Genomic DNA, 57671 nt, shown 5'->3' with positions numbered 1-57671 from the left:
TACTAGCGAGCTTTTTCTCATGTTGATAAGCACTTTCTAAATCTTTGTGCTCATAGTCATAAGTAGCTTTAATACTGCTTACTGGTGTTTTAAAACCAGCAGCCACTTTGGCTGCCAAATCAATTGATGCTTTATTTGTTCCTGCTGGTTGTACGATTACCTTAGGCTGTTCTCCAAAGAACAATTTTGAAAAGATACCAGGTTTATAAATCTGGATGCTTGCTTCACCCTTCGTTTTTTCATCTGCCAAGAGTATAGTTCCTTCATATCCAGTCAAAAATGCTAACCATGGCTTGGGTTTGGCAACGGTTGCCTTAACGCTATCACTAATTCCTGGAATAAGATTTTTAGGATCTATCACAGATGAACCCATTATCGAATTTAATTTTTCAAAAGCAGGATCGTTATCGGAGGCACCAAAATTAATTTCGTATCCTGGATTCACTTTAACGAAATTGAATTCAAAAGGTTTAGCTTTAATCTCATTGTATATTGTCCTTAGAAATTCCGGATTAAAATCACCGCCATTATTAGTTCCTTTGAGGTTTCTTACGAGGCCATCCAGCGTCATTTTATTCTGCTCTGCTATACTGGGATTATGCAAATCAGTATTAAGCATTATGGTTTGAAATGCTAAAAGATAGGCCGCATCTTCATTGGCAATTACATCAGGATTTTGCTGACAATAAGCCTCGCTAAAGCTTTTAACAAGCCTATCGATTTTTTGGGCCTCTCCTGGCAGTTTAAAGGCTTTTAGAAAAATTCTTAACCCATTAACAAAGCTTTGTCCTTCGAAATTTAATTGACCAGTAAATGCCTGTAATGCTTCTTTGTTTTCTTCTTCTGGCCCACTCAGATAATCACCAACTGATTCCAAATCCAGATTTTGCCTTTGCTGGTAAAGAAATTCTCCAATCGTTTCTGCGGAAGAAATGTTCTCTTTATCACATATCTCTTTTATTCTGGCGATACCATTTTTGGCTTTTGCATTAAAAAGTTCAATAATTTCTCGGCTGGCTTCTTCAATTTTTGGATGCATTAAATGCTCCTGTGATATTACTATTTCAAGGTTTATGAGTAAATTATAGACAGAATAATGATAAAGGCGAATGATTTCGGTTAGGCTATAGACCGACGACGCGGATTGGGGTGAAGTTGATCCGGAATAGCACATGCGTAGCCCGGTCTGCTCGCCACTACCATTAAGTTAAGGAATTCCGTCGTCCCGCGGCTTGTCCGCGGGATCCAGGAATCTCACTCCGAACTTAGATCTCTGGATACCGCGGACAAGCCGCGGTACGGCGGAGTAGCGCTTAACTTAATGGCAGTGGGTCTGCTCGCAGCCGGGATCGAAGTGGCAATGAGCTAATTCCGTATTACAGCTACGAAATCAGATATGTGCCAAGAGCGCGACCTGCTTTAAAAGCAATACAGGAAGCATATTGTTCATATTGTGGCATTTGAATTTATCATATAAACTAGTGTAGTTGTATAAAATATGGAATTAAATATGTTAACCGAACTCTCAGTAAGGGAATTTGAAAAGTCAATTCAACAGACGGCACGTATAAAATCATTTAACTATTTCAAGATTTCCCTTGATGAGGGAAGTAAACCCAGAAATTACACTTTTGAGCTTGTGTTTCATCAAAATGTACTGCATACATGCAGGGAAATTATTGATGTATTTGCCGCAAATTGTTTTGCTGGTACACGATTTTATACTTCCGCAGATGAAACGAACATAAAAGTTACGTTTACTACCAATTATCCCGATATCGTTTTACTTGGCCTCAGCATGTTGGAACTATTACCAAAGAAAGAGCGGGAATTAATTGAAGAACGATTGAAGATTGAAAAGACACCTCAATCCAGCGCTGCTTTTAAAATTTTAGACTCACGTTTGAATAAAATCACTGGTGGACAAACAATTACTACTGCCGATATTCTCTTTCTCAGTTGTATTAAACCTGAATATCAACAGCAGCAGTTAGATAAAATGGGCAAGCTAAACTTTCTGTAATACCCCCTGCTACATCGGTTAAATTCGGTCATTTAGGTTTTGTAGCCTGTATTAGCGGAGCGTAATACAGGATTGAGGTGGCAAAATTTCCCGTATTACGGCTATCGCCTAATACGGGCTACGACATTGTGCCATTCTCGGATGTACATTCACTCAATGTACATCCTACGGATTAATAACCCAAAAGGTATGCCTTTTCATCTTCTTCACTATGGTCTTCATTAGGCACTTGATTCACAGCAAGTTGTGACTCTATAAATTCTATGTAACATGATAGAGTGATTTCCATAGTGCTTTTGTAATCTGAACTGTCATTGACTAACTCTTTTAATTCGCTCATTAGTGACAGATGTGAAGTGCAACCATTTTCTTTGTATTGCTTTATAAGAAAGCGAACGCTGGTTAAGGTTTTATCTTCACTAAAGAAATAAGATGATAGACTGCTATTAGTTTCACAAAATGTGTTCATTAAATGAATCAGATTAGTAGAATCGCTTGCGGAACAATCCCAGATTTGGCGAAGCATTGGAACGATTTTTATCAGCAGAGTAATATCCCGATGCCTTGGGGATAATTGGTCTGCCCTCTTTCCGTCTGGTGTTGTCATTTGAATAACAGCATCTGTACAATGAGGGCTGTTTAACAGGGCAAGAACTTTATCTTTTCTATAATTCAAGACCGCTAGCATCAAGGCGGTGTACCCGGAATCATTTTGAGCACTCAGGATTTCCTCATTACATAAGGGGCTGTTCAGTAATCTGGCGAAAGTATCTAAAGGAACCTCCAAAGGCTCTGCCCATGCCGCCAGCATTAAAACGTTATAGCCTTGATCGTTTTCCTGGAGTAACAGTTTTTTATCGAATTTGGGATGATTTAATAAAAATGAAAGCATTTCATTCTTGGGGCGATGGTATAAGGTAAGCATCAAAATATTCTTGTCCTCCTGGCCCCAGGTTTTGGTTACCATCTCTGGAGTACACTTTTCATCCGCTAGTATGATTTGTGCAGCAGCCAGGTTTTCATCGGCGACAGCTACAAGCAAAGCAGAGCTTTGATATAAAATTTCTTTTGTACACTTTGCATGATTAATTATTGCTCTAAGAGTAATACGATGATCTTTGTGACTGTTTCTATGACCTCTGCTAGATACCTGAGTCATGGGCGTGTATCCCTCATGATCTTCCTGCAATAAATCTTCATCCAGACAGAGAGGACTGTCAAGCAACATCAAAACAATGTCCGTATACGCCCTTTTGGCAGCAATATGTAATGGAATTTCTCCCTCATGACAGGTTTGTGTCAGGGCTTCTCTTGTACATTTGGGATGATTAAGTATTACGCTGACAGTTTCAGGATGGTCACACAAGGTTGCCTGATTCAATGCACTGCCTCCCCATTTATCTTGATGTAAAAAGACTTCATGAGTACATTTTTTATGGTCCAATATCGCTTTAACTATGTTAGTACGGCCCTTTCGAGCAGCGAGTGTTAAAAGAGTTGAGTCGTGTTTCAACTCCTGTAACAGAATTTCCTTTGTACATTCAGGCTTGTCCAATATGCTAACCAGCTTTTCTGTATCGTTTTGTTCATAAGCCTCTAGCAAATCCTTTTTAATTTTACGTTCTACTTCTTCATCAATAAAATGTTTTAAAACATCAAGAAGTTTTGCTGTACTGCCTTGTTCATGAGCCATTAATAAAGCCAGGGAAACGATTTGCATCTCTTCATGGGTTATAAGAAGGGTCTTATTTTCATCTTTCATTTAATTTGTCCTGTTATTGGAAATATTGTAATTATATTTGATGGTTAGGTTGCAAAATAACCGGGTAAAACCCCGATATTTGCACCCTTTTCTGTTATTGCTGAATCAATATTTGTTTTTTTCAGGACATTTTGTAGAACTGACAAAAAATCTAATCTGAGGTATATTAAAAACTTGCGAGCGGAATTTTTATTTGCCTCTCCATTTTCTAATTCTTTAAGTTAAGGATAACGAATGAAAAAAAATCTTGTTTCTATTGCCGTAAGTGCCGCTGTTTTTTCAGGAAGTCTATTTGCGGGCACTATGGGGCCAGTTGCTGATATGAAAAATTTTTATCTCAGGGGAGATGTTGGATATAATTTTTATAATAATCCTTCTGCTATCACGGCAAGTTATCTGTCGAATGATTCAATCAATGCCCTGGATTCAGATGTCAAAAACAGCGTAGGCTACAATGTAGGCGTTGGTTATCGTTTTATTCCCCAATTAAGAACGGACCTTACTTTTACTTACCGCCCTTCTATCTCCTTCCAGGCTACAGATGATGCGCCGGAGATCGGTGCTGCAAAACTTAGAAATTATACGATAATGGCTAATGCTTATTATGATATGGACTTTAATGCCCCTGTTACTCCTTATATCATGGGAGGTTTAGGGGTAAGTTCCAATTCAACTGGTATTATTTATTGGCCTTTTGTCCAGCAGAGTGAATTTGGTCGTTCAGTAAATCATTTCGCCTGGCAAGTAGGTGCAGGAATGTCTTATGCCCTGCAGGATAACTTCTTGATTGACTTAAATTATCAGTTTGTTGATTTAGGTAAATTTTCCAATACCGGACAATATGATACGGGTGGCCCATTTAATATTGGTTTGACAGGCACACCAACAACGTTTAATACCCTTTATAGCAATCAAGTCCAATTGGGTTTAAGGTATTATATTTAAGTTATTGTGTTGGGCTCCTGTAGCTCGGCCTGCTTGCAGCCGGGAATTTGTGCCACTTCGATCCCGGCTGCAAGCAGACCGGGCTACCGTTTCGCTCCAGACCTTGCCGAGCATGAATCCCGACCTCCGATTCATGTAACTGTGGGGCGAGCTGTAATGCCTCAAAAATCGCTTAATATCCGTTATCGAGTCTTTATGCAAGCTCTTATTGCAGTATTTGTTCCGGGATTTTATCAAGTGTTTCACCATCAAAACCTGTGGCTAATCCTATAACGCTCCATTCGCCGTTGCTTTTTTGCAAATAGCCAACCTGATCATCAAAATTTGGTTGGGCATAGTGGACAATCACTGACGCATAGGAAGAAAGACAACGGAGCGAAGACATTGACGCTCCTTGCGAAGCACCTTTAGAGTCTGCTTCTATGTAAGCTATAACGGCTGCCTGTATTTGTTGCGAGTCACTCTCATCACAGCTATATTGAGATGCCCAGCTTTTACCGAGCAAGGCAAAACTGAATAAAAGAATTGCAATTATTTTGCCGGATCTGGCTGATAGCAAAGCATTTTTATTCATTACAGGCTCCATGTAAGTGAATTGTTTTTATAAGTTTAGTTTAAATATGTGCAGCAAGAAACATTCATTGTAGCCCGTATTAGGCGCTAGCCGTAATACGGGATCGACGCATGAACTGTCCCGTATTACGGCTAGCGCCTAATACGGGCTACACGCGGCCTACGGTTTGGCGCCCTTTTGTTGCTTATCATAGGCTTCGGTGATCAGCTTGGCACAGGCACGGAGGTTGGCGTTCTCTATGTCTCCTGTAAATAATACATTCGCACCACCAAAATGAGGTGAAGGCTTGCTTCTCTCTAACATCATGGCCACAGACATATCTCTGCAACGCTCACTTACCTGTGCACCATTGTCCAGCAGAATCTCAACATAACCTGGTCGTTTTCCTTGAAGTGCAAGTTCAAGCGGATCAGTGTTATCCTCATTAGGAATTAAAACCGCAGTCTGATCTTTTTCAATTAACAGACTCACGATATCCATACCTTTTGCTTCTGCAAGATTTCCTAATGCACGAAACAACGGGGTCTCTCCGAAATCATCCTGGATGGATAGTTCTATTTGTTCACTTTTCATTAATGCTTGCAGAGCTTTTAAGTTACCTGTCATAGCAGCAATATGGGCAGCAGTGAGACCGTCAGATACAGTAATATTAGGATCAACTTTTCTTACTTCAAGTAAATAATCAATAGTATCTGAGCAATTATTCGCAGCAGCTAAATATAAAACGGTATTAAAATCTCCATCAGCTTGGTTGAAATCAACATCTTCAGGAAGCGCTTTAAGTCCTTGTAACATTTCTGAATCAGATTTTAATATAAAACCACTGGGAATTTGTTTGATAATCGCTGCTAAATGTTGTTGATTCGTACTAGGGCTAAATTTCATCATATCACCTTTGAATTAAATTGTAAGAAAAATCATGAGCAAAATGTTTATATTAAGTCCATTATAGTGTTAGTGGTAAAATATGCCAAGTTGGAGCGTAGTCCTCCAGTTATTCACGTCGTCCTGAGCGCGTCTTTTGGCGCGAAGGATCTCCAAATACTGGCACCATGCCGCTTTCAGGAGATCCTTCGCGCCAAAAGACGCGCTCAGGACGACGTGGATCGGGGACTCCCTAACGCTTATTACCATTAAGTTAACGTGAGTTTCGGATAAGAAAGTTGTTTGATGTTTACCTCGATCCGTTCGGGCTGAGGAAGCGCGATAGCGCTGTCTCGAAGCCTTGGCATGGTGCTAAGGCTTCGAGACGAGGCTACCGCCTCTCCTCAGCCCGAACGGCATCGAAGTAACGACTGGATAAACAACTTTCTTATCCAAAACTCGTTGAGTTAAGCGATACTCCACCGTACCGCAGCTTGTCCGCGGTATCCAGAGATCTAAGTTCGGAGTGACATTCCTGGATCCCGCGGACAAGCCGCGGGACGGCGGAACTCCTTAACTTAATGACAGTGTCCCTAACGTCGTCTTGGATCCCTAATCAATTACTGAAATATTCATTCAACAAGCTCATAACTATTGGCTTAAGCAGGAAGCTGCCGAAGGCTTTGTCTGTTGCCTCAGGTTCTTTTTTATCAGTGAGGTTGCTCACAAAAATATAGTGTTGATCACCCTGCTCAATAAAACCTACGAACCAACCATCACGCAATTTACTTGGGTTACTTAATCTCTCATTGCGTCCGTGGCGTCCTGAACCCGTTTTGCCGTAATATTGGGCGCCATTTGCCAGTTTACCAAGAAACATGTTATCAACAGTTTGCTGAACAGCTGATTGGCTTACTGGTAATTCATTGCTTAACATAGCGCTTAAAAATTGCAGTTGCTCTTTTGCAGAGATTTTTAAACTGCTGGATAACCAGGCATGAGTCAAGCCATTATTGGCTCCTGGATCACCACTAAAGTCCTGATTTCCATAAGAGAATCCGGCTAAATAATGTTTAATACGGGCATTTCCCAGTTGTGGAGTCAGCACTTGTGACACCCAGAGCACTGAGTATTTGATCCAGCTTGCCGCGGTTTGATCTTGATCGTGTTCTGGCAAAACACCTTTGGCGCCATTCCATTTAAAAACGGTTTTTTGATTGATAATACCTTGGTTAAAAGCCATTAATGACAAAGGGACTTTGAAGGTTGAATCCGGTGAAAGACGCTCGTTACAGCGATTGGCCGGATTATATTCACTTACTATTTTATGTTCATTGAGGTTATAAAGGATGAAACAGGCATTATATTTTTTAAATTGTTCTGCATATTCTTTCTTGCTTATGTCATGAGCAACAGCATGCGCGCTCATTAATATTAAAAACAGGGATATAAGCCTTTTCATTTACAACATCTCCAGAGGTACACACTTAATTCTTTTTATCTTCACGCAACATGTTCAGCCGCTGAATCATTGCATTAACTGCTTCTGCTTTCGTATTATAAATATCTTCATAAGAAACATGGAAGGTATTAAATTCATCTTCACACTCTACCCCGTCTTCCAGCAATTCAGTGACCGTTTGTCGGGATAATAAATAAAACTCTTCCTCAGTTTCAAAGCTGATAATCCATATTTGATCGCCAATTTTAAAGTGAACCATAAATGTCTTCCACTGTTATTTTGGGCATTACTATAAGCATAAATTGCTAATGAGTCGATAGTTGGATTTAATATTTAAGCGTAGCCTTGATTTCGCTACGTTGCATCAAGGCTACAATTATTGCTCCTTTTTCCTTACTTTTTTCGAAATATGGAGCACTTTATTGATGTCACAGATGACATTGCCGCTTTCATCTGTTATCTGAACTAAAAACTCAGGTTCTATCTTATTGCTTTGCTGTAGTTGTGATTTTATTGACGCAATTTGCTCTGGACTGAGTTCAAATTTGGCGTAAACAGTTCCTTTGGCAGGGATTTTATAACGGATACTGGCTGATTTATCCCAGACAATATAATCCTTTCCCAATAGTGTCATTAACATCAGCATATAAAAGGGATCGGTCATGGCATATAAAGAACCACCGAAATGAGTTCCGACATAATTCTTGTTCCAAAACCTCATCTTCATTTGCACAATAATGCAGGTAAAATCCTCGTTAAAACTTTTTACCCGAATTCCGGCGCCCCAGAAAGGCGGCCAAAAACGCATTAATTTTAATAAAGTGGCAAATTTCATGTGCTGACTCGGGTTTAATATTATTCATTAATTCTATACTGCACAGAAAGGAAAATGCCAGAAACGTTCGGTATTATTTATACAGGAAGAAAATCTGCACTAACAGTGTCCTTAAAATCATCTAACAATCGAGATGATTGCGTTTGAGCAAATAATCCCAACCGACCTGTTTGATGATAATTAATGCCAAGCGCAACAAGATAGCCAACGCCTAGTAAACCGATTGCTGTAGCAACTTCGGCGATCAACCAGCGAATGTTACGATGTTCCTCAAAGACATCTTTAACCCTGTCAATTTCTCTTAAGCATGCGTTCTGATATCGATCCAGGATAACTGGTGTGCGATGTGATTGTAAATATTCAGTATTTTTGCTCAGTCTATCCACCAGATTTTTCATGGCATCAGCTGTTTGCGTATGTCCTCTTTGGCGTAACTCGTATTCTTTAGTTCGCAAATGCCTTATTTTGCCGTGAATAGCTGATAGCTTATCATCCAGTTGACGCTCAAACCTGGATGAATAACAGGGTTCATTAGTTAAAGGGATAAACTTACTGTATTGAGCCTTAATCTCGCTAAATTGTCTGATAGTTTCATCCAGAGAAGAGCGTTTCTCTGGCCGTTGTTCTATCATACTTGCCAGGCAAGAGCGGATTTCTTGTTGTTCTTTATCTCCAAGAAATAAAGCAATTTCAGATAGTGAAAACAGCTGTTCGTTTGTAGATTTGCTTTTTATATATTCCGGGCTTTTCTGGCGATCTATATAATAGTTATGATAATCATCGCCCCATAAATAGCTTAATAGTCTGCCAGCAGAATAAATATCAGCTTTCGAAGTATATACGGGATGATCAACAAACGATTCTGGTGCCCTGTATGCTCGTGTTCCCAGCTTACGATAATCCTGATGTTCCATTGTGATGGCAAAGCCATAGTCGATTACAGTAACTGTAGGAGGACTGGTATTTAAGTCAACCAGTATATTTCCTGGTTTAATATCTCTATGTATCAGTCCTCTGTCAGTCACCTGAGTTTTGATTGCCTGTAAGATAGCCAAACTCAATTCAATGCGCTTTTCGACGGTGAGTTCTGGCAGATTTTCAGCAATATGTGAATATTTTTCGGGATGAAGAATTTTTTCCAAAGGAATTCCTTTAGCGCAATCCATAATTAAATAGCTTTTTTTGCCTTTAGGATCCTCAGAAAAAACAGGAGAACAGGCATTTAAATGCCCAGCTTTATTCAATGCATTATACTCGTTGTAAACAGAACCAAGACGGAGATTGGTCGGATGTTCCTGAACTTTAACCACCTTTTTACTGCTAATTTTGACTGAAAAATCTGCTGATTGAAACGTAATAGAACCTGTCAGCGGATAGGTAATTCCATAGCCCCCCTTCCCTTTAGGTGTAACGGATGGATCAAATATTTTATATCGGCTGCGATCTTTTCCCTTGCGAGGTGGCAGTTTTATAATGGATTGGGAAAAAGTGAAATTGTATTTTACTGATTTATAAGTAGATTCATAACTGGCATCAGCATGCCATACGCTGTTATTTTTTCCGTTATGTAACAGAAAATTCAAGGCTTCTCGCTTTAGAATGTCATCATGACTCCATGAAGTGAGATGTGTAGGTCTGACATGTAGTGCAACCGTGCGAACCATTATTTGAAACTATTTTGATTAAATGGCCTCATTTTAACACAACACAAACCTGTTGTTAATTAATTTAAACATCCTAATAAATTCTCTTCCAATAATGAATGATTTTATAGTATAAATAATTTTTTGATCTCAAGGAGAGACATTGTGAGTAAACTAAGTGCAGTAGGAATGGCAGAAGTCGAAGCGGCTCGTGCGAAAAGAGCAGAAGCTCTGAGAGCACTCACCGCAGCACCATTTGACTTAAATAATAAAACTCATGCAAAAGCGTTAAAGGAGTATACAGATCAATTCGAACTTAGTGTCAATGAAATGTACTTATACCAGGCTTTAAGTACAGGTTTAACGGCTTATGGTGGTTCCTGGCTTGTGGGGTTCTTTTTACCCGTTCCGGATTTTGTTAATTATTTTCTTACCAGTTTTCTATATCTCGGTGTCGCGGGCATGATTCTTGAACGCTTCAGTATGACTGATTTTTACGAGCAATTAGCTGAAATGAAGACTGTATATAACTGGTGTCTCAGTGCTGAAGTAGAGAATTCTCTGGATAATCTGGCTTATCCTGATGTACAAAGAATGGTTAAACTCATGGCACCATTGTGTAGTACTGATTTTATGCAGGTATGGCCTAAAATTACCACACAGACGGAAGAAAGCAGCAATATGTTTTCCAATACGCTGTCTTGGGGATATGCTGCGGTTTCTTCAGCAGCTTCTTTCTTTTCCTCTTCTTCGTCCAAGCCAAGTCAGGATCAGTTAGCTCGTATTCGTGAACTTAAAGTTAATGTAGAAACACGAGCTTTTGATGTTGGAATTTATACAGGACTAGAGCAGTCTATTAAATATTTTGCGACGAATACTGAATTCAGAACCATACTTAGAGACAAAATATCACAGCCTATTCAAAGTGTTAAAGAATATATTCCAAAGGCAATGATGTCGTAGTTAAATTTACCGGTTGATGGCAATGACTCCTGCATACGTCGTCCTGAGCGCGTCTTTTTGCGCGAAGGATCTCCAAATACTGGCACCGTGCCGCTTTCAGGAGATCCTTCGCGCAAAAAGACGCGCTCAGGACGACGTAGATCGGGTGACGACGTAAATCGGAAAGATACGCAGACAAGACAGTTGCTTGTAACCGGGAAAACGATACCCCAAAATATTCACTCACATTTTATTGAATAAATCGAGTCTTATTTTATGAACAGTATATTTGCTAGCAAGGCATTGCTTGATGCCGAATACAAACGTCTTTTTTTGAATAAGTTATCTCATCTTGATGAATTGAAAGAAGCCATAAAGGCTCGATATGATAAAAAAGACATTTCTGATGAGACGCTCAGGAAAATACTTTCCAATAACCATAAAGCTATTTTTGACTTTATTGGTTCTCATAACGAATCGCGCATCAGAAACTTTTTTGGTGTTCCGCAATTTCCTGACGACCGCGATAGCAAAATACGTGTTGCTGATCGCCTTATTCTGGATGCTGTCCATTTTGATATTATCGCTACTCTGATGATTCGCTTTGCAACAGAATATAGTCAAGATCAGGTCAATATAGATAAAGAATGGCAAACGGAGATTGACGCTATTCATGAGCTGGAATTAATAACGCCATTTCTTACCATTCAAAATGCAATCAAATTAAACAAGCAAAGAGTGTTTTGTGATTTAGTATTTCCCGAACAACAGTCCAATATTACTCTTTTTTACTTAAAGGGAAATTCTGTTATTCCGAACGGGAATATTTTTACTAACTGGTTACCCAAAGAGAAATCCAATCAATTAAAAACTACTTTGCTTTACATTTCCGCCGCTCTTGTTGCAGGTGGATGCATGATCCTTCCTCTCATTTTTACGGCAGGAGCCACCAGCCTGCTCACTATTATTTCAACAGCAATCATTGCCTTGCTTCTAATTGCAACAATTAGTGGAATTATATGGTGGACTACTTTGCCGAATGAGCCTGTACAGGGTGATGTAATTAAAATTAATGAATCGCATTCAGCAATAAACAGTGAAATAAGCCATAATAATCAGATTGAAAAGAATTCTGAGGAAGCTCCCTTTCATAATAGTACATGGAATTTGACTGCCAGTTCCTCGGAGAACTCTCTTTCAAGCAATGAGACAGACGAAGACAATGCCAGGCATGTAATGAATGGCACTGAGTTAAGGTCTTTTTAACTCCATTTGTAGCCGGTCTGCAATCTCGGGGGTAGACAGAAACACAGTCCCTGCCAGTCTAACTGTTCCGCTTCCTCACGGTCGCGGCTCGGTTTTCGTGCGTTCGTATCTACTTCATTGTGCACTGAAAACCGAGCCGCGACCGTGAGGGAGCGGAATTTTTGTTGCGGCGAGAGCATAAACTAAGATGAATTTGATTATAAATTGCATTTGATGGCACATTTATGCAAGAGAACACTTGCAATACCGCGCTCTGTATATATAATACCCTTCTAGTTCATTTGTTAATCTTTTAAAATCTTATGTTTTTTGTTCAAGAGCTTGAAATAATTATTACCAACATTTTACTTGCAAGTATAAGAGCCAAACAAAAGGATGGTTTTAGTGGTTATGAAGGATTTCTTTACGTACAAAATCTGGTAAAAATGCATCCGGGGATTCATCATTTTATCAGCATGCTCAGTGCAGAGTTGCTGTCGTTAAACCTTGCACAAAAGTCTGCAAGCACGGTAAAGAAACATCTTAATTCTATAGAGTCATTAGCTGAGTTTATTAATTTTATAGAAGGCAAGATTGAATCAGCGAGCTCAGAGTTAGCTTCTGACGTACAGTTTGATTGTACGCAAGAGAGGCTTCATAATGAAATCGATGAATTAATGGATAAACTATTCGGCGTTGATGATCATCGGCATCAAAATGATGGTGTTCTCTCCATTCGCAGAATGGATTCTTTGGCACGTCTGTTCTCCCTGCCCCTTTCTCTTTCTGTTTGTGCTGCCAGTGCTTTTCATCAGGGAAAAATTATTATTAGCGCTAATATGTCACAGCCAGATGATCAACAAAAAATTATTTTTATAATAACCGCGCGTCTGGCCCTCATGCATGAATTCATCAAAAGCTTTCCAGAAAATCTACATGACAATTACGATGATTTTAAAACTCTTACCGATCTGTGTGCTGATAAAATGAAAGCCATTGGTGGTATTTCGCTCCCTGGTGATGTATTCAATACCGCATTTTCAAAATTTGCTCATGCAATGATTTGTGATAAAGAAACCTTTTCTGAAGAAATCAGATTGATGTGGAAACAGGAACAATTAAATTTCACCATTTTATTGCCTGTAAGTGCACAGGATAAAAAAATTACCTTCATGGCATATTCACAAGAAAGCTCTACTGAGGAGGTATTGCCCATACCAGAATTTAAAGGTTTGGTATCAGTTAAGAGTGTGCATGCTGAACAGTTATTGGCTAAATATGTTTTAGGAAGAATGGATGAGCAGCAATATACCTCGGAGCAGCCTTTGCAAATTGGTGTACTGAAATTGTGCTGTAAAAGTTGTGAAAATAATTTAAAGCTACTTCCTGTGATGTTGCGCGGTGGGCACGGACATCTGTATAGGGACACCTTGAATTTCTTCGGACTTGAAGCCCCCTTGACCCCTCCAAGGCAGGGAAGGTCTTCGATCACCGCTGCTTTAAACAGTAATCCCAAATCCATTCAAGCTAAAATGAGAACGGATAAAACCGAAAGAAATTTATTGCATGATTTTGATCTGTCGGACAAAGACTTAATTTTTGAGTTGAGTGACAGTGATTCGGATCATGATTCTTCATTATCCATGAGATAATGTGAGTAAGGATAAGAAGAGTGTTTATCCAGTCGGCCGTTTGGGCTGAGGAAGCGCGATAGCGCTGTCTCGAACTGAGGAATCCCCACGAAATTTCCCCTTGAGCCTGTATTGTGACTCGCTAATCAAGAGTACAAAAGAGCATCATGCTAAGAAAACCGAGCCGCGACCGTAAGGAAGCGGAACAGTTCGATGCACTCCATTGTGGATTACTCATTAGGTGTAAATCCAAAATTTCCGCTTCCTAACGGTCGCGGCTCGGTTTTCTTTAGGTTATGAGAGAGCATAAGGAAACAGAAGAGGTAGTGCTGATAAATAAATCATTTTCGTGGGAATACTTCAGGTCTCAAAACCTTAGCACCATGCCAAGGCTTCGAGACAGCGCTATCGCGCTTCCTCAGCCCGAACGGCATCGAAGTAACGGCTGGGTAAATCAAGATTCTTATCCATAACTCACGCTAAGATAAAGTACTGGCCATTATTGCTGCGGTAAATTTGCTACGTAAATAAAATCCTCGTGGCAGGGTTTGTATTTTATTGCCTTCATGGTCGTATGCATAACAGAGTGATTTGCCGTTAGCGGCTTTAGGCCGTACCTGTAAATAGTCACCGGCTGTCGAATCCAGTGTTTCGAGTTGGCCTGTGCTGATTTGCAGGGTTAAATAATTCCAGTCTGTGGCTAACACCTCTTCCTGTAAGGCATCCGGAGACCATAAAAAACCGCAGCCTACTCTTCTTTGTTCAAAAGGAAGGTCTGTGTCACCCTCAACAGGAATCCAAAGCATTCGCTTAAGCTTTGCAAAGCATTGAGAGGATTTCCAATTTTGCTGGTGAATCGTTAGTAATGGTATAGAGGTAATAAACGTTGATTCGGCGGGCTTGCCTGATTTTGCCAGAGGAAGTGTTTTAAGTTCGATTCCTAACTGCTGAAAATCGGGGGCTGATTTATTGCATGCGTCAGTTCCCAAAGCCAGTTCCAGAGCGAGCCCTACCCACCCCTTGCGCTGAGTTGCGTTGCGCGGAATTTCAAGCCCCAGCCTGACAGCCAGTTGCGAAAAGCTTAAGCCTTGTATTGCATAACAACGACTGATTAATTCATCTTCAGTCTTGGGAGGGAGCACTTTTTGAATAGAAATCTCCATGTCCATCCTTAAACTCAACTTTAATCGGTTCGATTGGTGGTTTTATTCCCGCTGCTTTAAACTGCGCTGTGATAGCAAACAGAACTTTTGAGCGAATTTCAACGCGATTATGAGACTGCACATTAATAAAGTATCTGGCTTCAAATTCAATCAGAGCTGCATCAATTTTTTTCAGGAATACCTGCGCCGGAGGATCTGCAACAATTTCAGGAATAATCGCCAATACATCCAGGATTAACTGCTGAATCATGACCGGATCATCCGCCCTGCTCACTTTAATCGGAATCACCGTTCTTACAATTCCGTCCTGATGCGTCCAGTTAGTAAATGGCTTATTAAAAGTTTCTGCATTGGGTATCAGCACCTGAGTATTATCCCAGGAGGAAACGCGCATGGAGCGAATACCAATATGTGCTACCTGCCCTTCGTATTCACCAATAGTGATTAAGTCCCCTTCTCTTACGGGGCGCTCAATCAACAGCATAATTCCACCGACAATATTACTGGCAAAATCTCTTAAGCCAAATCCCATACCAACAGCAAGTCCGCCAAGAATCATTGACATGCCGCTAAAATCAAGCCCCAGAACATGTAGGGTAATAAAAGTTCCCAATAATATTACTGAATATTGGGCAAACACGGACAAGCTGTTACGAATTCCAACGTCCTTAGTGTTTCGAAATAACCAGCGATAACAGAATTCACGAGTCCATTTTGAAGCCCAGACGAAAATAGCGAGCAGAATGAAGAATTCAATCACACTGGCAACAGTAATGTGAATGCCGGTAAAATTAACAATACTGTATTGAGCAATTTTTTCTATGCCTACGATGACCATTGAATCGGAGTGCCAGCCAAACAGTTGGAATAACACTAAAATACTCAGCAAAAACAGAACAATGCGAAGAATTCCATCAACAGGCTTTAAAAACACTTCAATCCAAAGCCAGCCATTTTTCAATGAAGAAATCATCCACTCAGAGAACAGTTCCAAAGCATCGAAGACCAGACCTCGGGCGAGGATGTATCCGACCAGAACAATCAGAATATAGGCCTGATAACGACTCATGGTCCATGCCAAATTGACAAAGCCTATAAGTCCAATTACTGCCGTAGTGAATAAAGTAATGGGGACAAGGACAACCAAAACTGAAATGGCATTTTTATAGTAACGCTTCTTGCCTTTCAAAACGGGTCTCAAAAGATAGGGAATAACGTCTTTACTCTTCCAGGCGACCAGTGACAAGGCTAGTATAAAGAGCATAAACAAGCGATTGAATATATCTTGCAGCAAAATGGACAATGGCAATATATGACTAAATACCATTAATGCTGTTGTCCATCCCCCAAACAGAAAGAGCCATTTCAAACGATAATATAATTTGACGTCTTTCCCGGAAGAGTCGGAAATCCTCTCCAGTAATACCAGACGGGCAATCAAAACCAGTACTCTGAACGTGATCCAGACTACAATTAAATTAAATAATAACTGATAATTAGCATAGGAAATATTGGTTATATAAAGTACAACCCATAACATGGCCAACAAACATAAATAGGGAATATTTCTTTGTACAATGGTCATTGCGCCATCGTAGAGATAACCGGTTAATCGTGAGCGTTCTTTATCACTGCTTAAGGTCTTTAGAAATCGGTTCAACAGGTAAAAAAGCGTGGCAATCATGCCAAGAAGAACCCACAGGATGGCCGCTGGCAAGGCATCTAGCCAGGTATAACTATCGTAAACCTTCAGGGTCAGAGTTTTGACATACTTATAAAATAAATTAGGTATATTAATTATTTTCTGAATGATAATAGGCCAGCTATTGATCTTGTATTCAGCCAGACTTTGACGTGAGGAAATGAGACGTTTCAGTTGGTTTTGATAGTCATCCAGGTTTTTAGCCAAAACAGTTTTTTGCGTTTTTATTTCAGCAATGTGCTCTTTGACCTTCAGCTCCAAAGTACTAATCGATTTTTTCAATGCTGGTGTGGATAAAATATTCGCTTCATTGCTGAGAACAACCAACATCTGGTTCAGTGATTTTTCAATCCCGTTATATTGGTTCATTGTGTCTTTGTACGTATCAGTGGCCAATTGCAGGTTTTTGGCATCAGCCAATTTTAAAAGCATCATATTGGCTTTTATTGTTCTTTTTTGCAGTGCCAGCGAGTTGAGATGATGATGAATGAGTGCAATATGCTCATTATTAACGAACAGTTGCGCTTCGCGTTCAATCTGTGACTGCCCTTTGTCATCTTGTGCTTTAGGTACATTTCCGCTAGTGATATTGTTTTGGTACAGTTTGCCGAGTTCGAGATTTAACTGATCCTTTTGCTGTTTGATTTGGACCAGCTTTTGTTCCAGGTCAAAATTTGCCTTCCATAATTGCAAATCTTTTATTTCATCATTGAGGATCAATTGTAATTGTTTTGCCAGCTCAAGATTTTCATTAATAAGTTCTATTGTTTTCTTGTTAACCGTTAATAAGGTTTCAACCTTTGCAACACGTTCTTGTATGCTTAATTCGCCACTGGCCAAGGGGAGTTGTTGTAAATGCTTTAACCTCAGATTCAGATTGACTTGCTGTTTGTTCTGATTATCGAGAAAACCTTCCAGTGTCTCAATTTTGGCACTGATCATGGACAGCATGGTTGAAATTTGCTGCATTCTTAATTTGTATTGCTCTTCATCCTTTGGCGAGCTGTGAAGTTTGCCATCGTTAATAGTTATAGTTAAATTTGTTTTTTCCTGTGCTAAATACTCTACCAGAGTAGCTGTGTTTTCTTTGACAGTTTCTTTTACAGGCGCAGCGTTAAGCTGTTGGCTAAAGCAAAAAGCCAACAGGAGAAAAATTAAGCCAAAACCCCACCCTGTTATTTTGCGTGTGGGGTTGGCTCTTACATTATTTTTGCGGACTAGTGGGTGCAAGTCGTATTCCCAATTCATTTAATTGCGCATTGCCCGTTGGTGATGGTGCGCTGGTTAAGAGACAGGACGCAGTCTGGGTTTTGGGGAAGGCAATTACGTCTCTTATTGACGTTGAATCAGTAAGTAACATAGCCAAACGGTCTATACCCAACGCGATTCCACCGTGAGGTGGCGCGCCATATTGTAATGCATCCAATAAAAAGCCAAACTTTTCCTGGGCTTCCTCTTCCTTAATTCCAAGCAAATCGAAGACAGTTTGTTGTAATTCTGGCTGATGTATTCGTATGGAACCGCCACCAATCTCATAACCGTTAATCACTATATCATAAGCCTTGGCCAGTGATTGTGTGGGTTCTGCGCGCAGCGTTTCAGGCGAAAGATTCTGCGGTGAAGTGAATGGATGGTGCATGGATTGCAGCCTGTTATGCTGGTGATCCATTTCAAACATGGGCCAGTCAACCACCCATAATAATTTCCAGTCAGCAGTTAGCAGCTTTCTGTCATGACCTAATTTAATTCTTAATGCGCCCATAGACTCATTAACAATGTGAGTCTTGTCTGCACCAAAGAATACAACGTCCCCAGTCTTTGCTTCAACTCGTTTTAAAATTGCCTGAACCGATTCTTCAGAAAGGAATTTTAATATAGGTGATTGCAGGCCGGTACTTCCTGCGGCCAAATCATTGACTTTGATGTAAGCCAGGCCTTTAGCTCCGTAAATTCCAACAAATTGGCCATAACCATCTAAATCTTTACGGCTTAAATCACATCCATCAGGTAATTTCAGGGCAACAACACGTCCACCGGCATCATTCGCAGCAGAAGAAAACACGTTAAAGTCACAGTCTTTTACTAAATCAGCTACATCGATTAATTCCAATGGGTTACGCAAATCCGGTTTATCGCTACCAAAGCGTGACATGGCTTCGGCATAAGACATGCGCGGCAGCTTTCCTGGTAAATCAATATTAAGGATTTGCTTGAAGACAACCTGCAGTAATCCCTCAATGAGTTTTAAGATGTCTTCTTCATCGATAAATGCCATCTCGATATCAAGCTGGGTGAATTCGGGTTGTCGGTCAGCACGCAAATCTTCGTCTCTGAAACAACGTACTATCTGATAGTATTTATCGAAACCAGATACCATGAGCATCTGCTTAAACAATTGCGGTGATTGAGGCAAAGCATAAAACTGTCCGGGATGAACTCTTGATGGAACCAGGTAATCACGCGCGCCCTCAGGGGTAGCCTTGGTTAACATGGGCGTTTCTATATCAAGAAAATCCTGATCATTCAGATAGTTACGAATACAGCGATTCAGATTATGCCTTAAAGTCATTTTATTTTGCATTGCTGTTCGGCGCAAATCGATATAGCGGTATTTGTAGCGCAAATCTTCATTCACCATTTGGTGATCGTCTGGTAAAAATGGTGGTGTGGGTGACTGATTCAATATTTCCAGTTGAGTACCAATCACTTCGACTTTTCCGGTAGCCATTTTATCGTTAACCATGCCTTCTGGACGGTTGCGTACAATTCCTGTCACACGAACAACAAACTCTGATCTTAACTTTTCAGCTACAGCAAAAGTTTCTTTATTCTCAGGCTCGTAAACCACCTGGAGCAATCCAGAGCGATCGCGCACATCCAAAAACACTACGCCGCCATGGTCGCGTCTATGATGAACCCATCCACATACGGTGACTTCCTTGTTTAAACTTGATTCGTTCACTGCTGAACAGTAGTGTGTGCGCATAAAATCACCTATTTTTATTATGTTGTGGCTAATGTAACCGCGCTGGTTGGTTGCATTACACCCAGAGAAATTATAAATTTTAAAGCTTCATCAATACTCATATTCAATTCTGTCACTTCCCTCTTGGGAAGCATCATCAGAAAACCTGATGTCGGGTTTGGCGTTGTCGGTATAAACAGAGAAACCATTTCCTCATTGGACTTGGTATTAATTTCTGTATTCGTTGCCCCCGTTTGAAAGGCTATCGTCCACATGCCTTTTCTTGGATACTCTATCAGTAGTACTTTGCGAAAGGCTTCACTATTAGTAGACAATACGGCATTCATCACCTGTTTTACTGCATTGTAAATAGAGCGAACCAGTGGAATACGTGACAGTATGGATTCACCCCAGCTTACCAATCTTTGGCCAAAAAAGTTAGTTGCGAATATGCCCGTTGCTAATAGTAATAATAAGGATAAAACAACACCCAGGCCTGGTATATGAATACCCAGCAACTGCTCTGGTTGATACGCTTTGGGAACAAGTGCCAGGGTATTGTCCAAAAGATCAATAATAAAGCGCAGAACACCTATGGTTACCAGTATTGGCAACCAGACAACGAGTCCAGCCAGTAAATAGCTTCTTAACGATTTGGATTTCAATCAGAATCACCTTTGGTTGATTTGGTCGAGTCCGTAGTTGTTGTTGAAGTGCTGTCTGCAGAGGATGTATCAGTCTTAGCCGGTTTTGTATTTGCTGATTTCTCAGAGCTGCCCTTATCTTTAAAATCAGTAGCATACCATCCAGTACCTTTTAGCTGAAAACCTGCGGCAGAAACGAGTTTGATCACGGTATCTTCAAAGCATTTAGGGCACTGTTTTGCCGGTGCATCAGTGATTTTTTGCATCAAGTCAAAATGATGATGACAACTTGTGCATTGGTATTCATAAATTGGCATCGAACGCTGCTCCGTAAACTTCAATAAAAGGAATTAATCTAACATTGCATTATAACGAATTGGCACGAAATGAACAATGTTTTCAGAATATTTAACGGCCGTAGCCTTGATGCAGCGACAGCGAAATCAAGGCTACAGTTTTTTTATATTAAAAAAATCGCTGATTCCTCAGATCTATGTCGTCCTGAGCGCGTCTTTTGGCGCGAAGGATCTCCTTCCAGCGGCATGGTGCCAGTATGTGGAGATCCTTCGCGCCAAAAGACGCGCTCAGGACGACGTGGATCTGGGAATTACTGCCATTAAGTTAAGCACTACTCCGCCGTCCCGCGGCTTGTCCGCGGGATCCAGGAATGTCACTCTGAGCTCAGAACTCTGGATCCCGCGGACAAGCCGCGGGACGGCGGAAATCCTTAGTGGATCTGGGAATGGCCACTAAAAATCTACGCATCAGCTAACCAAAATGGATCTTTGTTGATAACTCGCCTGCAAAAGGGATTGTCGCTAATAATGGGATTTTTAACTTATTTTTTAAAGTTTCAAGATTTTCTGCTAATGCCAGCATGTCTGGATCAATGCAATTTGCAATCCATCCCACACAAGGTATGTTATGTGCAGCAAGGGCTGATTCTGTAAGTAAGGCATGATTGAGACATCCCAATTTCATTCCAACCACTAAAATCACAGGAATGTCGCTGTATTTTAAAAAATCCATCCACGTTTCCTCTTCATTTAAGGGAACACACAAGCCCCCTGCTCCTTCTATGAATAAAGTATCAGCATTGTCCACTTGCACATTAAGGCAATAATCCGCAATTTCGTTTGCAGACAACCGCTTGTTTTCATGAAAGGCCGCAATATGAGGAGATACCGGCATAGAAAATCGCCAGGGATTGATTTGTCCCATACTCATAGCGCTGTATTGAATTAAATGTTGCGCATCGGAGTTAATCAATTCCCCATTAACGACAGAGCATCCGCTGGCCACGGGTTTAATGGCGGCTGCTCGGGAGAAATGCTGGAGCAATTTCCGGGTTACGTACGTTTTACCACAATCTGTATCGGTTCCCGTAATAAAAAAGCGTTTCATTGTATGAATCCCTTAATCTCGCTAATAAAATCTTCTGTATGAGACAAAAAAGGCATATGAGCAGATTTATTAAAAAGAATATATTTAAAATCAGGATAAAGCAGCTGCATGGTTGCCATCGTTTTTGCTGGAGTAATGGGATCCAGTCTTCCGAACATGTAACATGTCGGCAAGCTGAGCTTCTTGAGCGACTCACGAAAGTCCCAGTGATCTAAAATATGCAAACCGGAAGCCAGTCCTTCTTGTGATGGCTTCTTGCCTAAAGAAAAGTGAGCTTTGGTTTTCTTCAATTGCAAGGCAATAAACTCATTCAAAGTGGTATCCAGATTGGTAGATAAATTGTTATAAAAATTGATAAATACTTCTTTAGAAACACCAGGCCATGCATCATCCATTATAAAGCGCGGTGATGAGTTTATATTAATTAAACAAGACAGTCGCTCCGTTGCTTCTATAGCCAGGCGGGTAGCATAAAGACCGCCCATGGACCAACCAGCTAAGGCAAATTGTTCTGGTAAGTGAGATAACAGCATCCCTTTAAACGACTCCCAATCCATCATTGGCGTGTGACCAAAACCTGGTAAATCTACTAAATATACCTCACAGCAGTGTTCAAGATGCGGTATTAAAGGCCGCCAGATCTCACTGTCAAATCCCCAGCCATGAAATAAAACCAAAGGTTTGCCTTTACCGTGTTGCGTAAGATGTACTTTGTTCATAAATTTTATCTAACTTATTGAATAATTGATGGATTTGCTCAGGCTGATGACCTGAGTTCAATATGATGCGTAATCCTGTATTTTTAGGAGCCACAGTAGGAGAGCGTATGGGGGAACAACCAAAGCCTTCTGCCTCCAATTGTTGGGCATAATATTGAGCCAAATGAGGACAACCCAATTGCAGCTGTTGAATTGCTGTATGAGATTGAGCCCACTGTAATGGTGATTTTTTTATCTGACCTTTAAATAAATCAATTAACTCAATCAATCTTACTCTTCTATGATCAGACTCTGCGACTACCTCCAGTGTTTTTAGCAGACCATAACTTAGAGCAGGACTAATGGCAGTGGAATATATAAGTGAGCGCCCTGCTTGTAATAAACCATTTATCCAGCTCCTTCGCCCTGCAACTATAGCCCCTTGCGCCGCAAATACCTTACCAAGCGGGATTATTCTTAGTGGCACTTCTGCTTGAGTCAAGCCATGATGTGCAACAGAACCGCGTCCCTGATCACCCAAAACGCCAAAAGAATGAGCTTCATCAACGATTAAAGCACTGCCTTGCTTTTGGCACAACGGAGAAATATCAGATAAAGGAGCAATCTGGCCACTCATACTGAAAATGCCTTCAGTAATAACTGATGTAATATTTTCTGTTAATTTTTTATTTAACTCATTGATATTATTATGAATATAACGAGTGTATTTTACTTGTGATGAAGAAAGACCATCATAAATGGATGCGTGGATGCCTTTATCAATAAGACATTCAGACTGTATCCGTCCCAGCAAAGCAGTTACAGCAAGATTAGCCGCATAGCCAGATGAAAATAACAGGCAATCATCCACTGCTAAAAACTGCGAAAAGGCCTGTTCAACTGCCCGGTGGTTTTCATGATAACCACTAAGCAGCATAGACGCCCCGCTGCCGCTTGGATACAGGGCATAACCGCGCTGATACGCCTGCCCAATACGTTCATCTGAGGCCAAAGACAAATAATCATTGCTGTCAAAAGAAACCCGCTGTGTAGTAACGGTGTTCCTGATTTGCCTGGTGCGTAGTAATCCTTGACGCTCTAAATCTGCAGTAAATTCTCTGATTTTGCCTTCAAGAATCATTAAACCATCTCGGTTAAACCAAGCTTGTTAAACAAGACTTTATCTTTCTCGCGCTGCGGATTTTCTTCTGTAAGTAACTTATCACCGATAAAAACAGAATTGGCACCGGCGTAATAACAAAGTGCCTGCAGCTCATCACTCATCTCTGTTCTGCCGGCGGTCAGACGGACAGCACTTTGTGGCATGAGTATTCTTGCTGTCGCTATGGTACGTACCAGTTCTATCCCCTCAACAGGTTCGGCTTTGGCCAATCGTGTCCCTTCAACCGGGATAAGTCTGTTGATTGGAACACTTTCTGGTGGTGTTTCCATATTGGCAAGGGTCAGCAAAAATTCAATCCGGTCTTCGCGTGTTTCACCCAAGCCCAGAATGCCACCGCAACAGACGTTAATTCCTGCCGCTCGTACATTGTTTAAAGTATCCAGGCGCTCACTGAATTTGCGTGTGGTTACTACCTTTTCATAATAAGACGGTGAGGTGTCTATATTGTGGTTGTAATAGTCCAACCCGGCGTCTTTTAAACAGGTGGCCTGCTCTTGATTTAACATACCTAACGTCATGCAGGTTTCCATACCCATAGCTTTTACACCTGCAATCATTTCCTGTAATTCAGGCATGACCTTATCAGGAGGGCAGCGCCATGCAGCTCCCATACAAAAGCGTTTGGCGCCACCATCTTTGGCTTCCTGAGCACTTTTAAGCACTTCAGCAACAGACATCAGTTTTTCCTTTTCCACATGAGTCTTTACGTGGCCGCTTTGGGAGCAATAGCCGCAATCTTCTGGACATGCACCCGTTTTGATACTGAGCAAAGTCGCGAACTGCAATGAGTTGGAATCATGGAATTCTTTATGAACAGTGTGGGCCTGATGCAATAAATCATTAAATGGTTGTTCGTATATCTTTGAAATTTCAGAAGTTGTCCAGTTTTTTTTCTTTTCTGCCACGACTATTCCTCTTTAATTTATATTGGAGAACATGATAAAGTCACGCCCATGCTTGTCAACCAGAATTTACAATAATGGTCAACGTGGATCAACTCATTTCAAAAGACTTAAAACATATTTGGCACCCCTGTTCGCAAATGAAGGATTTTGAAGCCTCTCCTCCTCTTGTTATAGAGCGCGCTCAAGGTAGCTATTTATATACTGATAAAGGACCACTTATTGATGCTATTTCCAGTTGGTGGTGCAAATCTCTTGGTCATGGCCATCCTGAGGTGCTTGCAGCGATAAAGCACCAGGCGGATCGCTTTGAGCATGTCATTGGTGCCAACACTACGCATACCGCTTTGGCAGAGCTGGGGGAACAGCTTGCAGAAATCACGGGAAAGCAACATGCCTTTTTTGCCAGCGATGGTGCAACTGCTGTTGAAATCGCTATGAAACTGGCAATACATGCCAACCAAATTATGGGACGACAGGAAAAAAATCAGTTTATAGCCTTAAAAAATGGTTATCACGGCGAAACTTTAGGCACCATGAGTGTCAGTGACTTGGGGATTTACAAAAAACCTTATGAATCTTTTGGCGTGACCTGTCATTTTATTGAGAATATTCCTTATTTGTCCGGAGTAAGGGATCCTCTTTGGGATAATTGCGAACTCTATTGGCCTGCTGTTGAACTTTATTTGAATAAATTAAAAGAAAAAACCTGCGCCATTATTCTTGAACCTGTTATACAAGGCGCAGGCGGCATGTTGTGTTACAGTGCCGATTTCTTAAAAAGAATCGCCTTGTGGGCCAGAGCAAATGAGGTGTATTTGATAGCAGATGAAATCATGACGGGCATAGGACGAACCGGGGAATGGCTGGCCTGCGATCATGCCGGAATACGGGCAGATATGGTTTGTTTGTCCAAAGGCTTAACCTCTGGTGCACTTCCCTTAAGCTGTGTGATGATTGACAACTCAATATTTGCATTATTTTATGATGATTATAGAAAGGGAAATTCCTTTTTGCATTCAAATACATACAGTTGTAATCCACTCGCTGTCAGTGCCGCTTTGGCAACCATAAAAACGATGCAAAAGGAACACATTATTGCGCAGTCCAGGACTTTAGGTGAAGGGATGCTCGATGCCATGAATACTATTGCAGCTTCTTGTGACAAATTAATTAATGTTCGCGGTATTGGTGCAGTAGTTGCAGCGGATCTTGTGAGTGTTCAGGAACCCCATAGAATAGGTAATGCCGTATATCAACATGCTTTGAAGCATGGGGCACTGATAAGGCCTATAGGCAATACTCTTTACTGGCTTCCACCATTAAACAGCAGCAAAGAAATAATTGGGAAATTAGCTGAAATAACACTAAACTCTATAGAAGATGCCTATAGAACAATTCAGGGACATGAGTAAAATATTGCCAAAAATTTCGCTGTTACTCTACAAACATTTCAAATTGTTTTGGCTTGTTTTAACGGTCATTGCGCTGATTTTGGCTTTATGGATTAACTGGAATCTCAGTCTTAGCCGCTCGTATAAAGATATTTCAGGTGTTGCCACGGATCTCAGTAACAATGTTGATGGCTTTATTGAAGACTTGTTTCAAGAAGTCTATACCCTGCCGATATATGGAAAAAATTTTACCGATTGTAAAAACGGAATCTATCCCTATCTGGAACACATCACCTTAAATAACCCCAATATCGCAGGATTAACGATTAGCGACAATGATCATAAATTATTGTGTTCGACCTTGCCTCATAATGAGGCAGTGATTTCAACCACCGTTCATGCACGAACTATTCTGGGCCCATTTAAATTGTCCTTATTTGAACAACCGGTATACTTAGTCCAGCAAAAGATGGGGCATTACTACATTGGTATTTTTGTTGTTGCCTCTGTGCTGCAAAATATATTAAAAACCGAGTATGACAGCTCTAATTCGGTAGCACTTCATAATCAGTTTGAAAAGAAAAATATAATAAGAATCGAATACAATGAGCACAATGATGCCTGGATTTTAAGTCACAGGCCTGATGATCACTCCCCTGTTAATTCACAATTTATGTTTGCCCTTGATAAATTACAAAGTATTGAAGGGGTTTTGGTTGTGGTTTTTGAAAATCATAAGACCATTATGTCAAATCTGTTCTACAGTGAGTTATATGCTGCCCTCCTGACCTTACTGATATCCTATTTTTTGTATACCCTGCTAAAGAACACAATGACCAGGCATTATTCATTGCTGGGTTCTATGAAACAGGCATTGAAAAATGGCGAGTTTTTTCCTGAATACCAGCCTGTTTATGATTGTAAAAGAAAAGGCTTTAGCGGCGTAGAGGTTTTATTGAGATGGAAAGATAATAACGAACAAATCATCATGCCTGATCTCTTTATACCGGAAGCGGAACAATCTGGTTTAATTGTGCCTATGACACTGCAAATTGTTGAAACTACCTTTGCAGAAACCCAAAGCATTTTACATCAGGATCCGCAGTTTCATCTGGCGATTAATCTTTCTGCTCTGCACTTTACTGATCCTTCTTTTTTCCCTCAATTTGAGCAATTTCTTGAGAAATATTCTGTAAAGCCAGAACAAATTATTTTTGAAGTTACTGAACGGGATTTATTAGACAAGAATGATTCTATCTTTTCCGGGACTATGAAAGAGTTAAGAGCAAAGGGGTATTCCCTTGCGGTAGATGATTATGGAACGGGACACGCCAGCATCAGTTATTTACAGCATTTTCCTTTTAACTATTTAAAAATTGATAAATTGTTTGTCCAGTCTATTGGTACCAACGCGATAACGGAATCACTGAACGATGCCATTATTCAAATGGCAAAAGGCATACAGCTAAAAATTATAGCTGAAGGTGTAGAAACAAAAGAGCAAGCGAATTACCTCTCAGAAAATGGGGTACAATTTCTTCAGGGTTGGTATTTCTCTAAATCCTTAACGATTAAAAAATTAAAACAGTTGTTAGAGGGAGAAAAGGAATGAAGCATTATTTGAACTGTTTTATCTGGTTATCCACTATTGTGTCAGGCATTGCCTTTAGTGCTCCCTTGACTGGAAACAATTCCTATTGGCAATGTACCACTGAAGATAAGGCCAACAAACAATGGACTGCCAAGAGTGAGTATCAGAAAATGGCACTTAATTTGTCTTATGATTCCTGTAAAAAGCAAAGCCAGTATCCCGAAAGTTGTAAAGCCAGCAATAGTAATTGTGAAGGGTTTTATCTTGGGATGAGTACTAAACCTTTATGGCGATGTACTGCCCTCGACAGGACTGCTATCCCCTGGCAAAGCAATTTTTACTCTCAACGTGATGATGCCGCTTTAGCTGCACAAGCTTTTTGTAAAAATAACAGCACTGTTCCCGAAACGTGTTATGTTAATATGGTGACCTGCAGAAATCTGAATGAAGGAAACTCGTTATAATGGTTTTTAGTGTAGGATTGACGGGCAATATTGCTAGTGGCAAGAGTACTGTTGCGACAATTTTTGCAGAGCTTGGCATTCATGTCATTAATGCAGATCAAATCTCCCGGGATTTAACTGTCATGGGCAGTCCTGTACTCAGGGAAATAGTAAATCATTTTGGCTCAAGTGTTTTATCAGAAGATGGCACTCTTAACAGAAAATATTTACGTGAACTCATATTTAGTCATAGCGAAGAACGTGCCTGGTTGGAACAGTTGTTACATCCGTTAATCCGAAAGCAATTGGAAGAGCAAATAAAGAACTGTACCAGTGCTTATTGTATTTTGGAAATAGCGCTACTGACCGATAAAACCAATTACCCATATCTTGATAAAATTCTTTTGGTCACAGCGCCAGAAGACGTACAAATTGCCCGAGTGATGCAGAGAGATCATTGTACAAAGGAGCAAGCACTGGCAATCTTGTCTTCGCAACCGGATTTAGCCACACGTTTAAACAGTGCTGATGATACTCTGGTGAACGACAGTGGTTTTGAGGAATTGAAGTATAAAGTAGAGCAACTGCATCAGAACTATTTGGCCGAGGCACGTCTCAAAAATCGTGGAGCATATTAGCGTTGTTACATGATCGAAGTAGCAATTTCCCGTATTACGGCTATCGCCTAATACGGGCTACGGCGCTAATTTGAGCAACAGCCTCCTTCCTCTCCCGGATCCACGTCGTAGATCTGGGAGGGTGGAACATTCCAATAGTACGCTTCTCTAATATCGGCTACAAAAACCATGCAGATCTCTTTTATTTTCAATAGCTTTTGTGTTAGTCTTAGCCCTTGTACCAACCTTTTGCATTATAGTATTTTTGTTTGATGCAGAAATTATCCCATGAATCGATATATTTTGCAGAGTGATTTACAAATACTGACATGCAAGGGGCGGATGATGCTAAGGATGGCCTTATTATATGTATAAAGATAAAATTACTTTTCAACTGGCGACTCACTTTTTGTCGCGCATCGCTTTACGGCTGGAATTTCTATTTAAAACCATCAATCAAGCCTGTAATGAATCTCATGAAGTGATTCATCGCTTCGCTTTAAAAAACATTATAGAAATAATTGATATCATTGAAAAACCGGAGCTTAAAAGTCGTTTTATTAAAGAATTAATCCGCATAGAGCATGTATTAAAAAGGCCATGCGTGCTTAATAATATGGAATTATTCGACCGTCTGGAAACACAAATTCATGTTCTGAACCATGTTCCCGGACGATTTAGTAATGTAATTCTTGAAGATGAATTTTTAAAAACACTAAGGCAAATACATCATCCCAACACCAAGGAATGTGAGTTTAACTCACCGCATCTGGTCTTATGGTTTGATTCAGATGCATTAGTCAGGCAAAAGGCCATTACTCAATGGGTGAGCTTACTCAAAGATCTGGAAGAAACAGTTACCATTTATTTATCCCTATTGCGTGAAACCAGTGAATACATTCCCATAACTGCACATAATGGCTTTTATCAACACAGTGTATCCCCCAAAGCCGTCAATCATTTAATTTTATTAAAAATGGACAAGTCATTAGGTATCACTCCAAAATTACAGTTAGGACATCACAGTTTAACCATACGTTTGTATGAACTGCTCACCTCTCATGAAATAATAGACAAGGCAGTTGAGATGGAAATTGCATTTTGTCAGATATAGAAATAGCTGAGTAGACATATCAATGAAATTAATTACCTTAAATGTCTGGGGCGGACGCGTTAGAAATCCATTATTAAAATTTATTCATACTCACAAAGATATAGATATTTTTTGCCTGCAAGAAGTTTATTACAATGCCCATCGCACCATAACGAATGAAAATCTGGAACTTAGCCTGAATTTCTTTGCCGATCTGCAAAAATTACTACCTAATCATCATGCCATATTCAAACCCGCTGTAGAAAATGTATATGGGGTGGCAATTCTGGTTAAGAACACTATTGATATTCTGGGTGAAGGGGAAATCAATATTCATCAAAAGCAGCATTATCCCGGCATTGGCGTCAATCATGATCGCAATTTGCAGTGGATTGAGTGTCAGTGGAATAATAAAATTTATTCCGTTTTGAATGTCCATGGTTTATGGAATGGACAAGGCAAGAAAGATACACCAGAACGTATCCTGCAATCAGAACGAATTCGCCAATTTATGGATACAATCAATACTCCTAAAGTATTATGTGGCGATTTTAACCTCAGGCCAGATACTGAAAGTATGAAGATTCTGGAGCAAGGTATGAATAACCTTGTAACGTCCCATCAAGTCCGCAGTACGAGAACCAGTTATTATAAAAAGGAAGAGCAATTCGCTGATTACATTCTGACATCACCAGAAATTACAGTGAATGAATTTTCCGTTATGTCCGATGAAGTATCCGATCACTCCCCTCTTTTTCTCGATTTTTGTTAAATCTTGATTGCACCTGGTTTTGTAGCCCGGTCTGCTTGCAGCCGGGATTATACTGGCACGATCTCGGGTTCAGGGTCAGTATAACTGTTCCGCTTCCTGACGGTCGCGGCTCGGTTTTCGTACGTTCGTATTTACTTCATCGTGCACCGAAAACCGAGCCGCGACCGTCAGGAAGCGGAACTTTTGTTATTCAAGAGAGCTGTATGGCGATTCCTGTGCCTATGGCATGGTGCTAAGGCTTCGAGACGAGGCTACCGCCTCTCCTCAGCCCGAACGGCATCGAAGTAACGACTGGATAAAACACTCTTCTTATCCATAACTCACGCAGGGGGTTAATTTAAAATAGGCGTAGCCTTGATGCAGCGATAGCGGAATCAAGGCTACAGTTTTTTATATATTTAATATCAGGCTGGCACTGCTATCAAATCAAAAATCTTATGATTAGCCTCTGGAAAATCATTTACATTCAGATGAGTTTTATCAATCCATTTCATGTCCAGCTGTCCTTCACGGCACGATGGAACGCCAGAGAACTGGCTGACATGAAAAACAATGAGTTGCACCACTTTATCTGAATACTGATGTTCAACAGTACCTAAATAATGGTATTGAATGATATCAATTCCAACTTCTTCTTTAATTTCCCTGACCAAAGCTGATTCAGCAGTTTCGTTTTCTTCAACTTTACCACCAGGAAACTCCCAACATCCACCATGAGGAACATGGAATGGACGTTGGGTTATTAAAATATGCTGCTCGGCATTAGTAATAACTGCAACGGCTACTTTCACGCCAGACTACCGTGGCAGGATTTGAACTTTTTACCAGAACCACAAGGGCAAGGATCATTGCGTCCTGTCTTCTTTTCCTGGCGGCGGAATGTCTGATTGGTTGGTTCCTCTTCACCATCCGGATTTTCATGAGTCAGGCTCATTTTTTTAATCTGCTCTGCACGGCGTTGTTCTTCAACCGCATTTGCATCTTCTTCAGTTTGAATTTCAACTGAAGAAAGTAATTTGATGACATCAAATTTCAAATTATCGAGCATCATGGTGAATAAACTGAATGCTTCTTTTTTGTATTCCTGCTTGGGATCTTTTTGAGCGTAACCACGCAGATGAATTCCCTGGCGCAGTTGATCCATCGATGCCAAATGTTCACGCCATTGATTGTCCAAAGTCTGTAAAATCACCGACTTTTCAAATTGCGCGATTACAGGACGACCGGTTTTTCTAACTTTTTCATCATAATGTTCAATTGCCAGAGCTAAAATTTTCTCTTTGATTTGTTCTGGTTGAATACTGTGATCGGCTTCAATCCATTCAGCGACAGGCGCTTTAATTTTAAACTCATCAGCAAGGGCATCGCTCAAAGCTTTTGGCTCCCACTGGTCTTCCAGACTTTGAGGTGGAATGTAAGTATCCACCAGACCCTCCAGAACTTCATCACGCATCATGTTCACAACTTCTTCAGTATCCGTCATTTCCATGATTGAAGCACGTTGGGTATAGATAACCTGACGTTGATCATTAGCCACATTATCGTAGTCAAGTAATTGCTTACGCACATCAAAATGATGTCCTTCAAGTTTGCGTTGGGCATTTTCAATGGCACGTGTGACCAGGCTGTGTTCAATAGGTTCACCTGGTTTCATTCCCAAACGGCGCATCATAGACGCAACACGCTCAGAGGCAAAGATTCGCATCAAATTATCTTCAAGAGATAAATAAAAGCGGCTGCTTCCAGCATCACCCTGACGTCCGGAACGACCACGTAGCTGATTATCAATACGTCTGGATTCATGACGCTCTGAACCAATAATGCGTAAACCGCCATAAGACAATACTTCGTCATGACGCTTTTGCCACTCAGCTTTTAATGCATTCTTTTCTGCATCTGTAGCGGTTTCAGGCAGTTGCGCCATATCAGCAGAAAGACTACCGCCAAGAACAATATCCGTTCCTCTACCGGCCATGTTGGTCGCAATAGTTACAGCACCTGGTCTGCCAGCTTCAGCAATAATCTGAGCTTCTTTCTCATGGAATTTGGCATTCAGAACCTGATGTTTGATATTGGCTTTTTTAAGCAACTGGCTTAAGAATTCAGATGCTTCAATTGATGCGGTACCGACAAGGACAGGTTGCTTTCTGGTGCTGCACTCACGGATGTCTTCAATAATAGCCTGATATTTATCAGCCTGATTCAGGTAAACCAGATCAGCTTCATCTTTACGCTGCATAGGTTTGTTTGTAGGAATAACGACTACTTCAAGATTGTAAATCTGCTGGAATTCATATGCTTCAGTATCTGCAGTACCAGTCATTCCCGATAACTTGTTATACATACGGAAAAAGTTCTGGAATGTAATGGACGCGAGAGTCTGGTTTTCATTTTGAATGGACACGCCCTCTTTGGCTTCGACCGCCTGATGCAAGCCTTCAGACCAACGGCGTCCTGGCATGGTTCGTCCAGTGTGTTCATCAACAATAACAACCTGATTGTCTTTTACAATGTAATCTATATCGCGATGGAACATGGCATGCGCTTTTAAGGCCGCATTCACATGATGCATTAACATGATGTTGCTTGCATGATAAAGGCTTTCACCTTGATCTAGTAATTTCGCTTTAATCAGTAATTCTTCGATATGCATATGACCAGCTTCAGTCAGGTGAGCCTGCTTCTGCTTTTCATCGATGGTAAAATCACCCTCGCCGCCCTCTTCTTCCTGCTTTTTCAATTGAGGGATAAGTGTATTAATTTTAATATAAAGCTCTGAGCTGTCTTCAGCCGCACCGGAAATAATTAACGGAGTACGTGCCTCATCGATGAGGATCGAATCGACCTCGTCCACAATAGCAAAATTCAATTCTCTTTGAACTTTATCAGCCAGGCTAAACGCCATGTTATCGCGCAAATAATCAAAGCCAAACTCATTATTGGTACCGTAAACGATATCCGCCTTATAGGCTTCCTGCTTTTCGCCATGCGACATGTCAGGATAAATAACGCCTACAGTCAAACCTAAAAATTCAAAGATAGGTTTCATCCATTGGCTGTCACGCTTGGCAAGGTAATCATTCACCGTTACCACATGAACACCGCGGCCACTAATAGCGTTTAAATACGCCGGCAAAGTGGCAACCAGAGTTTTACCTTCCCCTGTGCGCATTTCGGCAATGTTGCCTTCATGAAGAACCATTCCCCCAATCAGCTGAACATCAAAATGGCGAAGACCTAAAGTTCTGACTGAAACTTCCCTTACTGTAGCAAAGGCTTCAGCAAGCAGTTCATCAAGGCTTTCACCCTCAGCGTAACGTGCTTTGAATTGTTGTGTTTTTGCAGCTAATTCAGCGTCAGTTAAAGACTGCATTTGCGCTTCAAATGCATTGACAGCCATTATTGCCTTTTCCATACGCCGTAATGTACGCTCATTTCGGCTTCCAAACATTTTCTTGATCAACGTATTCAGCATGGCTGGGATAATCCTCTGGATGTTCTTAATAACAAACTCATTAATGTACTAGAATTTTAGGTAAAATGCCACGAATAGATTAGTGTCTGTTGACATTTCTATGATTTTGGTCAAACTGGCTTTGATTCAATGTGTACATAGTGATCCATCAAGTCGTTTCATGTTCAAAAAAATGACACAGTAAATCCAGCAGTTCGACGACTCATCCTAAGAGGGTTTGAAAATAAAATAGACGGCACCAAGAATACAAAAACCAGCCCATAGATAATTCAAGGTCATTTTTTGCCCCATGTACAGCATGACGAAAGGGACAAAAACTGACAGGGAAATCACTTCCTGCATGATTTTTAATTGTGACAAACTAAAGTGAGCCTGAGTATAGCCAATTCTATTGGCTGGAATCTGCAGGGAATATTCGAAAAAGGCGATTAGCCAGCTGACGATGATAACAAAAATAATCGATTTGTTTGAAAATGCTTTTAAATGACCATACCAGGCAAAAGTCATAAACGCATTAGAACAAATTAACAGTATTATCGTTGTTAACGAGGAATTCATGAGGGTTCATAGTCCTTTATTAATTCAAGTTCTGAGAGATAGCCTTTTAATTCACTGAACAGGCTAATATCTTTTGATTGCATGATGTGCATCAGTTTCTTCTTCCATTGACTTGCCCCGGGCATGCCATGAGCCAGGTTAAAAATGGGTTTGATTAACAAACTTAAAGGAGCTCCCTGGCCGTGTTCTGCTAATAAATAATCCAGATATCGGGCAAACAGGTTACTGCGCGTTATTTGGAGTGAGTCTGGATAAAGTGCATGATGAATTTCTGCTATAAGATATGGGTTATCACAAGCCAGACGACCAAGCATCACTCCATCAATATGTTTTAAATGCTCTTTTATTTCATTGAGGGTCAGTATATTGCCATTAATGATTACCGGAAGATGGGGAATGTCCTGTTTGATTTGGTATACGTAATCATAATTTACTGGAGGGATAGTCCGATTTTGTTTGGGGTTCAGGCCATTCAACCAGGCTTTGCGGGCATGAACGATCAGTTTGTCACTGCCTGCCTCAACTAATCTGTGAGTGAAATCGCTGAAAAAAGCGTAGCTGTCCTGGTTATCGATACCGATGCGGGTCTTTGTTGTAACAGGAATTGAAACAGCTTGCTTCATTGCTTTTATGCACTCTGATACCTGCTGCGGTTCATTCATAAGGCAAGCACCAAAACGTCCCGCTTGTACCTTATCACTGGGACAACCAAGATTGAGATTTACTTCATCATACCCTGCCTGTTCAGAAATTTTTGCAGATTCAGCCAGTGCCTGCGGATCAGAACCACCCAGTTGCATCGCAATAGGATGTTCAACAGGAATATAATGCAAGGCCTTTGCCGAATTATTACGTATCGCCCCAGTAGTCTGCATTTCAGTATACAAAAGCGCCTGTGGTGCCAAAAAGCGCATAAAAACGCGGAAATGGCTGTAAGTCCAATCAATCATTGGGGCTATGGATATTTTTGCAGATAAAATGGACACAGTAGATTTAAAATTTTAAAAAGAAGAGATTATACACTCATGTAAACTTTTTGTGTAAAAATATTACTTAAAATATATAAAACTGTAGCCTGCTTCGCTCCGATCTACGTCGTCCTGAGCGCGTCTTTTTGCGCGAAGGATCTCCTGAAAGCGGCATGGTGCCAGTATTTGGAGATCCTTCGCAGCTCAGGATGACGTGGAAAGGTTTTAAATCACTCACTGACCGTATTCATAGTCTGAATCAACAACTGCAACTTGCTTCTGCCCTGATAATAATTAATATCCAGCTTGTAAGCCGCATGTATGGTCTTTACCCGATGATTAGGCCAAGCCTTTAAATCAACATTAAAGGCAATCGCATCTACCTGCGCACCACCTTTTACTGAAACCAGCGTCATTTTCAGATGGCTTTTTCCAACCAGCCTTTGATCAAGAATCTCAAAAACATTATCAAAAACAGGCTCTGCAAACTGTTGTCCCCAAGGGCCGGCCTGTTGAATGATTTGGGCTGTTTCCAGATTAAACTCATGAGGTGCTAAAGGACCGTCTGTTAATAATTCCCCTTCACATTGAGACAACTCAAGGTGCTTATTTACTTCAACGACCAATGCTTCTTTAAACGCTTTCAGGTCGTCTGGTTTAATGCTCAACCCTGCCGCCATAGCATGACCGCCAAATTTGGTAATCAGACCAGGATGATCCTTATCGACAGCCGCTAAAACATCACGAATATTCAAATCAGGAACCGAACGCGCAGAGCCTTTCAACTCCTCTTCACTCACCCAGGCAAAAGCAATAACCGGACGATGATAACGCTCTTTCATACGCCCTGCCAAAATGCCAATAACCCCCTGATGCCAGGTTTTGTCGAACAGGCACAAAGCAATAGGCAAATGATTGTCCTTATCCGGACTTAAAGATAATTTATCCAAGGCCAGCATGGCTTGTTCTTTCATCTCTAATTCGATTTGTTTTCGCTCCTGGTTTAAATCATCCAGTTGTTTGCAAAAGTTGACAGCTTGTTGCCTGTCAGTGGTAATCAGACATTCTATTCCCAAAGCCATATCATCCAGGCGTCCTGCTGCATTCAGTCTGGGTGCAATAGCAAAACCCAGATCAGATTCCCGCAAGCGCGAACACTCTCTGCCGGAAACTTCAATTAAGGCTTTAATCCCCTCACGACATAAACCTTGACGGATTCTTGCCATGCCCTGATTCACCATAATGCGATTATTCTGATCCAGTCCGACTACATCTGCTACAGTCCCCAAGGCAACGAGATCAAGAAAACTCGCCATATTAGGTTCAGGAATATTCATTTCACTAAACCAGTTGGAGTTAACCAGATGCCGCCTTAAAGCCAGCATGACATAAAAAATCACCCCAACTCCAGCAATAGACTTGCTGGGAAAAGAACAACCCAGCTGATTAGGATTCACTATGGCGCAAGCATCAGGAATTTGTTCTGCGGGCAAGTGATGGTCAGTAATCAACACATCAATGCCCAATTTATTCGCTGTGTCGACTCCATCAATACTGGCAATTCCATTATCCACAGTAATGATAAGTTTAGGCTGCCATTTATGTGCGACTTCGACTATTGCAGGTGTCAGGCCATAGCCAAATTCAAAGCGATTAGGAACCAAAAACTCTACATGTCTGGCACCCATTGCTTTCAATGCGCTGATAGCCAGGGCAGTTGACGTTGCACCATCGGCATCAAAATCACCAATAATTAAAATGCGCTGTTGTTCTCTTAATGCCACTTCCAAACGTACACAGGCGTCATTAATCCCTTTCAGGGAAGTAAAAGGAAGCAAGGTTTGCAATTGCTTATCCAGCTGCGATTCATGGGTAATTCCACGCGTTGCATAAATACGCTTTAGTACATCAGGAACATTGGTTAGTTCAGGAAGGTGCTGCGGTTGTGGCCTTTGTTTAATGAGCATGAATCAGAGTTCTCCAAATACGGGTAAACCAATTGAGGCTACGTGTTTTATAAGCTGAGTTATTCCAATACCATCGTGCAGAAATCCGGTTTATTTCCGTCTGGTGTTTCATGCTCAGATTATCTCCATTCTTCATAAGAAGAATTTGAAATTTTTTAAGTTCTATATCCGGGTTATATAATGTGGCATCCTTAGTGCAAATTTGAGCTAAAGACAAGGAATCCTCATCAGCACATATTGAAACGGCCTTTTTGCTTCCAAGCTTTGCCCCACCCCAGATCCACACTCCATTAACAGGCGATGTATCAGACTGAGATGCAAAAAACATTTGGCATTCGGTAAAAAACTTTTGCCAATACATGCTTGCATCCAATTGAGATAATTCAGGCATCAGCGAGTGATTTATAATCCGAAAAACGGGCTTGGCATGGATTTCAGGCCTGGCTGGGTTGGACAATAACCATGTGTCTTTATCACAGTAATAAAGAGTCATTCCTTCGACAGCAAGGAAAGCGGATAATAACTCAAACAAGTGTTTTGCTTGAGTCTCTTCAAGATTTAAAGTCTGTCCTGCGGCAACGATCAGCGCATCATTATGGCTTGCCTCCCAATGGATTGGCGTTACAACAAGCCAATCGCCATCCAGATGATGAGCAGATGCAAGCAAATCTGCCACAGGAGGATTAAGTGGGTCATAATTGAGTTGCGCTAATAAATTCAGGGCTAGCGAACCTTGTGATGTAAGTAATTCTGCATCCACAGGAACACTGGCGCACTCAGCATCAATAATGACATCCATGTTTAGCTTGCCTTCAATATACCATCGCGTTTAAACAGTGCTTTCAGGTTTTTTAAAGCCTGACGCATTCTGTCTTTATTTTCTATGAGGCCAAAGCGCACATAACCATCACCTTGTTGTCCAAAACCTATTCCTGGTGACACAGCAACATGGGCCTCTTTAAGCAGGTATTTGCTAAACTCCAGTGATCCCATAGACAAATAATGGGCGGGAATCGGCGCCCAGACGAACATAGTGGCTTTAGGTGGTGTTACTTCCCACCCCAGATCATTCAGACCTTCACAAAGGAAATTACGGCGTCGCTCATACAAATCCCTGATTTCTTTCACACAATCATCAGGCCCTTCAAGCGCTGCTATTGCCGCAACCTGAATTGGAGTAAAGGTTCCATAATCAAGATAAGATTTGATGCGTGTGAGTGCTGCGACCAGCTCTTCATTACCACAGGCAAAGCCGACACGCCAACCCGGCATATTATACGATTTGGACATGGAGTAAGTTTCTATAGCAATATCGATTGCTCCAGGAACTTGTAATATGGATGGTGCTTTATAGCCATCAAAAACTATATCAGCGTAAGCCAAATCATGGATGATCCAGATTTTATTCCGCTTGGCCAAATCAACCACTTTTTCAAAAAAAGGATACTCAACACAATGAGTGCTTGGATTTGCCGGAAAATTAATAACCAGAGCCTTAGGTTTGGGCCAGGTTTGGTTGATTGCCTCTTCAACCGCGGCTAAAAATTGAGTTTCATCAATTAAGGGAATTTGTTTTACGTTTGCACCAGCAATGATAAAACCGTAAGTATGAATGGGATAAGCAGGATCGGGTACAAGTACGGTATCACCAGGCCCGCTGATGGCTAAAGCCAAATGTGCCAAACCTTCTTTGGAACCAATAGTGGCCAGTATCTGGGTATCGGGATTTAAATGGACATCATAATGGCGCATATACCATTGCGACATGGCACGGCGTAATCTGGGTATGCCTTTAGACATAGAGTATCGGTGCGTATCAGGCCGTTGTGCCGCCTCAATCAGTTTATTAACTATATGAGGTGGCGTTGGCTGATCAGGATTACCCATACCAAAGTCAATAATGTCTTCCCCACGCGCTCGTGCCTCGGTTTTTAACTGATTCAATGTGTTAAATACATAAGGCGGTAATCGTTTAATGCGCGGAAATTGACTCATAATATTGACCTCTGTAATATACGCTGATTATTGCATTCTAACTTAGAGGCTGTTGCCATTTCTACTGTTTTGAATGAAGAAATAACAACTTTCACAATAAAGTATCCAAATCATGAATATCAATTTAGAAGCAGCAGAACAACACGCGGTTCAGGCATATGATGAGAAACAGATTCAAATCAATTCCACAGTTTATGAAAACAGTTTAATTGTTTCCAGAGAGGAAATTATCGCTGATTTGGCAATAAAAAATATTCAGGAAATCGATGATGAATATCTTAAGCTGTTACTGCAATGCAAGCCGGAATTAATCATTATTGGTCATGAAAACACAGGAAAATTTCCGCCTTATGAGATAATCAGCCAATTATCCCGGCAACGGATAGGCATTGAATGCATGTCTATAGGTGCGGCTTGCCGTACCTATAATGTCTTGCTTGCTGAGATGCGATCAGTAGTTGCGGGATTTATTTTTTAACAAGAAGTTTTTTAATTGATCTTATAAAAAAGCCAGATATAATGACCGCGGCGATTCAATAAATTTAAGGAGTAATATTATGAACAATCGTATCATCAAATCCTGGAACATCAAAAAGGAAACTTCTGTAGAAAATCGTGATACAGCGCGTCACCTGGCTGGTCAGGATAGCCTGAACAAAAGCATGATTATGCCTGGCGCTTCAACCTGCAGTATCTCTGTTTCCAGAAAAACATCTAAAAATAAATAATTAGAACAGCAGCTCATGAGCTGCAACTGATTGTTTTAATCTGATGCAGCTCAGTTAACTCATCTTTTACGTTCAGGTTTTAAGCCTTACTATGAAGCCAACCAATAAAACAGTGCAATTAAAGGAAATCATCAATCGTTCTGTCTGGGGTAATACGTACGATTACCGCGATACGTCAATGACCGTTGGTTTTAAAACAAATACCTATCGCTTCACTGAACAAAAAAATCCGCAATATGCTTTTGATTTTCTTAAGTCATCAATTTTTCATCGTCATGATGCCGAACAATTGAATACAAATGAAATTTATCTGGATGATGCTGGCATTTGCACTCTGTCACAAATAGGCAAAAGAACTCACGCAACCGAGCTAGCGATACAATTACCGCCAGTTGAGTCAATGCAACTGGGAATGTCTTTAGACCAGGTGATATTAAACAGACGTAGTAGCCGCAATTTTAGAGCAGAACTCCTTTCATTTAAAGAAATGGCTCAAATCATACAAGTTGCCGCGGGCATAACAGGCACTGGTGATTCAACGCTGAACAATGGTGTTGAGGTAGAATTACACTTCAGAGCAGCGGCAAGTGCTGGTGCTCTTTATCCCATAGATTTATATGTTGCCACCCAAAACATTGAACATATAAATAATGGCGTGTATGGGTATGATCCGCTGGCGAATACCTTAATCCCCGAACAGGATGCTGATATAGCGGCTCGTTTGTTTCGCGATGCTCATGTGAATTCAGCGGACGCCAACTCCTATGTCAAAGCCAATTTACTTTTGATTATGATAGCTAATCCCTGGCGTTCCATGCGCAAGTATGGCCCCAGAGGTTTGCGTTTTATTCTTCAGGAATGTGGTTCAATGTCACAGAATATTCATCTGGCCGCAGTAGCTCAAGGGTTAGCGAGTGTTGATGCCGGTGGTTTTTATGATGAGGAACTTCATGAAATCCTGAAAATAGATGGTTTATATCAAACTTTTTTACATGCAGTTGTAGTAGGTAAAGCTTGAATTTCAAGGATGAAATGCCTGTCTCAGGATTGAGTTATGGAAACGAATCAAATTGAAGCGCAGGTAAGAAACAAAAATGATGCTTCTTTCTTGCTACAGAGTATACAGTTACCTTGGAACCAGAGAATAAGATGTACTATCCTAAAATAAAGTCACAATTTTCAGTTATCTTCCATGATGCCAATCACATCGAAATCCGCGATTGTTGTCTTGAGTCCCGTTCACATTATCTGAACGATGATGAGAATACCGGGCTTTTATCCAAAGTGATTGCCTTGTTTGATGGCAAGTCTTCGGTTGATGAGATAGCCGATGCTACTGATACATCACCCGAACAAATCTGCGGATTAATCGATGAGCTGGCTCAGCTTGATCTTTTAGCCGATGGCTCCGAATCGCTGCTTGATTATTACTCCTCTTTATACAATAGCACTTTGAACCGTTATTCTTCCTCCAATAAAGTACTAAAAGATATTGTTCTTTTTGGTGATAATGAAATAACCAAGGCTGTTTCTTATATATTGAAAGATGAATTGGCTGCAGAAGTTCTCAGCATATCCAATGCACCAAAAAGCATGACGGAAACACTGGCGTCATTAAGTGAAAATGATTTCTTTGATGCTTTTGCAATAGAAAAAACCTGTTCTTTGTTTTCTGATTTATCGGGTAAGTATGTTCTGTACGCCCAGGATCGCATGAACCCTGTTCGAGCACATTATTTCAATATTATTTGCCGCAAACTCAAAGTAACCTGGCTTCCTGTGAGTATTGATGGACCCTATTTGTTTATTGGACCAACCATTACACCTCAGGGTTCTCCCTGTTACGACTGTTTTGAACAGCGTGCTTTAATGAATCTTAAATACAAAGAAAATTATTTAAGCTATAAAAAGGCCATTGCAAACGGAAATGTACTTCTTCCTGCTATGCCATTGCATAAGGTGATAAGCCATATCGCTGCCAGTTATGCGTCTCAGGAAATACTGAATTTTTCTATATTGGGTACAACATTTACTCAGCGGAAAGTGTTTTCGATATATATACCGACCATGGAATTCAAATACAATGAAGTTCAACCTTTAGCCAGTTGTGACACCTGTGGCTCAGTGCATCATCGTGACAACCAGCAATTGTATTTTGATGTGCAAGCTTTATTGCAGGATGAGTAGCTATGAATATTTCTCACTTACAAAAAGGCACAGGAATTCGCTATCAGACCCACAGATTACTTAATCAATTAATCGGTAAACTTTGCGGGATAGGCGTGGATATTGGTTTTCTCTCCCCTAATAGCGCCGACCCCAATATTATTACCTCAGGTGTATATCTGACTGGTGTGCATCATTTGCTTAATCGTCCAGATCCGGGTAGAGGTGGATATCATGTCGGTGGTATAGGAACGGGTAGTAATGAAACCCTTATTAAGTCTTTAGCTGAAACAATCGAACGCTACTGTCAATTGATGGCCTGGAGTACTGCCAGCCAAAATTATCCAACACGTTTTTGTTCCTATGCGGAACTGGTAAAAAAAGGTGAGCAAGTTGTCAGTGAACGTTTCTTTTCACAATTTTCAGACAACCAATATGATGATCCTGAATTTATTTTCAAACGATTCAATCAGGATGATAGTATTCAGTGGATCAAGCTTTCCTCTATGCTTGATAATGAACCGGCATGGTGCCCTGCCCAGCTTCTTTTTGTTGGATATAATTGCCAGCCTCAGGAGTTATTAGTCAACTCAGCCGCTTCAACAGGAACTGCTGCCCATATTAATTACAAATTAGCATTAAATAGCGCCATCCTGGAACTGATACAACTGGATTCCACCATGGGGCACTGGTACACCGACTCACCCTGCTATGAAATTAAACTCGATGACAGAACATCACATTTGGCAAAATTCATGTCAAAACACGCCAGGAAAAGCGCCTTTAAGCAAAAGTTTTATTTATTACCTAATCCGGATATGCCTGGCTTTAGTGTTGCCTGTTTGTGGTATCGGGATCACGATCAGGGCCCTCCTTATGTATCTATTGGCCTGGGGATTGAATTATCACTCGAACAGGCTATGTTTAAAGCGTATCTTGAAGGGTATAGCATTGTTAATTTGGCAAGAATGTTGATTTACAAACGGCAATACATGTCTGAGTCTGTTGATGAGCAAGATGAGTTTTGTACAGAACAGATGTTTGATCTTAATGCCAACATCACTTATTACTCACTTGGAAAGGGTAAAGACGCTATTGCAAGAAACTTTTTAAACGCAGAAGCTGTTCAGGCATCTTCACTAAGTGAAGACCTGATGTTTAATAACATTGACGGACAATTACGTTATCTAATTTCTGCATTTAGAGAAAATGACAAACAATTATATTACGTGGATCTCACCTCGTCTGAAGTCCAGAATTTTGGACTCAAGGTTCCGAGAGTATGGTCGCCTGATTTACTGACTTTGTGCTTGCCAAGCACCCCGCCCTTGGGCAATCCCCGTTTTAAAGACTATGGTTCCAGGTTGTTTCCCGATCCACATCCCTACCCTTAATCCTGAAAAGAGAGAGATTTATGAAGCCAGAGAACGAGATGAAGATTATTTCCATATCTTACAAAGACGGCGAAGTCATTAATGATGAAATCATCAGGCAAATAATCGAAAAGTTAATGGCGGCAAATCTCATCCATGAACGCCTGGATTGCTTTTATCAGCTCTTGCTTCAATGCAAATACCTTCTGGAGGAAGGGACTGAGCCAGAACAAAAAGTTTTACTTGATGATTTGGCGCATCGTGCAGAAGCAATGGTAATGGCTATTATAGGCAGCAATGATCCAGAGTATATAAAAAAGCAAATGGCATTACGCACACAATGCAAAATGGCCATACCCGATTTCATGCCATGGCAAAAAAGATCCGATCTGCCAGAAGAACTGCTCCTGAGAGTACCTGAAGAAGAAGTGGTTGCTGATAAGGCTGATAATGTGGTTTATCTCGACAAACCAGAGGAAAGGGAAACTTACAGAATAGTACGAGCCGGTGATGGATTAATAAAAAGATTGTCTTTTTCTCGCTCCCCGCAGGGTGGTACTTATGAGTTAACACCTTTCGACACGGGACGATACCGCGGTCACGGAGAGTCAGGAAGTTCTATTATTGTGATTACCCCGAATGGGGATCTCTTTGCCGGCTCAACAAAAGAATGTGCATTTTATCATTCCAGCTTTACAGCGGCTGCTCCCTTGTACTTTGCTGGAAAGTTTGTGGTTGAGCAGGGGAAAATACGTAAAATAGACAACCGCAGTGGTCATTATCGTACACCACCTAAAGCATTGGTAAATGCTATATCTTATATTGGGGAACAGTATTTTATTCTTAATGAATCACTGGCTACCCAAATTCAATTTGTCTACGATCCGAAAATAAATGAAGACCATTTTGTTACTGCAGATTATACATTTACCGGTGGAATTTCGACCGGCGAAGCAGAATTAAAGCTTAAATTAAATCACTATGATGTGATCATTTCAGGTATGGGACCATCCGGTCTTGCTACTGCTATTGAACTGGTGGATTTAGGTTATTCTGTTATGTTGGTCGATAAACGTGATGCGGCATACCTTAGGCCACAGATTGTTTATCTGACTAAAGGTTCAAGAGAATATTTAAAATCATTACTGATTGGGGAAAAAACCAAAGCTGATGAAAAGTTCTTAACCTATATGCAAAAAAGTTGGGGAATAGGTATAAAAGACATTGAGCGCTTTTTGCATGCCCAGTTAGAAAAAAGAATGACATCACCTGGTGTGAAAGTGAGCTTTCTTCGCAAGCATCGTATAGCAGAAGTTTCACTTGATGCCGGACGCCTGGTTGCTGAGCCTGATTATAAGCCAGACCATCTTTGGAAAGAATTTTCTTTTGACATGGTGATTGGTGCGGATGGTTCGAATCATTATTTGGCAGATGTGTTAAGCAGAAAAGATCAAAGTACTATTGAATATCTGACAGAAAGTGATGCACATCACACTATTTACACCCCAAGAAACTGGCGAAATGCATCACTCTATGCGGAATTGAGGCGTAAAGATGGCAAACCCTTTAAATTTCCTTTCATTCAGTTTATAGCCCTGCCAGGAGCAAAGACCACAGACGATGAACCACCCTTTGCTTATTGTCTTTATTACCTTATGTTTGCTCACAGCTATACCAATCAGGAAGTGACTAAAGCAAAATTTAACGCCGGGATTGAACTTCCTCAATCTTTATACGAACACTTAAAGAAACCGACTACCAAGCGTGAAGATGCTATCGTCGAAATCATCAAATACATAGAGACTGGTCTGTTCGAAAGGCTGTCACAACACGGGTTCAATCCAGATGAATTTGAAGTGGTTTGCACTACCCCAAGTAAAAAAAGTGGCCCCAATAAAGATCAGGTGAAATTTTTCCTTTTTAACACCCAGATTACCTGTGCAAATAAAGCCTACGTACAAACACCCTCTGGCAAAATATTTTTACTTTTGGGTGATGCATTCAGACGCCCCTTCTTTCATATCAGCCATGGGATTAACGATGCCCTGTTTACCGCGGAACTGATTGCGCATCTGATGAGCAAGCCTCAAAGGATTACGTTACAGGACTATGATGAAGTGCTCAGAAGGCGTTCCAATGAGGTTTCAGAAATGACTGAAGAATTAGGAAAATATGTGACGTGTTATGCCAGGCGCTGGGACGAAACAAAAGCTATTGAAACAGTTCGCTTGTCCATGTTTCATAGAAAACAGCCGGTACCTGAGATACATGAGCGTTCCGATTTACACACCCTACCAGCACTGCCGTTAAGTTAACGTGAGTTAACTTAAGTGATACTCCGCCGTCCCGCGGCTTGTCCGCGGGATCCAGGAATCTCACTCCGAACTTAGATCCCTGGATCCCGCGGACAAGCCGCGGGACGGCGGAGCTCTTTAACCTAATGGCAGTGCTCCCTACCAGGGAGATCCCCCCTGACCTATTACGTGCGCTTATCTTTTAAAAATCCCTACCCTTATTTCTCTTACTTCTGTTTCACCAGGAAACTCAGTGGCTGAATGTATTCCTCTGGTGGAATCAAAAAGATAACATTCTCCTTTCATTCCGGGCTTAAAAAACCAGGAGTCATTTTTTCCGTGCGCGGGAGCAGTCATTCCTACTGCGGAAAAAGTACGTTCATCTCTTCTGACACCAATATATTCCACTAATCTCTCTGAATCCACCTTTCTCCTTGAGCAAAGCGTGAGAGGCGAGGCAACGACAGTATCCAGAGGCATCCAGATATTTACCATTAACTCCAAATTTTCAGCATCATATTCATGGCCTTTGGTTAAAGCACGCGGTGACCACTCACCTTCAAATGCCTGCAAAGTTCTATCTATTCCTGCTTCAGGAAAATCTACATGAACCAGATGCAAGGCTTTAAAAGGGTTTTTGCTTTGGCCATCAGTAATTCTATAGACCGTATCAAGAGCCACGGCAGGCAGACCAAAATACTCTGACAAAAGTGTTTCAATCTCAACTCTTAAATTCTGTCTTAATTGGCTTCGGTAAGATTCTGAATCGTTTTTTTATAATTACTTAAGATACTTTGAATCGAGTCTGGCAGTGAATGTACTTCAAATCCATCCACTTTTAAGTCAGGTATAAAATTTAAAGCTTTGACTGTTTGTTTAGATGGGGTAATAGCCCCTTCTGAAATAAGCCTGGGAATCTCACTCGTATCGATTTTAATAAGCCTGCCACTAGTCAGGTAATTAAAACTGCCATCAAACTCAAATTTAGATGTAGGCGCGGAGTACATTTTAAACGAAAACACAAGACCGGCATTATTCTTAACATCTGGTTCTTCATGTTCAACTTCAATTAAAGGCATAAAAGCAACTCGTTATAAATTAATCATTGTGAGCTATTATATTTCAATTGTGCCACTTATAAAAGCACATCTGGCTATTTTTATAACATTTAATTGTAGACTCGCCCAGATCTGAATGGCACTGGCTTAAAATGTTTTTGTAGCCCGGTCTGCTTGCAGCCGGGAATGGAGACTTAGTTAGAACTTGGCTGTGTAACCAGCGCATTTTCCCGGCTGCAAGCAGACCGGGCTACAAAAACAGCTTAAGTAAGTGCCAGTCTAACTGTTCCGCTTCCTGACGGTCGCGGCTCGGTTTCCGTGCGTTCGCATCTACTTCATTGTGCACCGGAAACCGAGCCGCGACCGTCAGGAAGCGGAATTTTTGTTGCGGCACAGAGCCTGATTTAGCATTATAAACTAAGAGGTGATTGGGAGACGGCGACTGCTGCCGGGAGCTGATGCTTCACATCTTTGCCATTACCCGATCTACGTCGTCCTGAGCGCGTCTTTTTGCGCGAAGGATCTCTAAATACTGTGGCACCATGCCGCTTTCGGGAGATCCTTCGCGCAAAAAGACGCGCTCAGGACGACGTGGATCGGGGTGTGTAGAAGAGTCAGCGAGTGTAGCCCGTATTAGGCGTAGCCGTAATACGGGAATAAGCTGCAAGCAGGCCGGGTTACGAATAGCACCAACTTAATGCGGGACAACTATTGAAACTAAAGCTGTCTTCTGGCCTCAATGACATTGGGAATTTGTTCCAGTTTAGCTAATAAGCGAGACAGACTGTTTAAGCCATCTATTTCTATGGTTAATGTAATATAAGCCATATTCTCGTGTTTGTTACTGCTTGTTTGCAGTGCAAACACATGAGCCTTTTCACTGGACAATAATGAAGTAACATCCTTCAATAATTCAGAGCGATCAAAGGCTTTGATTAATACATCAACCACATAATTTTCCCGAGTTTTAGATCCCCAGTTGACTTGTAAAAAACGCTGTTTTTGCTTTTCGCTTGCATGAATAATATTGGGGCAATCACGACGGTGGATGGAAACGCCACGACCAATTGTGATGTAACCAATAACATCGTCACCAGGCACTGGCTGGCAACAGCGAGCCATAAAGGTCAACAAATTACCGACACCTTCTATACGCAAATCACTGCCAGTCACCTCACTTTTGGGCTTAACGAATTTTAAAATATTTTGTTCTGACGATTCCGGAGGAGTCAGGCGATTAACGATCTGGCCTATTTTTATATCACCCCGTCCGAGATTGGCATACAGATCATCCAGCTTTTTAAATTGCAAAGCGGTAACGGCTTCATTTAGACGGTCGGATTTAATTCCTAGAGATTTTAACTCTTTCTCAAGGATCTCACGTCCATCACGAACATTATCGTCATAATCCTGCATCTTAAACCAATGCAAGACCTTTGCCTTGGCTCGAGCAGTTTTCAAATAATTCAAATGCGGGTTGATCCAGTCTCGCGAGGGTTTAATTTCCTTTCCGGTTAATACTTCAACTTTATCACCCGTTTTCAACTGATAGGTTAACGGCACGATATGGCCATTAATTTTTGCACCACGGCATCTGTGCCCCAGATCACTATGGACATGGTAGGCAAAATCGAGTGGTGTGACCCCTTGTTGCATATCCAGAACATCACCATCCGGAGTAAATACATACACTCTGTCTTCAAGAAACTCTGTAGCACTATTTTCAGCAACGCCTTTATTGGCAGCCATTTCCTGATGCCAGGCCAATACATCACGAAGCCATTCAATCTTGCGTTCATGGCTTTCTTTTTGTTGCACGCCGCCTTCTTTATATTTCCAATGTGCAGCAACACCCATTTCAGCAAGATCATGCATATGGAATGTTCTAATCTGAACCTCAAAAACCCGCCCTTCCGGGCCTTCCACTGCAGTATGCAACGATTGATATCCATTGGGTTTTGGATTGAATATATAGTCATCAAACTCAGCGGGAATTTGCTTCCATAAGGTATGAACCATGCCCAAAACTTCATAGCATTGAGCCTCGGTATCAACAAGGACCCGTACCGCAGTAGCGTCATAAATTTCATCAAGAGATACATTCTTTCTCTGCATCTTCTTATGGATACTGTTGATATGTTTCGAACGGCCATAGACAGCAAAATGGTGAGCGCCGGTTTCTTTAATTCGATGATTCAGCTGTTCAACAATTCCATTTACAAAATTATCCCGATCCAAACGTTTCGCCTTTAATCCCTTCGCTATGGCTTTATATTCATCCGGATACAAAAAGCGGAACGCCAAATCTTCCATTTCCCATTTAATTGCCCCTATACCCAGGCGGTTAGCCAGAGGCGCATAAATTTCCATTGCTTCGGTTGCCAATTGTCGGCGCGCCTCTTCAGACAGATGGCCAGCCGTGCGCAAAACGCATAAACGCTCAGCCAATTTAATCAATACTACACGGACATCATCCACCATTGCCAAAAGCATTTTGCGGATGTTATCGATTTGGTTTTTATTTTGCGGGTATTTGTTGAGTGCCTGTACGTTGTTCATCGCACTCATTTTTTCTATGCCTTTTACCAGCTTGGCAATGTTATGACCTAGCTGCTCTTCAACATCATCTATTGATAAATCGGCATAGTGAACATTTTCAAAAATGATCGCTGCGGCTAATGTTTCCTGATCCACTTCAAGGTCAGCCAACAAATCAGCCATAGACAAGCCTTGCTGTAAACAGGTTTGCCCTGTTTCTGTAGCATGGTCTTGTCCTGCAAGTTGACTCAGTGTGCAGGCACTACGGATCAGTTCAAGATTGTCCAAATACCCTTTACTGCATAATTGATGCAGCCACAACTCTACATCGATACTGCCATCGGAGGCTAAGGGAGTGGTATCTTTTACTTTGACCATGAGATTTATCCTTTTTCGAACAAGGCGATTGACTCCACATGAGCGGTATGAGGAAACATATCCATAACTCCTGCTTTAATCAAAACATATCCTTTTTGATTCACTAAAATATCAGTATCTCTGGCCAATGTTACGGGATTACAAGATACATATACAATACGCTCAGGGTTAATTGCATCAATTTGCTTTACAATTTCCAAAGCCCCGGAACGTGGAGGATCGATAAGTACTTTATTAAATCGCTGTTGCACCAGATTATTCACTTCCACTACATCATCCAGATTTGCAGCATAAAAGTCTACATTATCCAGTTGATTGGCTTTGGCATTCATATAAGCACGATCAACCATGGTTTTACTGCCTTCCACACCAATTACTCTGGCGCATTTTTTTGCCATAGGGAGTGAAAAATTTCCAAGACCACAAAATAAGTCTAGCACTAAATCATCACTTTTCAGCTCCATTAGCTGCAAAGCCAGGCTTACCATTTTACGATTGAGTTCGGCATTGACCTGAGTAAAATCTGTAGGGTGAAATTGAAAGGTAATGCCAAAGTCAGGCAGTTGATAGGTCAGGTACTCGCTGGCATGTTCAGGATAAAAGCAATGAACGGTATCAGGTCCACCTGGTTGAAGAAAAATTTTATAATGAAATTGCTCTGCAAATTGCTTTATTTTCAATTCGTCATTTGTGCTTAATGGAGACAGGTTGCGAAATATCAGGCCGATTTCATCATCACCGGCAGCCACTTCAATTTGCGCAATACAATGTTTGTCTTCCATCGCATCAATTAGAGTCCGCAATGGGATGATGTCTGCATCAAGCTTTGCATTTAGTACCGGACACTGGGTAATTTCAGTAATATAACGCGGGTTATTTCTCTCTCTGAAACCCACCATAGCCACTTGTTTTTTTTCCACAAAACGCACACTTAAACGCGCTTTGTTCCTGTAATTCCAGTGCTTGCTAAGCAATGGGGGAATAACTGACTGAGGAGATGTATGCCCAAAACGAGTTAACAAATCGAGTAATTGTTCCTGCTTAAAATGAATTTGTTCTTCTTCACTCATATGCTGCAAGGAGCATCCACCGCACATTGCATAGTGTGGGCATTTGGGATCTACACGTAAAGGAGAAGGTACTTTGATCGATAAAAGTCGCCCCTCATCAAAATCCTTTTTTACTCGTGTATATTGAAACTCAACTTCTTCATCGGGTAAGGCACCGGGGATAAAAGTCGCTTTGCCATCAATTCTGGCTACTCCTTTTCCATCATGACTCAGATTTACAATATGTGCTGTTTGTGGTGCTTGATCGGGTCTGGCTCTAACTCTTCTCATCTAAATTATTCTCACAAAACTATTACTTTATGCCATTTATGTGCTACTTTTTATGTATTGCACGGAAGCAATCAACAAGTTATGACCACAAAATTAACATTCTAATCAAGGGAATACATAATGTTAAAGAATATCACACAGGCATTACCTTTGTCATTGTTCGTTGCTCTTCATTGTCATGCTCATAGTTCATCTTCCAGTATAGCGTTTAAAGCCGAAACAACGACCCAACTCATGGAAAAATATGGCCCCGGCTTTTCAAGCCTTGAACATAAAAACATAGGAGACAATGTAAAACTTCACTTGTCAGGAACTGACTCTGCCAATGAACTTGTAAAGCTGACTTTACCTAACGGGCTTAAATTAAGCTACGGTGAGATTGTTATGTATGGTGGTGATATGTTTGGTGACGCATCACACCCTATTTCCAATTGCAAACCAGCAGATCAGGCCAATTGCTTTAAAGCCCAATTCGATGCCCTGGGTGTTAAGGGTGAGGCGAATAATAAACGTTGTTCCAACCCATTAAATCAGGCTAAAACTCTGGATAAATATATGGGCAGTGTCGAAAAGGATCTCGAAATAGCACGTAGCGAAGGTGTTAATGATTGGGATTTTTATGATAAGCACGATGTGACTATTACAAAGGAACTCAACAAGCTGACTTGCGGTGGCAGTGTAATCAGTGCGTTTATCCCTTTTGGCAGTTACATCAAATTAGCTCAGGCTAACTTTGACCATTTTGCCCCCGACTCGTTGACGGCATACAGGACAGGACACCGCTATGCCATGGAAACGGCAAGAGAAGGTTTTACCAAAATGCAGGCAGGTGATCAGCAGGAAGCAAATCGCCTGTTGGAATTGGCCTATGCACAAAATGCGTTTGCCAATCATTATCTCACTGATTCATTTTCTGCAGGACACATGCGAACACCTCGCCGTGCGATTGCGAAAGGCGTATTTTTGCCTGCAGCGTTAAATCTTCTTATCGCCAATTTAATGCATAATGAAGACAACAGGCATGGTTTAAACGTAGTCAATGCTGAAGGCACGAGTTGGGTAGCTTATGGTGACGGTTACTTGTACAAACCTGAAGCTGAGATGCAAAGACTGGTCATGCTGGATGCCATGCAGCGCTCTGCTGATGGTGTGTATAATGCCTTCTTGACTGGACAAATTCCTGATAAATTTCCAGAAATGGATCTTCTTCCTGATTATTCCAAAATCCCGGAAATGAATGATACTGCACCACTATTCAAGGTAGAAAATGGTGTTGTATTGAAGCGAGTGAAAAACAACGATTACTACGATCACCATTGGACCAAATACTGGAGTGGTTTGATTACGTTGATTCGCTTTCAGGTGAGTAATTAACCGTAGCCGTAATACGGGAATGGGTTTATTACAACTTCGATCCCGTATTACGGCTGACGCCTAATACGGGCTACGATCCTGAAAGCGGCATAATGCCAATATTTGGAGATCCTTCGCGCAAAAAGACGCGCTCAGGACGACGTAGATCGGGGATGGGCAAAGATTTCGGTGCAAGCAGAACGGACTACACTTTAAGATTAGTTCATGGAGGGGGCTTGTAGGCTCAGGAAGATCCACGTCGTCCTGAGCGCGTCTTTTTGCGCGAAGGATCTCCCGAAAGTGGCATGGTGTCTATTTGATCCCGGCTGCAAGCAGGCCGGGCTACGGTACCGTACCACGTCAGGGCTGTAGCCCGGTTGCTTGCAACCGAGAAAGGCTTGGTACCGATGTTTGTGTGTTGTTAAATATATTCTATCGTAGCCGTTATAAGCGATTGTTTCACAATAAAAAATCTTTATAATCAATACATGAAGAAAAATATCATTCTCATCATAGTAGCTTTTGCCATGTTTATGGAGGCCGTGGATACGACCATCATCAACACGGCTATTCCAGTGATGGCGCATAGTTTAAACGTTTATCCGGTTAATCTTAAACTGGCTCTGATTAGCTATCTCTTAAGCCTTGCTATTTTTATTCCTATTAGCGGTTGGATAGCTGATAAATTCGGCGTCAAGAAAGTGTTTATTCTTGCAGTTAGCGTGTTTACTCTAAGTTCCATCTGGTGCGGTTTTACCCAAAATCTATGGGAGCTGATTCTCGCTCGCATTGTTCAGGGGCTTGGTGGTTCGCTTACTATGCCGGTAGGTCGCCTCATTATTTTACGGACCTGTGAACGAAGTGAATTGATTTCCAAGATGAGTATAGTAGTCATGGTTGCATCATTAGGGATGATGTTAGGCCCTCTGCTAGGTGGCGTCATTACCGAACATTTTTCATGGCGGTGGATTTTCTGGGTTAATGTCCCTTTCGGCATTCTAACTGTGCTTTTATCGCTGAAACTATTGCCAGAAATGCCGCCCCGCCCCGTTCACTCATTGGATAAGACTGGTTTTATCCTCTTTGGTTCCGGTTTGGCAACCCTAACCTATGGACTATCTATATTCAGTGAATCAGATGTTGCGTTAAGCCAGTCTGTTTTAACGATTATTGTTGCCGTGGTTCTTCTGTTCGGATATGTACGTCATTCACGTGATAAAAAACACCCTATTGTTAAAGTAGATTTATTATCCTTACGCACCTTTCGTGTTTCTATATTAGGCAATTTACTGGCACGATTAAGCTTTGGCGGTATCCCATTTCTGTTACCCTTATTGCTGCAGATTATTCTGGGCTTTTCCCCTCGCCTATCAGGATTGCTTATCACACCCGTTGCCTTGGGAGTCTTATTAGTAAAACCTTTGGCAATTTATATATTACGCTTTTTAGGTTATAAAAAATTGCTTATTTTAAACACCATTCTGGTCAGCCTTTCCTTATGTTCTTTTGCAGCCATTAATCCAGACACATCAACTTATCAAATCGCCTTTTTAACCTTCATGTACGGATTTTTGATTGCGCTCCAATATACCGGGATGAATTCTCTGGCTTATGCCAATGTGAATGACGATGATGTCAGTGCGGCAACAAGTATTATGAGCACAATACAACAACTGGCACAAAGCTTTGGGGTCGCCATCTCGGCAATCCTGGTCAGCCTTTTTACCTATGAATTTTCTAACAACCATACGTTGACTATTAGTACGTTCCAACACACGTTCATTGCACTGGGCATACTCACGTTATTAGCGGGCACTACCTTTCTCACCCTTAAGAACGAAGATGGTGATGAGTTAATTCGTGCGCCAACTATCTCCTCATAATCTCATAGTGACAGACTAGCCCAACTTGATTTGAATCTTTGCTTCTTCTTGCTCGGCAGGCATTTTTCCACCATGGCAGTCGAATAATGTTTTCACTTTGCAATGCTCAGAGAGTTTGGGTGTCGTTTCCACATAATCATGCTTCAATGAAGTCAAGACCATAAGGACTTGTGCCGCCTCATCCTCGTCACTCACTTGTCTCTCAATCAGTTTGATACAAGCCAGTGCGCTTTGTCCGCTTGCAAGACCATCATCAAGAAAAATTACCTTTTTACCGGCTAAGTCTTTGATTTCCTTTACCGGTAATTCCACCACATCAGGATCGCCATAACCTTTATCATAACTCTCGGTGTACACTTCGCTTTCAGCCATTTTGTAGCCACCCTTTTTGCGTATAGTATAAAGAGGGACTCGCAGTTCTTTTGCTACCTGGGCAGCTAATGGAAGGCCTCTGACTTCGGGAGTTACAATGACTACCTTGTCTATGTCTATCTCGCGTTTGTCCAAAAAGTGTTTAATTTTTAGTTTACATTGTTTCACCATTTGCTCATTGAGATCTGGTTTTTGATGTAGGGCTAAAACATTAAAAAATTTATTTCCTTTATAATTATGGTAAGGTAAATGCCGCATTGCCTCATCACGCTTTAAATTCCAACTCACCTGATATCTCTCAGGAGATCCTGGTACATTTTCATTCGCCACCATTGCCATTCTCTCTTCAGGAAAGCTGACACTTTTCACTTTAAAATCTATGCCTTCTATACGATTGAAAAAGTGCTCTTTGAAGTAGTGTGTATAAGCCTGACCAACACAACGCCTTGGGCCTGATGAATGGTAAAGCCCTGCTTTTTTTAAGTTGAAATAAACATGACTTCCCGCGGCAATGCTTGTGCCGTCTGGCAGAGTTACAGCCTCTTCTAAAATACGAGAACGCATAGGAAAAAGGTATCCTTGTTTCATGCCTTGCGAATACACTTTGCTTCGCTCTTTGCCTTCACGCAAGTCAACATGTTCCTTTATTGCAATTGCCAAGGTTTCATACATTACATTTTCAAGAAAATCGGGTTCAAAAAAGAGATCGAATACGTTGTCGGCGACCATGTCCATTAATGTATCTTCCGAAAGTTCCAGTCCTTCAGATTCATTTAATTGCCTTAACGCTGCTTTAAAGCGCTGAGTGAATGACGTAGCAGTTGAGTTGCTAATGAACGATTTAATCTTTTCTTTAGCTTCCTTGAGCTCATTGCTCACAGTATAACTGTACAAAAGGCTTGATAAGCCGGTTGGATCCAGAGCCTTGTAGTTATTACTGTAAAAGCATTGCCTCATCACCGCTAATATGGCCTCGCGGTTTTCCATATAACTTTGAGGAGAAACAGTGGATCCGAAGAGGTAATCAGACCAAAAGGAGCAAAAAAATCTATCAAAAGTGGTATCCAGTTCAAAGGTCTTTTCAGCCAGAAAAGTCTGATCCAAGTGGACGTCTATCAAATGTTCAATACGTGCCTTGTCACCTTTCACCGCCATACCAAAAGCATTATGAATCAGTTTCCAGGTATTAATCTGTCCATCCTCCCGACGATATGATGCAGGATTATGACTGTCTGTAGCAACAAAGTCATGCTTTAAACCTGCTGCCATAGAGAAGTGTCGATATACATGACCCAGGCTGCTACGCGCTCGCAAAATAGTTTCAATTTCTGCAGCAGTTTCAAGATAGACTATTTTTTTACCTAAGAGAGAAAAGGAAAAATTTGTGGTCTCATAAGTTTCCTGCACTGCCGCAACAGTCTGATATTCACTATAAGTTTGCCATAATGGAGAGACTACAGAATGAAACCAGACAGGTGTAACAACCGGATCAACTGTTTTTTCTTCAGGTATTGTGGTACTTGCGGTACTTAATAGAGTATGAAGATCTTGCATATGCTGCAGGCTTGCATACAACAAGATACTGGTTGCTTCTATAGAGTCACTCGAACTGACAGTCACTGAGTTCTTATCGAGTTCCTTTTTTATCAGTTCAAGAACAGGTAATGTTGTGGTTTTGTAAAAATCCAATCGTCTGGCAATTGCTGCTTCATTGTCATCGCTACGTGAGTCCTGTCGATGTTCCATGCGCTCCGCTAACTCTTGCTCAGAAACATCCAAATGAATAATGCCAGCAGGATTTCCCCAGTGTTCTTTAAAATTTTGGTATTGTGCACTCGTTCTTGGATAACCATCAAGCAAAACTACGGTATTTTGATCTGCAATTTGTTCCAGTTCATTTGCTAAAATTTCAGCAATGACATGATCGGGTAATAATGTTCCACTGCTGATAACCGCATGGTACTTTTGCGCAAGAGGATGTTCAGGATCTTTTATAATGTTACGGACTACCTCACCCAATGAAAGATGCTTAATATTGGCATTCATTTTCATCAATGCAGCACCCTGTGTACTTTTACCGCTGCCGGGTGCACCTGCTAATAATACAATCTTCATGGTTACATCTCTCTTGATATTTAAAGGTGCATTATCAAGTACTATTGATTAGTACACCTCCCGTAACAACTACGGGGTATTGAAATAGAGCCAAACAAAATGACAAATATAATGCCACATATTGCATTAATTTACAATTTGTGACAGGATTTGGACAAATCTAAAGGGGATTATATGTTAGGCATCTTAAAAAATCAGTATCGAACTGCTAATACTTTGTTTGGCCGGCGTTCTTTATGCACATCTCATGACAGCCCTAACCCTCAGGTGCAGAAAACCTCATTCCCCTGTTTTGAATTAATAGAGCTGGGGGTTCTGTTCTTTGGCGTGTTTTATGTTCCTTATAAAATACTCAATGAGAAACGTAAATCAACTAATGAAACAGAGGAAAAAGAGCAATCGCAGTCGCGACCTTGAGTAGAACGCTCTACGTCGTCCTGAGTGCGTCTTTTTGCACGAAGGATCGGCACCATGCCGCTTTCAGGAGATCCTTCGCGCAAAAAGACGCGCTCAGGACGACGTGAATCGGAATAACGTGAATCGGAATAACGTGAATCGGAATAACGTGAATCGGAATAACGTGAATCGGAATAACGTGAATCGGAATAACGTG

General features: G+C 41.1%; 49 protein-coding genes and 1 pseudogene (1 of these 50 running past the window's edge). 20 read left to right on the top strand and 30 right to left on the bottom strand.

What is annotated here, in order from left to right:
- Nucleotides 1-1039, bottom strand: the 5' portion of a protein-coding gene (ralF, locus tag B094_RS0115235) for a T4SS guanine nucleotide exchange effector RalF (protein WP_018578688.1). 83 nt of this gene lie to the left of the window's left edge; the window shows 1039 of its 1122 coding nt (coding positions 1-1039); the start codon lies at nucleotides 1037-1039; the stop codon falls past the left edge of the window.
- Nucleotides 1040-1510: 471 nt separating this feature from the next.
- Here ralF and B094_RS0115230 point away from each other — a divergent pair, with 471 nt between their 5' ends.
- The gene (locus B094_RS0115230; protein ID WP_018578687.1) at nucleotides 1511-2023 is read left to right on the top strand and encodes a hypothetical protein; all 513 of its coding nucleotides are present in this window, start codon (nucleotides 1511-1513) and stop codon (nucleotides 2021-2023) included.
- Between the two features lie 172 nt (nucleotides 2024-2195).
- Here B094_RS0115230 and B094_RS0115225 read toward each other — a convergent pair whose 3' ends face one another.
- A complete protein-coding gene (locus tag B094_RS0115225; RefSeq protein ID WP_018578686.1) occupies nucleotides 2196-3785 on the bottom strand; it encodes an ankyrin repeat domain-containing protein in 1590 nt (529 codons plus the stop codon).
- Between the two features lie 234 nt (nucleotides 3786-4019).
- On the opposite strand from B094_RS0115225, the gene B094_RS0115220 reads away from it, so the two are divergent.
- Nucleotides 4020-4730 (top strand): outer membrane protein, encoded by a 711-nt coding sequence (locus B094_RS0115220; protein ID WP_018578685.1) that lies wholly within the window; start codon nucleotides 4020-4022, stop codon nucleotides 4728-4730.
- Nucleotides 4731-4935: 205 nt separating this feature from the next.
- Here the strand turns inward: B094_RS0115220 and B094_RS0115215 are convergent, their stop codons facing one another.
- From B094_RS0115215 to legK1, 6 genes are all read right to left on the bottom strand, one after another.
- Complete coding sequence (locus tag B094_RS0115215) at nucleotides 4936-5304, bottom strand: hypothetical protein (protein ID WP_018578684.1); 369 nt, start codon at nucleotides 5302-5304, stop codon at nucleotides 4936-4938.
- Nucleotides 5305-5463: 159 nt separating this feature from the next.
- Nucleotides 5464-6192 carry an ankyrin repeat domain-containing protein gene (locus B094_RS0115210; RefSeq protein WP_081621126.1) on the bottom strand — a complete coding sequence of 243 codons (729 nt, stop codon included), beginning with the start codon at nucleotides 6190-6192 and terminating at the stop codon, nucleotides 5464-5466.
- A 592-nt stretch (nucleotides 6193-6784) separates the two neighbouring features.
- Nucleotides 6785-7630, bottom strand: coding sequence for a penicillin-binding transpeptidase domain-containing protein (locus B094_RS0115205; RefSeq protein WP_018578682.1), 846 nt, complete (start codon nucleotides 7628-7630; stop codon nucleotides 6785-6787).
- Nucleotides 7631-7655: 25 nt separating this feature from the next.
- Complete coding sequence (locus B094_RS0115200) at nucleotides 7656-7889, bottom strand: hypothetical protein (protein ID WP_018578681.1); 234 nt, start codon at nucleotides 7887-7889, stop codon at nucleotides 7656-7658.
- A gap of 117 nt (nucleotides 7890-8006) precedes the next feature.
- A complete protein-coding gene (locus tag B094_RS0115195; RefSeq protein ID WP_018578680.1) occupies nucleotides 8007-8465 on the bottom strand; it encodes a YiiD C-terminal domain-containing protein in 459 nt (152 codons plus the stop codon).
- 77 nt (nucleotides 8466-8542) lie between these two features.
- A complete protein-coding gene (gene legK1, locus B094_RS0115190) occupies nucleotides 8543-10129 on the bottom strand; it encodes a Dot/Icm T4SS effector kinase LegK1 (protein ID WP_018578679.1) in 1587 nt (528 codons plus the stop codon).
- A 144-nt stretch (nucleotides 10130-10273) separates the two neighbouring features.
- Between legK1 and B094_RS0115185 the strand changes: the two genes are divergently transcribed.
- The 3 genes from B094_RS0115185 (at nucleotide 10274) to B094_RS0115175 (ending at nucleotide 13947) form a co-directional block, all read left to right on the top strand.
- Nucleotides 10274-11071, top strand: a complete 798-nt coding sequence (locus B094_RS0115185; RefSeq protein WP_026254059.1) for a hypothetical protein — start codon at nucleotides 10274-10276, stop codon at nucleotides 11069-11071.
- A gap of 255 nt (nucleotides 11072-11326) precedes the next feature.
- On the top strand, nucleotides 11327-12316 hold the full coding sequence (locus B094_RS0115180; protein WP_018578677.1) for a hypothetical protein: 990 nt from the start codon (nucleotides 11327-11329) through the stop codon (nucleotides 12314-12316).
- 302 nt (nucleotides 12317-12618) lie between these two features.
- A complete protein-coding gene (locus B094_RS0115175; protein WP_018578676.1) occupies nucleotides 12619-13947 on the top strand; it encodes a hypothetical protein in 1329 nt (442 codons plus the stop codon).
- Between the two features lie 458 nt (nucleotides 13948-14405).
- Here B094_RS0115175 and mutH read toward each other — a convergent pair whose 3' ends face one another.
- From mutH to bioB, 9 genes are all read right to left on the bottom strand, one after another.
- Nucleotides 14406-15089 (bottom strand): DNA mismatch repair endonuclease MutH, encoded by a 684-nt coding sequence (mutH, locus tag B094_RS0115170; protein WP_018578675.1) that lies wholly within the window; start codon nucleotides 15087-15089, stop codon nucleotides 14406-14408.
- The gene (locus tag B094_RS0115165; protein WP_018578674.1) at nucleotides 15049-18039 is read right to left on the bottom strand and encodes a mechanosensitive ion channel domain-containing protein; all 2991 of its coding nucleotides are present in this window, start codon (nucleotides 18037-18039) and stop codon (nucleotides 15049-15051) included. Before B094_RS0115165 ends, mutH begins: the two co-directional genes overlap by 41 nt.
- On the bottom strand, nucleotides 17996-19777 hold the full coding sequence (gene aspS / locus B094_RS0115160) for an aspartate--tRNA ligase (protein WP_018578673.1): 1782 nt from the start codon (nucleotides 19775-19777) through the stop codon (nucleotides 17996-17998). Before aspS ends, B094_RS0115165 begins: the two co-directional genes overlap by 44 nt.
- Nucleotides 19778-19794: 17 nt before the next feature.
- Nucleotides 19795-20421: a DUF502 domain-containing protein gene (locus tag B094_RS0115155; RefSeq protein ID WP_018578672.1), complete on the bottom strand. Its 627-nt coding sequence runs from the start codon at nucleotides 20419-20421 to the stop codon at nucleotides 19795-19797.
- Nucleotides 20418-20717 carry an FmdB family zinc ribbon protein gene (locus B094_RS0115150; protein ID WP_018578671.1) on the bottom strand — a complete coding sequence of 100 codons (300 nt, stop codon included), beginning with the start codon at nucleotides 20715-20717 and terminating at the stop codon, nucleotides 20418-20420. Before B094_RS0115150 ends, B094_RS0115155 begins: the two co-directional genes overlap by 4 nt.
- Nucleotides 20718-21168: 451 nt before the next feature.
- On the bottom strand, nucleotides 21169-21804 hold the full coding sequence (bioD, locus tag B094_RS0115140; protein WP_018578669.1) for a dethiobiotin synthase: 636 nt from the start codon (nucleotides 21802-21804) through the stop codon (nucleotides 21169-21171).
- A complete protein-coding gene (locus B094_RS0115135; protein WP_018578668.1) occupies nucleotides 21801-22523 on the bottom strand; it encodes an alpha/beta fold hydrolase in 723 nt (240 codons plus the stop codon). Before B094_RS0115135 ends, bioD begins: the two co-directional genes overlap by 4 nt.
- Complete coding sequence (locus B094_RS0115130) at nucleotides 22492-23643, bottom strand: aminotransferase class I/II-fold pyridoxal phosphate-dependent enzyme (protein WP_018578667.1); 1152 nt, start codon at nucleotides 23641-23643, stop codon at nucleotides 22492-22494. The genes B094_RS0115135 and B094_RS0115130 overlap by 32 nt, the downstream gene beginning before the upstream one ends.
- The gene (bioB, locus tag B094_RS0115125; RefSeq protein WP_018578666.1) at nucleotides 23643-24590 is read right to left on the bottom strand and encodes a biotin synthase BioB; all 948 of its coding nucleotides are present in this window, start codon (nucleotides 24588-24590) and stop codon (nucleotides 23643-23645) included. The genes B094_RS0115130 and bioB overlap by 1 nt, the downstream gene beginning before the upstream one ends.
- A 74-nt stretch (nucleotides 24591-24664) precedes the next feature.
- On the opposite strand from bioB, the gene bioA reads away from it, so the two are divergent.
- From bioA to B094_RS0115095, 6 genes are all read left to right on the top strand, one after another.
- Complete coding sequence (bioA, locus tag B094_RS0115120) at nucleotides 24665-26002, top strand: adenosylmethionine--8-amino-7-oxononanoate transaminase (RefSeq protein ID WP_018578665.1); 1338 nt, start codon at nucleotides 24665-24667, stop codon at nucleotides 26000-26002.
- Nucleotides 25995-27593, top strand: coding sequence for an EAL domain-containing protein (locus B094_RS0115115; RefSeq protein ID WP_018578664.1), 1599 nt, complete (start codon nucleotides 25995-25997; stop codon nucleotides 27591-27593). The genes bioA and B094_RS0115115 overlap by 8 nt, the downstream gene beginning before the upstream one ends.
- Nucleotides 27590-28036: a hypothetical protein gene (locus tag B094_RS0115110; protein ID WP_018578663.1), complete on the top strand. Its 447-nt coding sequence runs from the start codon at nucleotides 27590-27592 to the stop codon at nucleotides 28034-28036. Before B094_RS0115115 ends, B094_RS0115110 begins: the two co-directional genes overlap by 4 nt.
- The gene (coaE, locus tag B094_RS0115105) at nucleotides 28036-28653 is read left to right on the top strand and encodes a dephospho-CoA kinase (protein ID WP_018578662.1); all 618 of its coding nucleotides are present in this window, start codon (nucleotides 28036-28038) and stop codon (nucleotides 28651-28653) included. The genes B094_RS0115110 and coaE overlap by 1 nt, the downstream gene beginning before the upstream one ends.
- Before the next feature lie 346 nt (nucleotides 28654-28999).
- Nucleotides 29000-29746: a cell division protein ZapD gene (gene zapD / locus B094_RS0115100; protein ID WP_018578661.1), complete on the top strand. Its 747-nt coding sequence runs from the start codon at nucleotides 29000-29002 to the stop codon at nucleotides 29744-29746.
- A gap of 22 nt (nucleotides 29747-29768) precedes the next feature.
- On the top strand, nucleotides 29769-30497 hold the full coding sequence (locus B094_RS0115095; protein WP_018578660.1) for an endonuclease/exonuclease/phosphatase family protein: 729 nt from the start codon (nucleotides 29769-29771) through the stop codon (nucleotides 30495-30497).
- 404 nt (nucleotides 30498-30901) lie between these two features.
- Here B094_RS0115095 and mutT read toward each other — a convergent pair whose 3' ends face one another.
- The 7 genes from mutT to alaC form a co-directional block, all read right to left on the bottom strand.
- On the bottom strand, nucleotides 30902-31288 hold the full coding sequence (gene mutT, locus B094_RS0115090) for an 8-oxo-dGTP diphosphatase MutT (protein WP_018578659.1): 387 nt from the start codon (nucleotides 31286-31288) through the stop codon (nucleotides 30902-30904).
- Complete coding sequence (gene secA, locus B094_RS0115085; RefSeq protein ID WP_018578658.1) at nucleotides 31285-33972, bottom strand: preprotein translocase subunit SecA; 2688 nt, start codon at nucleotides 33970-33972, stop codon at nucleotides 31285-31287. Before secA ends, mutT begins: the two co-directional genes overlap by 4 nt.
- A gap of 207 nt (nucleotides 33973-34179) precedes the next feature.
- Nucleotides 34180-34530 carry a DMT family protein gene (locus B094_RS0115080; protein WP_018578657.1) on the bottom strand — a complete coding sequence of 117 codons (351 nt, stop codon included), beginning with the start codon at nucleotides 34528-34530 and terminating at the stop codon, nucleotides 34180-34182.
- Nucleotides 34527-35516, bottom strand: a complete 990-nt coding sequence (gene dusA, locus B094_RS0115075) for a tRNA dihydrouridine(20/20a) synthase DusA (RefSeq protein WP_272946938.1) — start codon at nucleotides 35514-35516, stop codon at nucleotides 34527-34529. Before dusA ends, B094_RS0115080 begins: the two co-directional genes overlap by 4 nt.
- Before the next feature lie 212 nt (nucleotides 35517-35728).
- Nucleotides 35729-37465 (bottom strand): single-stranded-DNA-specific exonuclease RecJ, encoded by a 1737-nt coding sequence (gene recJ, locus B094_RS0115070; protein ID WP_018578655.1) that lies wholly within the window; start codon nucleotides 37463-37465, stop codon nucleotides 35729-35731.
- Nucleotides 37455-38264 (bottom strand): hypothetical protein, encoded by an 810-nt coding sequence (locus B094_RS0115065; protein ID WP_018578654.1) that lies wholly within the window; start codon nucleotides 38262-38264, stop codon nucleotides 37455-37457. Before B094_RS0115065 ends, recJ begins: the two co-directional genes overlap by 11 nt.
- Before the next feature lie 2 nt (nucleotides 38265-38266).
- Complete coding sequence (gene alaC, locus B094_RS0115060) at nucleotides 38267-39460, bottom strand: alanine transaminase (protein ID WP_018578653.1); 1194 nt, start codon at nucleotides 39458-39460, stop codon at nucleotides 38267-38269.
- 112 nt (nucleotides 39461-39572) lie between these two features.
- On the opposite strand from alaC, the gene B094_RS0115055 reads away from it, so the two are divergent.
- The 6 genes from B094_RS0115055 to B094_RS0115025 all read left to right on the top strand — a co-directional run bounded on the left by B094_RS0115055 (nucleotide 39573) and on the right by B094_RS0115025 (nucleotide 46042).
- Nucleotides 39573-39938, top strand: a complete 366-nt coding sequence (locus B094_RS0115055; RefSeq protein WP_018578652.1) for an Mth938-like domain-containing protein — start codon at nucleotides 39573-39575, stop codon at nucleotides 39936-39938.
- A 79-nt stretch (nucleotides 39939-40017) separates the two neighbouring features.
- On the top strand, nucleotides 40018-40188 hold the full coding sequence (locus tag B094_RS17400) for a hypothetical protein (RefSeq protein ID WP_018578651.1): 171 nt from the start codon (nucleotides 40018-40020) through the stop codon (nucleotides 40186-40188).
- A gap of 91 nt (nucleotides 40189-40279) precedes the next feature.
- The gene (locus B094_RS0115045) at nucleotides 40280-41206 is read left to right on the top strand and encodes a SagB/ThcOx family dehydrogenase (RefSeq protein WP_018578650.1); all 927 of its coding nucleotides are present in this window, start codon (nucleotides 40280-40282) and stop codon (nucleotides 41204-41206) included.
- A 131-nt stretch (nucleotides 41207-41337) separates the two neighbouring features.
- Nucleotides 41338-42375 (top strand): TOMM precursor leader peptide-binding protein, encoded by a 1038-nt coding sequence (locus B094_RS0115035; protein ID WP_018578648.1) that lies wholly within the window; start codon nucleotides 41338-41340, stop codon nucleotides 42373-42375.
- Nucleotides 42376-42377: 2 nt separating this feature from the next.
- A complete protein-coding gene (locus tag B094_RS0115030) occupies nucleotides 42378-43748 on the top strand; it encodes a YcaO-like family protein (RefSeq protein ID WP_018578647.1) in 1371 nt (456 codons plus the stop codon).
- Nucleotides 43749-43768: 20 nt separating this feature from the next.
- Nucleotides 43769-46042 (top strand): FAD-dependent oxidoreductase, encoded by a 2274-nt coding sequence (locus B094_RS0115025; RefSeq protein WP_018578646.1) that lies wholly within the window; start codon nucleotides 43769-43771, stop codon nucleotides 46040-46042.
- A gap of 174 nt (nucleotides 46043-46216) precedes the next feature.
- On the opposite strand, the gene B094_RS0115020 is transcribed toward B094_RS0115025, so the two are convergent.
- The 4 genes from B094_RS0115020 to rlmD all read right to left on the bottom strand — a co-directional run bounded on the left by B094_RS0115020 (nucleotide 46217) and on the right by rlmD (nucleotide 51335).
- On the bottom strand, nucleotides 46217-46729 hold the full coding sequence (locus tag B094_RS0115020) for a hypothetical protein (protein WP_018578645.1): 513 nt from the start codon (nucleotides 46727-46729) through the stop codon (nucleotides 46217-46219).
- Between the two features lie 32 nt (nucleotides 46730-46761).
- Entirely contained in the window at nucleotides 46762-47100 is a 339-nt protein-coding gene (locus B094_RS0115015) for a hypothetical protein (protein ID WP_018578644.1), read from the bottom strand.
- 696 nt (nucleotides 47101-47796) lie between these two features.
- Nucleotides 47797-49995, bottom strand: coding sequence for a GTP diphosphokinase (relA, locus tag B094_RS0115010; protein ID WP_018578643.1), 2199 nt, complete (start codon nucleotides 49993-49995; stop codon nucleotides 47797-47799).
- Nucleotides 49996-50000: 5 nt separating this feature from the next.
- Nucleotides 50001-51335, bottom strand: coding sequence for a 23S rRNA (uracil(1939)-C(5))-methyltransferase RlmD (gene rlmD, locus B094_RS0115005; protein ID WP_018578642.1), 1335 nt, complete (start codon nucleotides 51333-51335; stop codon nucleotides 50001-50003).
- Between the two features lie 120 nt (nucleotides 51336-51455).
- On the opposite strand from rlmD, the gene B094_RS0115000 reads away from it, so the two are divergent.
- Together B094_RS0115000 and B094_RS0114995 are read left to right on the top strand one after the other, a co-directional pair.
- Nucleotides 51456-52709 carry a hypothetical protein gene (locus B094_RS0115000; RefSeq protein ID WP_018578641.1) on the top strand — a complete coding sequence of 418 codons (1254 nt, stop codon included), beginning with the start codon at nucleotides 51456-51458 and terminating at the stop codon, nucleotides 52707-52709.
- Between the two features lie 467 nt (nucleotides 52710-53176).
- Nucleotides 53177-54571: a DHA2 family efflux MFS transporter permease subunit gene (locus B094_RS0114995; RefSeq protein WP_018578640.1), complete on the top strand. Its 1395-nt coding sequence runs from the start codon at nucleotides 53177-53179 to the stop codon at nucleotides 54569-54571.
- 15 nt (nucleotides 54572-54586) lie between these two features.
- Here the strand turns inward: B094_RS0114995 and B094_RS0114990 are convergent, their stop codons facing one another.
- Nucleotides 54587-57058: a nucleoside monophosphate kinase gene (locus B094_RS0114990; protein WP_018578639.1), complete on the bottom strand. Its 2472-nt coding sequence runs from the start codon at nucleotides 57056-57058 to the stop codon at nucleotides 54587-54589.
- Nucleotides 57059-57232: 174 nt separating this feature from the next.
- Here B094_RS0114990 and B094_RS0114985 point away from each other — a divergent pair, with 174 nt between their 5' ends.
- A complete protein-coding gene (locus B094_RS0114985; RefSeq protein ID WP_018578638.1) occupies nucleotides 57233-57475 on the top strand; it encodes a hypothetical protein in 243 nt (80 codons plus the stop codon).
- A gap of 10 nt (nucleotides 57476-57485) precedes the next feature.
- Here the strand turns inward: B094_RS0114985 and B094_RS17525 are convergent.
- Nucleotides 57486-57671: pseudogene (locus B094_RS17525) on the bottom strand (hypothetical protein); the annotation flags it as partial.

This window comes from Legionella shakespearei DSM 23087, from assembly GCF_000373765.1.
Lineage (GTDB): Bacteria > Pseudomonadota > Gammaproteobacteria > Legionellales > Legionellaceae > Legionella > Legionella shakespearei.
This window is presented reverse-complemented; position numbering and strand designations above follow the sequence as displayed.

Bases quoted from the DNA above. Each gene is read 5' to 3' on its own strand.
- B094_RS0115200 (WP_018578681.1), bottom strand. From the start codon at position 7,889: ATGGTTCACTTTAAAATTGGCGATCAAATATGGATTATCAGCTTTGAA.
- B094_RS0115205 (WP_018578682.1), bottom strand. From the start codon at position 7,630: ATGAAAAGGCTTATATCCCTGTTTTTAATATTAATGAGCGCGCATGCT.
- B094_RS0115080 (WP_018578657.1), bottom strand. From the start codon at position 34,530: ATGAATTCCTCGTTAACAACGATAATACTGTTAATTTGTTCTAATGCG.
- B094_RS0115025 (WP_018578646.1), top strand. From the start codon at position 43,769: ATGAAGCCAGAGAACGAGATGAAGATTATTTCCATATCTTACAAAGAC.
- B094_RS0115150 (WP_018578671.1), bottom strand. From the start codon at position 20,717: ATGCCAATTTATGAATACCAATGCACAAGTTGTCATCATCATTTTGAC.
- secA (WP_018578658.1), bottom strand. From the start codon at position 33,972: ATGCTGAATACGTTGATCAAGAAAATGTTTGGAAGCCGAAATGAGCGT.
- B094_RS0115175 (WP_018578676.1), top strand. From the start codon at position 12,619: ATGTTTTTTGTTCAAGAGCTTGAAATAATTATTACCAACATTTTACTT.
- zapD (WP_018578661.1), top strand. From the start codon at position 29,000: ATGTATAAAGATAAAATTACTTTTCAACTGGCGACTCACTTTTTGTCG.
- B094_RS0115030 (WP_018578647.1), top strand. From the start codon at position 42,378: ATGAATATTTCTCACTTACAAAAAGGCACAGGAATTCGCTATCAGACC.
- B094_RS0115110 (WP_018578663.1), top strand. From the start codon at position 27,590: ATGAAGCATTATTTGAACTGTTTTATCTGGTTATCCACTATTGTGTCA.
- bioD (WP_018578669.1), bottom strand. From the start codon at position 21,804: ATGAAACGCTTTTTTATTACGGGAACCGATACAGATTGTGGTAAAACG.
- B094_RS0115165 (WP_018578674.1), bottom strand. From the start codon at position 18,039: ATGAATTGGGAATACGACTTGCACCCACTAGTCCGCAAAAATAATGTA.
- recJ (WP_018578655.1), bottom strand. From the start codon at position 37,465: ATGCTCATTAAACAAAGGCCACAACCGCAGCACCTTCCTGAACTAACC.
- bioA (WP_018578665.1), top strand. From the start codon at position 24,665: ATGGTCAACGTGGATCAACTCATTTCAAAAGACTTAAAACATATTTGG.
- B094_RS0115015 (WP_018578644.1), bottom strand. From the start codon at position 47,100: ATGCCTTTAATTGAAGTTGAACATGAAGAACCAGATGTTAAGAATAAT.
- B094_RS0115115 (WP_018578664.1), top strand. From the start codon at position 25,995: ATGAGTAAAATATTGCCAAAAATTTCGCTGTTACTCTACAAACATTTC.
- B094_RS0115210 (WP_081621126.1), bottom strand. From the start codon at position 6,192: ATGATGAAATTTAGCCCTAGTACGAATCAACAACATTTAGCAGCGATT.
- B094_RS0115135 (WP_018578668.1), bottom strand. From the start codon at position 22,523: ATGAACAAAGTACATCTTACGCAACACGGTAAAGGCAAACCTTTGGTT.
- B094_RS0114990 (WP_018578639.1), bottom strand. From the start codon at position 57,058: ATGAAGATTGTATTATTAGCAGGTGCACCCGGCAGCGGTAAAAGTACA.
- B094_RS0114985 (WP_018578638.1), top strand. From the start codon at position 57,233: ATGTTAGGCATCTTAAAAAATCAGTATCGAACTGCTAATACTTTGTTT.
- B094_RS0115220 (WP_018578685.1), top strand. From the start codon at position 4,020: ATGAAAAAAAATCTTGTTTCTATTGCCGTAAGTGCCGCTGTTTTTTCA.
- B094_RS0115055 (WP_018578652.1), top strand. From the start codon at position 39,573: ATGAATATCAATTTAGAAGCAGCAGAACAACACGCGGTTCAGGCATAT.
- rlmD (WP_018578642.1), bottom strand. From the start codon at position 51,335: ATGAGAAGAGTTAGAGCCAGACCCGATCAAGCACCACAAACAGCACAT.
- mutH (WP_018578675.1), bottom strand. From the start codon at position 15,089: ATGGAGATTTCTATTCAAAAAGTGCTCCCTCCCAAGACTGAAGATGAA.
- alaC (WP_018578653.1), bottom strand. From the start codon at position 39,460: ATGAGTCAATTTCCGCGCATTAAACGATTACCGCCTTATGTATTTAAC.
- B094_RS17400 (WP_018578651.1), top strand. From the start codon at position 40,018: ATGAACAATCGTATCATCAAATCCTGGAACATCAAAAAGGAAACTTCT.
- B094_RS0114995 (WP_018578640.1), top strand. From the start codon at position 53,177: ATGAAGAAAAATATCATTCTCATCATAGTAGCTTTTGCCATGTTTATG.
- relA (WP_018578643.1), bottom strand. From the start codon at position 49,995: ATGGTCAAAGTAAAAGATACCACTCCCTTAGCCTCCGATGGCAGTATC.
- B094_RS0115180 (WP_018578677.1), top strand. From the start codon at position 11,327: ATGAACAGTATATTTGCTAGCAAGGCATTGCTTGATGCCGAATACAAA.
- B094_RS0115195 (WP_018578680.1), bottom strand. From the start codon at position 8,465: ATGAAATTTGCCACTTTATTAAAATTAATGCGTTTTTGGCCGCCTTTC.
- B094_RS0115045 (WP_018578650.1), top strand. From the start codon at position 40,280: ATGAAGCCAACCAATAAAACAGTGCAATTAAAGGAAATCATCAATCGT.
- aspS (WP_018578673.1), bottom strand. From the start codon at position 19,777: ATGCGCACACACTACTGTTCAGCAGTGAACGAATCAAGTTTAAACAAG.
- B094_RS0115230 (WP_018578687.1), top strand. From the start codon at position 1,511: ATGTTAACCGAACTCTCAGTAAGGGAATTTGAAAAGTCAATTCAACAG.
- B094_RS0115065 (WP_018578654.1), bottom strand. From the start codon at position 38,264: ATGGATGTCATTATTGATGCTGAGTGCGCCAGTGTTCCTGTGGATGCA.
- B094_RS0115215 (WP_018578684.1), bottom strand. From the start codon at position 5,304: ATGAATAAAAATGCTTTGCTATCAGCCAGATCCGGCAAAATAATTGCA.
- B094_RS0115225 (WP_018578686.1), bottom strand. From the start codon at position 3,785: ATGAAAGATGAAAATAAGACCCTTCTTATAACCCATGAAGAGATGCAA.
- B094_RS0115095 (WP_018578660.1), top strand. From the start codon at position 29,769: ATGAAATTAATTACCTTAAATGTCTGGGGCGGACGCGTTAGAAATCCA.
- B094_RS0115035 (WP_018578648.1), top strand. From the start codon at position 41,338: ATGTACTATCCTAAAATAAAGTCACAATTTTCAGTTATCTTCCATGAT.
- B094_RS0115130 (WP_018578667.1), bottom strand. From the start codon at position 23,643: ATGATTCTTGAAGGCAAAATCAGAGAATTTACTGCAGATTTAGAGCGT.
- B094_RS0115000 (WP_018578641.1), top strand. From the start codon at position 51,456: ATGTTAAAGAATATCACACAGGCATTACCTTTGTCATTGTTCGTTGCT.
- legK1 (WP_018578679.1), bottom strand. From the start codon at position 10,129: ATGGTTCGCACGGTTGCACTACATGTCAGACCTACACATCTCACTTCA.
- coaE (WP_018578662.1), top strand. From the start codon at position 28,036: ATGGTTTTTAGTGTAGGATTGACGGGCAATATTGCTAGTGGCAAGAGT.